Origin of the sequence: Amphritea atlantica, assembly GCF_018860855.1 — a bacterium.
In the GTDB taxonomy this organism is placed as follows: Bacteria; Pseudomonadota; Gammaproteobacteria; order Pseudomonadales; family Balneatricaceae; genus Amphritea; species Amphritea atlantica_A.
In genome coordinates this window covers 1-57,671 of record NZ_JAHKQE010000003.1, presented here as the reverse complement: position 1 = coordinate 57,671, position 57,671 = coordinate 1, and the positions used below count along the sequence as shown (strand labels likewise).

The 57,671-nt window shown below is 48.0% G+C and carries 50 protein-coding genes (1 of these 50 running past the window's edge); 36 read left to right on the top strand and 14 right to left on the bottom strand.

Going from position 1 to position 57,671, the window contains the following annotated elements; genetic code table 11:
• Both KO512_RS00985 and KO512_RS00980 read left to right on the top strand, forming a co-directional pair.
• On the top strand, window positions 1-1,105 hold the 3' portion of the coding sequence (locus tag KO512_RS00985; protein WP_215950461.1) for an efflux RND transporter periplasmic adaptor subunit. The gene continues 104 nt to the left of window position 1, outside the view; 1,105 of the gene's 1,209 nt are visible here — the last part of the coding sequence; its start codon lies beyond the left edge, outside the window; its stop codon occupies window positions 1,103-1,105.
• Window positions 1,102-2,616, top strand: coding sequence for a DHA2 family efflux MFS transporter permease subunit (locus KO512_RS00980; RefSeq protein ID WP_215950460.1), 1,515 nt, complete (start codon window positions 1,102-1,104; stop codon window positions 2,614-2,616). Before KO512_RS00985 ends, KO512_RS00980 begins: the two co-directional genes overlap by 4 nt.
• A 90-nt stretch (window positions 2,617-2,706) precedes the next feature.
• Here the strand turns inward: KO512_RS00980 and KO512_RS00975 are convergent, their stop codons facing one another.
• Window positions 2,707-6,747 (bottom strand): hybrid sensor histidine kinase/response regulator, encoded by a 4,041-nt coding sequence (locus KO512_RS00975; RefSeq protein ID WP_215950459.1) that lies wholly within the window; start codon window positions 6,745-6,747, stop codon window positions 2,707-2,709.
• A 278-nt stretch (window positions 6,748-7,025) separates the two neighbouring features.
• Between KO512_RS00975 and KO512_RS20395 the strand changes: the two genes are divergently transcribed.
• Window positions 7,026-7,127, top strand: coding sequence for a chemotaxis protein CheB (locus KO512_RS20395; protein WP_354667723.1), 102 nt, complete (start codon window positions 7,026-7,028; stop codon window positions 7,125-7,127).
• Window positions 7,128-7,387: 260 nt separating this feature from the next.
• Here KO512_RS20395 and KO512_RS00965 read toward each other — a convergent pair whose 3' ends face one another.
• From KO512_RS00965 to KO512_RS00940, 6 genes are all read right to left on the bottom strand, one after another.
• Window positions 7,388-8,347: an isopenicillin N synthase family dioxygenase gene (locus KO512_RS00965; RefSeq protein WP_215950458.1), complete on the bottom strand. Its 960-nt coding sequence runs from the start codon at window positions 8,345-8,347 to the stop codon at window positions 7,388-7,390.
• Between the two features lie 69 nt (window positions 8,348-8,416).
• Window positions 8,417-9,508, bottom strand: a complete 1,092-nt coding sequence (locus KO512_RS00960) for a BMP family ABC transporter substrate-binding protein (protein WP_215950457.1) — start codon at window positions 9,506-9,508, stop codon at window positions 8,417-8,419.
• Window positions 9,509-9,752: 244 nt separating this feature from the next.
• Complete coding sequence (locus KO512_RS00955; RefSeq protein WP_215950456.1) at window positions 9,753-10,679, bottom strand: ABC transporter permease; 927 nt, start codon at window positions 10,677-10,679, stop codon at window positions 9,753-9,755.
• A gap of 6 nt (window positions 10,680-10,685) precedes the next feature.
• Complete coding sequence (locus KO512_RS00950) at window positions 10,686-11,795, bottom strand: ABC transporter permease (RefSeq protein WP_215950455.1); 1,110 nt, start codon at window positions 11,793-11,795, stop codon at window positions 10,686-10,688.
• Window positions 11,792-13,336, bottom strand: a complete 1,545-nt coding sequence (locus KO512_RS00945) for an ABC transporter ATP-binding protein (protein ID WP_215950454.1) — start codon at window positions 13,334-13,336, stop codon at window positions 11,792-11,794. The genes KO512_RS00950 and KO512_RS00945 overlap by 4 nt, the downstream gene beginning before the upstream one ends.
• A 314-nt stretch (window positions 13,337-13,650) precedes the next feature.
• Entirely contained in the window at window positions 13,651-14,307 is a 657-nt protein-coding gene (locus KO512_RS00940; RefSeq protein WP_215950453.1) for a TetR/AcrR family transcriptional regulator, read from the bottom strand.
• Between the two features lie 292 nt (window positions 14,308-14,599).
• Between KO512_RS00940 and rfbD the strand changes: the two genes are divergently transcribed.
• Window positions 14,600-15,532, top strand: a complete 933-nt coding sequence (gene rfbD / locus KO512_RS00935; RefSeq protein WP_215950452.1) for a dTDP-4-dehydrorhamnose reductase — start codon at window positions 14,600-14,602, stop codon at window positions 15,530-15,532.
• A gap of 37 nt (window positions 15,533-15,569) precedes the next feature.
• Here the strand turns inward: rfbD and KO512_RS00930 are convergent, their stop codons facing one another.
• Window positions 15,570-15,938: a SirB2 family protein gene (locus tag KO512_RS00930; protein ID WP_215950451.1), complete on the bottom strand. Its 369-nt coding sequence runs from the start codon at window positions 15,936-15,938 to the stop codon at window positions 15,570-15,572.
• 91 nt (window positions 15,939-16,029) lie between these two features.
• Here KO512_RS00930 and moaA point away from each other — a divergent pair, with 91 nt between their 5' ends.
• From moaA to KO512_RS00910, 4 genes are all read left to right on the top strand, one after another.
• The gene (gene moaA, locus KO512_RS00925) at window positions 16,030-17,043 is read left to right on the top strand and encodes a GTP 3',8-cyclase MoaA (protein WP_215950450.1); all 1,014 of its coding nucleotides are present in this window, start codon (window positions 16,030-16,032) and stop codon (window positions 17,041-17,043) included.
• A 122-nt stretch (window positions 17,044-17,165) separates the two neighbouring features.
• Window positions 17,166-18,290 (top strand): 1-acyl-sn-glycerol-3-phosphate acyltransferase, encoded by a 1,125-nt coding sequence (locus KO512_RS00920; RefSeq protein ID WP_215950449.1) that lies wholly within the window; start codon window positions 17,166-17,168, stop codon window positions 18,288-18,290.
• Complete coding sequence (moaC, locus tag KO512_RS00915; protein ID WP_215950448.1) at window positions 18,287-18,766, top strand: cyclic pyranopterin monophosphate synthase MoaC; 480 nt, start codon at window positions 18,287-18,289, stop codon at window positions 18,764-18,766. The genes KO512_RS00920 and moaC overlap by 4 nt, the downstream gene beginning before the upstream one ends.
• 50 nt (window positions 18,767-18,816) lie before the next feature.
• Window positions 18,817-19,560, top strand: a complete 744-nt coding sequence (locus KO512_RS00910) for a lysophospholipid acyltransferase family protein (RefSeq protein WP_215950447.1) — start codon at window positions 18,817-18,819, stop codon at window positions 19,558-19,560.
• 61 nt (window positions 19,561-19,621) lie between these two features.
• Here KO512_RS00910 and fabB read toward each other — a convergent pair whose 3' ends face one another.
• The 3 genes from fabB to ispB form a co-directional block, all read right to left on the bottom strand.
• The gene (gene fabB / locus KO512_RS00905; protein WP_215950446.1) at window positions 19,622-20,839 is read right to left on the bottom strand and encodes a beta-ketoacyl-ACP synthase I; all 1,218 of its coding nucleotides are present in this window, start codon (window positions 20,837-20,839) and stop codon (window positions 19,622-19,624) included.
• An 81-nt stretch (window positions 20,840-20,920) separates the two neighbouring features.
• Complete coding sequence (gene fabA / locus KO512_RS00900) at window positions 20,921-21,436, bottom strand: bifunctional 3-hydroxydecanoyl-ACP dehydratase/trans-2-decenoyl-ACP isomerase (RefSeq protein WP_126159390.1); 516 nt, start codon at window positions 21,434-21,436, stop codon at window positions 20,921-20,923.
• Between the two features lie 358 nt (window positions 21,437-21,794).
• Window positions 21,795-22,763, bottom strand: coding sequence for an octaprenyl diphosphate synthase (ispB, locus tag KO512_RS00895; protein ID WP_215950445.1), 969 nt, complete (start codon window positions 22,761-22,763; stop codon window positions 21,795-21,797).
• A 227-nt stretch (window positions 22,764-22,990) separates the two neighbouring features.
• Here ispB and rplU point away from each other — a divergent pair, with 227 nt between their 5' ends.
• The 4 genes from rplU to proB all read left to right on the top strand — a co-directional run bounded on the left by rplU (window position 22,991) and on the right by proB (window position 26,147).
• On the top strand, window positions 22,991-23,302 hold the full coding sequence (gene rplU, locus KO512_RS00890; protein ID WP_126159392.1) for a 50S ribosomal protein L21: 312 nt from the start codon (window positions 22,991-22,993) through the stop codon (window positions 23,300-23,302).
• A 24-nt stretch (window positions 23,303-23,326) separates the two neighbouring features.
• Window positions 23,327-23,584: a 50S ribosomal protein L27 gene (gene rpmA / locus KO512_RS00885; RefSeq protein ID WP_126159393.1), complete on the top strand. Its 258-nt coding sequence runs from the start codon at window positions 23,327-23,329 to the stop codon at window positions 23,582-23,584.
• 161 nt (window positions 23,585-23,745) lie between these two features.
• A complete protein-coding gene (gene cgtA / locus KO512_RS00880) occupies window positions 23,746-24,942 on the top strand; it encodes an Obg family GTPase CgtA (protein WP_215950444.1) in 1,197 nt (398 codons plus the stop codon).
• A gap of 80 nt (window positions 24,943-25,022) precedes the next feature.
• Window positions 25,023-26,147: a glutamate 5-kinase gene (proB, locus tag KO512_RS00875; RefSeq protein ID WP_215950443.1), complete on the top strand. Its 1,125-nt coding sequence runs from the start codon at window positions 25,023-25,025 to the stop codon at window positions 26,145-26,147.
• A gap of 77 nt (window positions 26,148-26,224) precedes the next feature.
• Here proB and rpsT read toward each other — a convergent pair whose 3' ends face one another.
• On the bottom strand, window positions 26,225-26,491 hold the full coding sequence (gene rpsT, locus KO512_RS00870) for a 30S ribosomal protein S20 (protein WP_126159989.1): 267 nt from the start codon (window positions 26,489-26,491) through the stop codon (window positions 26,225-26,227).
• Window positions 26,492-26,759: 268 nt separating this feature from the next.
• On the opposite strand from rpsT, the gene murJ reads away from it, so the two are divergent.
• From murJ to thiO, 18 genes are all read left to right on the top strand, one after another.
• On the top strand, window positions 26,760-28,358 hold the full coding sequence (gene murJ, locus KO512_RS00865) for a murein biosynthesis integral membrane protein MurJ (RefSeq protein ID WP_289847201.1): 1,599 nt from the start codon (window positions 26,760-26,762) through the stop codon (window positions 28,356-28,358).
• A gap of 92 nt (window positions 28,359-28,450) precedes the next feature.
• Window positions 28,451-29,383, top strand: a complete 933-nt coding sequence (gene ribF / locus KO512_RS00860) for a bifunctional riboflavin kinase/FAD synthetase (protein ID WP_215950442.1) — start codon at window positions 28,451-28,453, stop codon at window positions 29,381-29,383.
• Window positions 29,384-29,420: 37 nt separating this feature from the next.
• On the top strand, window positions 29,421-32,225 hold the full coding sequence (ileS, locus tag KO512_RS00855) for an isoleucine--tRNA ligase (protein WP_215950441.1): 2,805 nt from the start codon (window positions 29,421-29,423) through the stop codon (window positions 32,223-32,225).
• Between the two features lie 10 nt (window positions 32,226-32,235).
• Window positions 32,236-32,730 (top strand): signal peptidase II, encoded by a 495-nt coding sequence (gene lspA / locus KO512_RS00850; protein ID WP_303493350.1) that lies wholly within the window; start codon window positions 32,236-32,238, stop codon window positions 32,728-32,730.
• Between the two features lie 10 nt (window positions 32,731-32,740).
• The gene (locus tag KO512_RS00845) at window positions 32,741-33,172 is read left to right on the top strand and encodes an FKBP-type peptidyl-prolyl cis-trans isomerase (protein WP_215950440.1); all 432 of its coding nucleotides are present in this window, start codon (window positions 32,741-32,743) and stop codon (window positions 33,170-33,172) included.
• Between the two features lie 110 nt (window positions 33,173-33,282).
• Window positions 33,283-33,804 carry a type IV pilus modification protein PilV gene (gene pilV / locus KO512_RS00840; protein ID WP_215950439.1) on the top strand — a complete coding sequence of 174 codons (522 nt, stop codon included), beginning with the start codon at window positions 33,283-33,285 and terminating at the stop codon, window positions 33,802-33,804.
• On the top strand, window positions 33,801-34,499 hold the full coding sequence (locus tag KO512_RS00835) for a PilW family protein (RefSeq protein WP_215950470.1): 699 nt from the start codon (window positions 33,801-33,803) through the stop codon (window positions 34,497-34,499). The genes pilV (KO512_RS00840) and KO512_RS00835 overlap by 4 nt, the downstream gene beginning before the upstream one ends.
• Complete coding sequence (locus tag KO512_RS00830; protein WP_215950438.1) at window positions 34,499-35,071, top strand: pilus assembly PilX family protein; 573 nt, start codon at window positions 34,499-34,501, stop codon at window positions 35,069-35,071. The genes KO512_RS00835 and KO512_RS00830 overlap by 1 nt, the downstream gene beginning before the upstream one ends.
• An 18-nt stretch (window positions 35,072-35,089) precedes the next feature.
• Complete coding sequence (locus tag KO512_RS00825) at window positions 35,090-37,843, top strand: pilus assembly protein (RefSeq protein WP_215950437.1); 2,754 nt, start codon at window positions 35,090-35,092, stop codon at window positions 37,841-37,843.
• The gene (locus KO512_RS00820) at window positions 37,843-38,283 is read left to right on the top strand and encodes a type IV pilin protein (protein ID WP_215950436.1); all 441 of its coding nucleotides are present in this window, start codon (window positions 37,843-37,845) and stop codon (window positions 38,281-38,283) included. Before KO512_RS00825 ends, KO512_RS00820 begins: the two co-directional genes overlap by 1 nt.
• A gap of 11 nt (window positions 38,284-38,294) precedes the next feature.
• A complete protein-coding gene (locus KO512_RS00815) occupies window positions 38,295-38,786 on the top strand; it encodes a GspH/FimT family pseudopilin (protein ID WP_215950469.1) in 492 nt (163 codons plus the stop codon).
• 241 nt (window positions 38,787-39,027) lie between these two features.
• Window positions 39,028-39,609: a GspH/FimT family pseudopilin gene (locus KO512_RS00810; RefSeq protein ID WP_252734711.1), complete on the top strand. Its 582-nt coding sequence runs from the start codon at window positions 39,028-39,030 to the stop codon at window positions 39,607-39,609.
• Window positions 39,600-40,145 carry a type IV pilus modification protein PilV gene (gene pilV, locus KO512_RS00805; RefSeq protein WP_215950434.1) on the top strand — a complete coding sequence of 182 codons (546 nt, stop codon included), beginning with the start codon at window positions 39,600-39,602 and terminating at the stop codon, window positions 40,143-40,145. Before KO512_RS00810 ends, pilV (KO512_RS00805) begins: the two co-directional genes overlap by 10 nt.
• Before the next feature lie 7 nt (window positions 40,146-40,152).
• A complete protein-coding gene (locus tag KO512_RS00800) occupies window positions 40,153-41,235 on the top strand; it encodes a PilW family protein (RefSeq protein ID WP_215950468.1) in 1,083 nt (360 codons plus the stop codon).
• Window positions 41,236-41,239: 4 nt separating this feature from the next.
• Window positions 41,240-41,734, top strand: coding sequence for a pilus assembly PilX family protein (locus KO512_RS00795; RefSeq protein ID WP_215950433.1), 495 nt, complete (start codon window positions 41,240-41,242; stop codon window positions 41,732-41,734).
• 11 nt (window positions 41,735-41,745) lie between these two features.
• Window positions 41,746-46,428: a PilC/PilY family type IV pilus protein gene (locus KO512_RS00790; RefSeq protein WP_215950432.1), complete on the top strand. Its 4,683-nt coding sequence runs from the start codon at window positions 41,746-41,748 to the stop codon at window positions 46,426-46,428.
• 1 nt (window position 46,429) lies between these two features.
• Window positions 46,430-46,885: a type IV pilin protein gene (locus KO512_RS20265; protein ID WP_303493357.1), complete on the top strand. Its 456-nt coding sequence runs from the start codon at window positions 46,430-46,432 to the stop codon at window positions 46,883-46,885.
• Window positions 46,886-46,971: 86 nt separating this feature from the next.
• Entirely contained in the window at window positions 46,972-48,063 is a 1,092-nt protein-coding gene (gene thiO, locus KO512_RS00780; RefSeq protein ID WP_215950431.1) for a glycine oxidase ThiO, read from the top strand.
• A gap of 49 nt (window positions 48,064-48,112) precedes the next feature.
• Here the strand turns inward: thiO and nadE are convergent, their stop codons facing one another.
• Together nadE and KO512_RS00770 are read right to left on the bottom strand one after the other, a co-directional pair.
• Window positions 48,113-48,946: an ammonia-dependent NAD(+) synthetase gene (gene nadE, locus KO512_RS00775; RefSeq protein ID WP_215950430.1), complete on the bottom strand. Its 834-nt coding sequence runs from the start codon at window positions 48,944-48,946 to the stop codon at window positions 48,113-48,115.
• Between the two features lie 162 nt (window positions 48,947-49,108).
• Window positions 49,109-50,038, bottom strand: coding sequence for an outer membrane protein assembly factor BamD (locus KO512_RS00770; RefSeq protein ID WP_215950429.1), 930 nt, complete (start codon window positions 50,036-50,038; stop codon window positions 49,109-49,111).
• A 186-nt stretch (window positions 50,039-50,224) separates the two neighbouring features.
• Between KO512_RS00770 and rluD the strand changes: the two genes are divergently transcribed.
• The 6 genes from rluD (at window position 50,225) to clpB (ending at window position 57,076) form a co-directional block, all read left to right on the top strand.
• On the top strand, window positions 50,225-51,193 hold the full coding sequence (gene rluD / locus KO512_RS00765) for a 23S rRNA pseudouridine(1911/1915/1917) synthase RluD (RefSeq protein ID WP_215950428.1): 969 nt from the start codon (window positions 50,225-50,227) through the stop codon (window positions 51,191-51,193).
• Window positions 51,190-51,915, top strand: coding sequence for a peptidoglycan editing factor PgeF (gene pgeF / locus KO512_RS00760; RefSeq protein ID WP_215950427.1), 726 nt, complete (start codon window positions 51,190-51,192; stop codon window positions 51,913-51,915). Before rluD ends, pgeF begins: the two co-directional genes overlap by 4 nt.
• Before the next feature lie 87 nt (window positions 51,916-52,002).
• A complete protein-coding gene (locus tag KO512_RS00755; protein WP_215950426.1) occupies window positions 52,003-52,230 on the top strand; it encodes a FeoA family protein in 228 nt (75 codons plus the stop codon).
• Window positions 52,230-54,182, top strand: coding sequence for a ferrous iron transport protein B (gene feoB, locus KO512_RS00750; RefSeq protein WP_215950425.1), 1,953 nt, complete (start codon window positions 52,230-52,232; stop codon window positions 54,180-54,182). Before KO512_RS00755 ends, feoB begins: the two co-directional genes overlap by 1 nt.
• Before the next feature lie 13 nt (window positions 54,183-54,195).
• On the top strand, window positions 54,196-54,351 hold the full coding sequence (locus KO512_RS00745) for a FeoB-associated Cys-rich membrane protein (protein ID WP_215950424.1): 156 nt from the start codon (window positions 54,196-54,198) through the stop codon (window positions 54,349-54,351).
• 148 nt (window positions 54,352-54,499) lie between these two features.
• A complete protein-coding gene (clpB, locus tag KO512_RS00740) occupies window positions 54,500-57,076 on the top strand; it encodes an ATP-dependent chaperone ClpB (protein WP_215950423.1) in 2,577 nt (858 codons plus the stop codon).
• The last annotated feature ends 595 nt before the right edge of the window (window positions 57,077-57,671 follow it).

Sequence of the window (57,671 nt, the reverse complement as noted above, 5' to 3'; positions counted from 1 at the left end):
GTCTGTATTTGCCTATGAGCATCTGTATGGTCGCTTTTATGAGGATACAGAAGATGCCTATGTTGATGGTAACCGGGTGCAAATTGGTTCAGGCATTAATGGCACGGTGATTCGTATCAATGCGGATGACGGTGATTATGTTGAGCAAGGACAGGTGCTGGTCGAGCTGGACCCGAGTGATACCACTATCGCATTGGAGCAGGCGAAAGCAGATTTAGCCGCGACGGTGCGTGAAGTTCGTGGGCTTTTCTCTAGTGTGGATAACTTCCGTGCACAATTAGCGACTCGCAAGCTTGAGCTGCAGCAAGCGCGCAGTGATTTTAAGCGTCGAGATAAATTGGCGGCGGCGGGGGTTTTGTCGGAAGAGATCATGTCTCACTCCCGCGATGCCCTGGGGGAGGCTGAAAATGCGTTGATTAGCACTCGCCAGCAGCTTTCTAGTACGTTGGCGCTGGTGGAGGGGACAACGATTGCGACCCATCCGAAGGTGCAAGCGGCGAGGGCTAAGTTACATCAGGCGTTTATAAACCATGCCCGCACTCATCTGATTGCGCCGGTGAGCGGTTATGTGGCCCAGCGCAGCGTTCAGCCGGGTGCTCGGGTGGCCACAGGGCAGGCGTTAATGGCGGTGATACCGTTGGATCAGGTGTGGATTGAGGCGAACTTTAAAGAGACCCAGATGAGCCAGATGCAGATCGGCCAGACGGTCGATATTACGGCGGACCTGTATGGTAGTGATGTGCACTATCAGGGGCGGATCGAAAGCCTCGGGGTCGGTACAGGGGGCGCGTTTGCTCTATTGCCCGCTCAGAATGCCAGCGGTAACTGGATTAAAATTGTCCAGCGGGTGCCGGTACGCATCGGCTTACAAGCGGAAGAGTTACAGGCGCACCCGTTGCGTTTGGGGATGTCCACTAAGGTTGAGGTCGATCTGCATCAACAGGATGGCGAAGTGCTTGCCAGCCATGTCGATCATTCGGCCCGCTATGCCACCGATATCTATGCCAATCTGCTGCAAGAGGCGGATCAGCTAGCGGCCGAATTGATTCGCGCCAATAGTGAAACGATGACCCAAAACGATAGCGCGGTGTCTCAAGTTCAATGAGTGCGATCCGGTTTGTTCCCGCTAATTTGGTGCTAGCCACGATTGGTCTAGCGTTAGCGACCTTTATGCAGGTGCTGGATACCACGATTGCCAATGTCGCACTCACGTCGATCACCGGTAATCTGGGGGCCAGCAGCGAGCAGGGCACTTGGGTGATTACCTCGTTTGCCGTGTGTAATGCGATCGCATTGCCGCTAACCGGTTGGATGGCGCGTCGGGTGGGCGAAGTGCGTTTGTTTATCGGCTCTGTTTGTCTGTTTATGTTCACCTCGTTTCTCTGTGGTATCGCCACCTCACTGCCCGAACTGGTGTTCTTTCGGGCCCTGCAAGGCTTTGTCGCCGGGCCGCTTTATCCGATTGCGCAGACCTTACTGATTGCCATCTATCCGGCAGCACGGCGCGGCATGGCGTTGTCGTTGTTAGCGATGGTGGCGGTGGTGGCACCGATTTTGGGGCCGATTTCAGGTGGTTGGCTAACGGATAACTATTCTTGGCCGTGGATCTTCTTTATTAATCTGCCGATTGGGTTGTTTGCCGTGGCAGTGGTGTGGTCGCAGTTGCGCAATCGTCCAGAAGAAACCGAAAAAAAGCCGATCGACTATGTGGGTTTAGCCCTGCTGGTGTTGGGGGTTGGGCTATTACAGGTGGTGCTGGATAAGGGTAATGATCTGGATTGGTTTGAATCGGAGTTTATTATCTACAGCGCCGGGGTGGCGGTGATTGCGTTGATCTCGATGGTGATCTGGGAGATGACCGAAGAGCATCCGGTGATTAACTTAAGACTGTTTCGTCATCGTAACTTTACCTTCGGCACCATTGTGTTGGTGTTGGGTTATTCTGCCTTTTTTGGTCTTAACTTGCTGTTGCCGGTGTGGCTGCAAACACGCATGGGCTATACCGCTGTATGGGCGGGCATGGCGGCCGCGCCTATCGGTATTGTGCCGGTCATACTGTCACCTATTGTGGGGCGGTTTGGCTATAAAGTAGATATGCGACTGCTCACCAGTATCGCTTTTCTTGCGATGGCATTATCCAGCTTTGCGCGGGCGAATTTTAACTTGGAGGTGGATTACTACCATATCGCCATGATCCAGTTGGCGATGGGGCTAGGGGTGGCCCTGTTCTTTATGCCGGCAACCACTATTTTGCTATCGAGCTTATCTCCCCGCGAGATTGCCGATGGTTCTGGTTTGGCGACATTTTTACGGGTGCTCGGAGGCAGTTTTGCCTCGTCTCTGACCACCTGGTGGTGGCATCGGCAGGCAGCGGTGGAACATGCCCATCTGACGGAACATATCACCCCGTACAGTCCAGAAACACAGCACTATCTTGATCTGCTGGGTGGTCCAACGTTGCAAAATTATGGGCGTATTGAACAGCTGATCGAAGCGCAGGCCTATATGATCTCGACGGTGGATTATTTTGCGCTGCTGGGATGGATATTCTTAGCCCTGATGGCGACGGTGTGGTTTGCCAAACCGCCTTTTCTATCCGGCGCTAAAGGGCGCTAGCATTCAAGGGGTTAGTATTAAAGGGATTAGCAATAAGGTGGCGAATCGGCTGGACAGATAAAGGTCCAGCCGGTCGTTAACACACAGTGTTTATTCGTTGGCTTCACTATCGATCGAGTTAATCAACTCAAGTGCTTTGTCGTAGTCAAAACCCATCAGGGCTGTGGATAACGCTTGGGCAATCAGACTATGACCATTTTCACTCAGTACGGTATCGAGCGTTTGCCGTTGCTCAGTGCTGATATAGCTATGTTGCTGCAGTTTTTCTTTGAGGCTGACCAGCAGTTGATCTTGTGAGATATTGGCTGCATTCGTGTCGCCTTTGCTTTTGGGTATTTTGCTGAGCAGTAAAACGAGTTCTGCATAATGATTATTGAATAAATGCAGCATGGCGTCGGCATCGTTCTGTGAGTCTCTCTGCTGTGTTTGCTCCTGTTGTTTAGCCAGTGTCGATAGCTCAGCGTCGCAGATATTTAACGCCGCTCCTTTTAACTTATGGGCCAGCTGTTTGACTTTATTATGATCCTGAGTTGCCAGTGCTTGTGCGTATAAAGTATTGAAATCTTTAAACCCAACGATAAAGCTTCTGATGCAGTTAAGCAGGATTTGTTGATTGCCGTTCATCTGAATCATGGCCTGCTTTTCATTAATAAAGCTCGGCAGTGACCATGTCGGCTCAGTCGGCAGCACTGGGATGCTGCGTTTTTCGGTTTCATTGCCGTTAATGCCGTGTTGTTTGAGGGCGTGAATAAAATCGCGTAGATGAAAAGGCTTGGTTAGATAGCCATCCATACCCGCTTGTTTACCTGCTTTTCGGTCTTCTTCCATCACCGAGGCTGATAGGGCGAAAATTAACGGCTGTTTAATAGCCGGTAGTTTACGAATGACCTGGGTGGCTTCTAGACCACTCATTCCTTCCATGTGAATATCCATCAAAATAACGTCAACGTCGTGCTGTTGTATGATCTCCAAGGCTGCAGCGGCAGAGTTGGCCAGATGAAGCTCAAGCTCCAATGGTTTGAGAAGGCCTTCGATAACATCTTGGTTTAACTCAACATCATCCACTGACAACACTTTCAATCCGGGGTATAGCACATCATTAGAACCCCTTAGGCTTGATGGCATAACTTTTTTGTTAAGCCCCGTGAGTGTGTTGTAAACACGGGAGGGTGTTAGCGGTTTGGTAATGGCCTGTATGCCTAAATCTTGCAGGCTTGAGCGTAGTGTCGAAGGATGACTGGCGGAGAGGAACACGATACTGTTTTGCAAAATAGTCGCTTGGGCCGCATCGTGGGTGGCAAGGTTATTCAAAAACAGCTCTTGGTTTTGGGGTGTTAGATCGGCTAGCAGGACAAATTTTTCATTGTCGTGGAGTAACTGATCAATCGTCGCAAAAGCATCGGTATAATTATTTGCCACGCTTAGCTTTATTTTCCAATGCTTAAAGTGAGCCTGTAGCATCTCGATAACATCTGCCGAGTCGGTGACTAACAGTGTGCTGAGCTTCTCAATTCGCAGGTCTTTTAATGCCGGTGTGGCTGTTTTAGTGATCGGTATTCTTAATTTGAATATTGCACCTTCGCCCAGTGCACTACTGACTGAAATACTGCCGCCCAATAAATTGACCAAGCGTTGGCAGATAGCCAGGCCCAGTCCCGTACCGCCAAAACGTCGGGTAGTGCTTTCATCGGCTTGGGTAAAGGCATTGAAGATCCGTTCGCTTTGTTCTTGGCTGATGCCGATACCTGAATCACTCACCTCGATATTGAGGATGTAATTGGTCTTGGTAAAATGATCCGGTTTGAAACTGACGGTGACGAGACCGCCCGTTGAGGAGAATTTAATAGCATTGCCGACGAGATTGGAGAGTATTTGCCCCAACTTTAATTGATCGGTATACAGCTCGAGCGGCATCGATGGATCAACCATCACGGTGAGTTTTAGCTGCTTTTCTTCGGCAGGAATGGCGAACAGTTCGACCGATTCCTGGATGATATTTTCTAGCGGGCAATCCATCATATTGAGTTCGATATTATTCGAATCGATTCTGGAAATATCTAAAATATCGTTGAGGATGCTCAGTAACCGGGTTGAGGCAAAGTAGGCTTTATCGGCGTACATCAGTTGCTGTGAATTGAGCGATGTCTTACGTATCAGATCGAGCATACCGATAACGCCGTTCATCGGGGTACGAATCTCATGGCTCATATTGGCAAGAAAGCGGGACTTCGCTTCGGCCAGTTTGCGGGCATTATCCGCCTCGGCTTGGAGCTGGTGGTTGGATTTTTCCAGTTGTTGGTTCAGTAGTTGAACATCGGTAACATCATGATTAACACCCACCAGTTTTATGCTGCCTGGGCGGGTATGCACCGGTACACCATAGGCTTTGATCCAGACGGTTTCGCCCGATGGGCGAACGATGCGATATTGTATGTCGAGGGTTGCATCGGCCTTGATGGCTGCGGCTAACTGACTTTCAACCGTCGCGACATCATCCGGATGAACAAAAGGTAACCATTGATTGTAGTGCAGCGTTGCTGAATGTTTATCGATGCCATAGAGCTGGTACATTCGTTTGTCCCAGACGAATAGGTTGTTCTCGGGTGAATACTCCCAGATGCCGATGCCCGCAGAATCGGTGGCAGCCTGCAGACGAAGCAGCACTTTTAATTGCTCTTGTTGGCTGGTTTCTAATTTGTGAGTCAGCTGTCGCTTTTCCTCTTCGAGGGCTTGTTCATAATTGAGGCTCGTTTGAATATCGGAACTGGAGCCAAACCAACGGATGATGTTGCCATCTTTCGCCCTGAGCGCTCGGGCACGGCTATCAAACATACGATATTGGCCATCTTGTGATTGGATGCGAAAGCGGCACTGTAAATCATGGCCCGATTGTAGGCAGTTATGCCAAGTGTCCATCAGCAGTGCTCGGTCATCGGGGTGGATGAACTCATACCAGCCTACGCCTTTCAATGCTTTTTGAGATGCGCCGGTATAGGTGGTCCAGGTTTGGCTAATAAAATCAAAGTGGCCCTGTGCATCACTGGTCCAGGTTAGCTGTGGTAAAAAATCGGCGAGTTCTTTCAGCCGGTTAAGTTCTTGCTGGTTGATTTGGTTGAGATCGCTTAGCCGTTGATAACGTTGTGATAGCCGTAATAACCACAGCAGCACACCGGCAGCGCAGATAAGCAAAGCGGCCAGAATTAAGGGAGAGATAAAGCGGGAGCTATTGAGGGTGCTGGTGATGTATTCAGGCGGAAAATGCCGAATAAAAATTAATTCTTCAGCAAAATAGAGCTTGCCGTTGGTGTCGAGGTCATGGCCGAGATGCTCTGCAATGATCAGTTCAGCATCATCTTTTAAAATGTGTGGCTTCTTCTCGGTTAAGATCTCATTCGCAAGGTCGGCAGAGAGGTATTCGCCTATTCGGTGAGTCTGTCCGAGCATAAAGCCCCACTCAAGGCTTTTGTCGGGGCCGATAAGCCAGTCTCCGTCACCATTGATTAGCCAGCTATCGGCGCGCTCGCTAAAGTGGGAGGTGATGCGGTCTAATATTTCCGTTGCATCAAGGTTGATAATGACAAAGCTGTCTTGCAACCTGAGTGCGATTCGAAGCACCGGTCGGGGCGGTATCTCAATCTCATTGGCTTCCATATTGAGTTCGAATTTTGAGATGTAAGTATCGCCGGGTAGCAGATGTAAAACATCTTCAACATAGTGGCGTTTCGATTTGTCCTGCAGCTTGTCGGGTGCGACCCGAATGAGTCGATCATCTGCTTGGTTGATTCTAAATAGCTCAGTGCCTGATGCCGAAATATGCCGCAACTGTAAATATTCGGGGTGGGCTCTTGCCAGCGTAGCAAGGCTTAAGAACTTTTCGGCGTCGGTGTAATCTGATTCGATGATATGAGCCATCGCGGTGAGCGAATTCAGGGTTCTTTGTAGATCTTGGCTGACCGAGATGACCTGCTCTGAAAGAACATCCTGCTCTTCACTGATAACCCTTTCTTGTATGCCTTGGGTGCGATTCTCTTCTACGAGATAAAACAGCGTAATGAGCAGTGTAACGATGATGACGGTAGCAATTTCTGGAAGCAAATTGAATGATCGTTTGAGCATTCTTGTATCGAACATAAAGCGCTTTCCTCTATTGCAACTGCTTTAGCCGCTATGTTGTTGCTTTAGAGCAACGGGGTGATTGTAATGAGATTAACACGCTGTCAGCGCTGGTTTGGCTCAAGGATACTGAATTCTGATATGAATGCTTAAAATAAAATAGTTAATTTAACCGGGGCGGTCAGAATCGTGTCGGGAGATATTATCGTATGACACTTGTTTATAATGGTTTTGGACACTTTACATACTACGCTTAGAACAATATTAAACTGAGCCGGTGGTAGCGTCTCGCTCGAATAGCCGGAGGTCTAGCGGCGCTGCAGTCGATGGTGTCCAACTTGTCGAGCGATAGCAATATGAGCTTTATCGTGGTTCAGCACCGTTCCCATCCTAGCTAGGATCGATGATGAATCGTCGACCATTGAGTCGCTTGGCGCGTTGTTAGAGTCAACCGCTGAACTCGGCTTTACTGACATTATGTTTGAAGCTAAGGCGTTTGATGTCGGTGCGGTGGGTTTTATAGCTAAACCTGCTAGCCCGTTTCGGGTGATCATGCGAGTGAATGCTCACCTTAACGATGAGCTTAAAATTCAGACGACCATATCCGTCAGATTGCACGGAATGTTATGGCCGCCCAAACTGATTGAAACAACTATATTTAAGACGTTTCTTCACGGTAGGCGTAGGTGTTGTTAAAGCAGTAAATCATCCAGTCGCCCGCCGAAATCGGCTCGTACTTAGGCGGTGCGTCCTTAGAGCAGCAGTTATCTAAACAGCTGACGTCGGTATCAAAATCAGGCTCGACAAAAAACGGCATGGAGTAGCGTTCTTCGCCACTGGGGCTGAAAACTCGATGTGGTGTGGATTTATAACGGTCGTTGCTCCAACGGGCCATCATATTACCGATATTGATCACGAAGCTGTCTTCAATGGGTGGCGCGTCGATCCATTCACCACGGGTATCTTGCACCTGCAAACCACCGATCTCATCCTGCCAAAGAATAGTAATGCAGCCATAATCGGTATGCGCGCCCGCCCCGATATGTTGCTTGCCCTCTTTCGGCGGTACTTCGGGGTAGTGAATGAAACGCAATACGCTCAAGGGGTGCTCAAATTTATCGTCAAAAAAGTCTTTGTCGATGCCTAAAGCCATCGCCAGTGCGCTGAGTATGGTTTTACCTAACGCCAGCATATCCCAATAGTGACGTTCCATTTTTTGCTGGAAATCGGCGGGGACTGGCGGGTATTGATTAGGGCCGTAGAGAGGACGTTCTGGACCAATCAACGGATGATCCGCGGCTAAGTTCAAGCCCATATCAAAGGTTTCTTTAATATCGCCGGGGTTCTCTGGATCGAGCTGTTCGGCCATCATGCGACCATAACCACGGTGGTTGTCTGACAGGGTGATATCAATCTTCACTTTTTCGGCTTCAGGTAGGGCAAAAAAAGCTTCAGACAGGGCGCGCATCTCACGCATCCGTGCTTGGCTGATAGGGTGTCCTTGAATATAGAAAAAACCGCTTTCTCGGCAAGCGGTATCGATCGCGTTAGCAACGGTTAATTGTTCCGCTTCAGTACCGGAATATAAACTAGCAATATTGATCAGAGGAATATTCATAGAGGTGTCGATTGTTAGTGGAGGAGAGGCTGGCCACTATCGATGATAGTGGCCAGTGGTATTGCAGGCTTACTGAGGAATATCAGATTGAACGCCTTCGACGTACCAGTTCATTTTTTCTAGATCTTCGTAAGAGAGGCGGGTACCTTCAGGCACGATCAGTTCACCAGCTTTGTTTTTGATCGGTCCAGCAAAAGGATAAACACTGCCATCTTTAATACCTGCGATTAGCTCTTTCGCATGGGCGACGACGTCAGCAGGGATGCTTTCATTGAAGCTTGGAATAACAATAGCGCCTTCTTTCATACCTTCAACATTGGCTTTAGGTTTCCAAGTGCCGTCCATGACCGCTTTAATGGTATTGATGTAATGAGGGCCCCATTCATCAACCACAGAGAGCAGATGGGCGTTAGGGCCGAAGGATGACATATCAGAGGCTTGTCCAACAGCGTAAGCACCACGGCGTTCAGCGGCTTGCATAGCGGCAGGGCTATCGGTGTGCTGTAAAATCACATCGACGCCTTGGTCCATCATGGCATTAGCGGCGTCGGCTTCTTTACCTGGATCGAACCAGCTGTTCACCCAGATGACTTTTAACTCAGCGTCAGGGTTGTATTTATTAAGGGCTAGCTGCACCGCATTGATATCACGGATAACTTCAGGGATAGGGAATGAGGCGATATAACCAATTTTGTTACTCTTAGTTACCTGTGATGCAACATAACCGGCAACGTAGCGACCTTCAAAGGTGGTGGAAATATAGGTGCCCACGTTTTTAGCCATTTTGTAGCCGGTGGCGTGTTCAAAGGCAACCTTAGGGAACTGTTTAGCGACCTTCAGTGTTGGGTTCATAAAACCAAACGAAGTCGTGAAGATCAGGTCGTGACCGGTTTTGGCAAGGTTGTAGATAACCCGCTGTGCATCAGCGCCTTCGGCAACGTTTTCGACATAGGTGGTTTTGATCTTGTCACCGTATACGGCCTCAGCGGACAAACGGCCTTGGTCATGTTGATAAGACCAGCCGTGGTCACCGATAGGGCCAACATAAACAAAGCCTACTTTCAGCGGTTCTGCCGCTTGAACTGAAAGGGAGGATAATGCGGTCAGGCACACCCCGGCGGCAAGCCCGGTAACCAGTTTATTAAATTGACGACGTTTCATGCATCCTTCTCCTATTGAGACATTTGTTAGCGATAGGCTAAAAAGTTGACCGATAGGTCAGTTATAATTATTAAAGCAAAAATCTGACCAATTACACATTATTCTTTCATTAAGCCGCTAACGTCTGTATTCGGCGGCTTGGATTTCGAGTAGGCCATAGGTAATGACTTTAGTTTGCTCCGCCTTGGTGCGCAAGCGCTAAAATAGGCGTGCGGATTCCACAAAACAGGGCGCTTATTTTGCTCTAACCTTTAGCGTAGAAAGGGTTGCCTAATGACATGGGCGCGACGAGTCGGCTGCGTGCCTGATTACTCGACAGAATCACCAGTACTACAACTGTTGCCAGATAGGGCAATATCGCCAGTAGATTCGGTGAGACGGAAAAGCCCAGTCCCTGAAAGACCAGATGCAGAATACTGGCCAAGCCAAACAACCATGCACCGAGTAACACCCGTCCGACCTTCCAACTTGCAAAGACCACCAAGGCCAGTGCTATCCAGCCCCGTCCAGCCGTCATGTTCTCGGCCCAGAGTGGGGTGTAGGCTAGCGATAAATAACCACCGGCGAGCCCCGCCATGGCGCCACCAAACATGATAGCCAGATAGCGGGTTTTAAAGACCGGCAGGCCAATCGCATTCGCGGCGTGAGGGTTTTCACCCACCGCTTTGAGCACCAGCCCCGGACGGGAGTAGTTAACAAACCAGTAGGCCGCGGCAAACAGGATAAAGGAGAGGTAGACGACCAAGTCCTGGCCAAACAACATACGGCCAATAATCGGCAAATCGGTGAGGCCTGAAATAAAGATCGGGTCGAGACCTTCGATAGGCTTACCGACATAATCGCTGCCAATAAAGGCAGATAGACCGGTGCCGAAGATCGTTAATGCCAATCCGGTGGCGACTTGGTTAGCACTGAGTTCCATGGTGATAAGGCCAAAAATCAGCGACATTAATACACCGGCGATGATGGCCAGCATAAAGCCCAGTAATAGGCTGCCCGACAACAGGGTGACGATAAAGCCGATCACGGCGCCCATCAGCATCATGCCTTCTTGGCCGAGGTTAAGCACACCGCTTTTTTCACAGATGAGTTCACCCAAGGCGACAATCAGTAGCGGTGTTCCGGTGCGGATCATGGCGTAGAGTATGTTGGTAATCAGATCAATATCCATGGGGTTTTATCCTTGGGTCTCAGACGCTAGTGGTGGCAAGGGAGGTGAGGGTTTGAGCTTTTTGGATTTGAGACGAATGCGGAAAGAGATCAGCACATCGCAGGCCAGTAGATAGAACAGCAGCATACCCTGAAAGAGGCCGGTGAGGGCCAGCGGTAATCCCAGACTGATCTGCGCCATTTCACCGCCCATATAGAGCAGTGCCATCAACAGGCTCGCCAGTAAAATGCCTACCGGATGGAGACGGCCGAGAAAGGCCACAATGATGGCAGCATAGCCGTAACCGGGAGAGATCTGTGGAATCAGTTGGCCAATAGGGCCGGTGACTTCACCTACGCCAGCCAAACCCGCTAATCCGCCACTCAGTAACAGCGCAAAGTAGGTGAGCCGTTTCTCTTTGAAGCCGGACAGGCGGGCGGCACCGGCATCCATGCCCATGACTTTGATTTGAAAGCCATAGAAGCTGCGGCTCATTAATACCCAGACGGCCACCACGGCCAGTAAAGCTAACGCCATACCAAAATGCACCCGGGTGTCTTCGACCAAAATAGGTAATAGGGCCGAATCGCCAAACAGCGCTGATTCGGGGAAGTTATAGCCATCGGGATCTTTCAGTGGTCCATGAACGGCCCATAGCAGAATGTTCAGGGCGATATAGTTCATCATGATGGTGGTGAGAATCTCATTGGTATTGAAGCGAACCTTCAAGACGGCGGCAATGCCCGACCAAACAATACCGCCGACTACACCGGCGATCAGTACGGCGGGGAGCACCCAGAATGCTTCGACTTCGATGAACTGTAAGGCGATGTAACTACCAAAAAGTCCGCCCATTAACAGTTGCCCTTCGGCACCGATATTCCAAATTTTAGCTTTAAACGCCACGGAAAGACCGATGGCACAGAGCAAAATAGGGGCTGTTTTGACACAGAGTTCAGCAAGGCCGTGGGTATCCGAAATCGGCACATAGAGAATGGTGATCAGTGCCTCAACCGGATCAACGCCGAGCAGAGTAAATAGAATCAGGCCGGTCAGCATGGTCAATAACGCCGCCAATACCGGCGACAGATAGGCCATTGCGCGGGAGCGTTCGCCGCGTGGTTCCAGTTTGATCATGGAGTTGCTCCCTGTTCACAGGTAGGGGAATTAAAGTCACCGGCCATCATACGTCCCAGTTCCTGTATAGATGATTCAGGTGTCGGTTTGATCGGTGACAACGCACCATCGCAGATGGCGCCGATACGGTCAGAAATGAGGAATAACTCATCGATATCTTCAGAGACCACCAAAATAGCTGCCCCCTGATCCCGCAGCTTAATCAGTGCTTTATGGATCGCGGTGGCCGCACCGATATCGACGCCCCAAGTTGGGTGTGCGGCGATCAAAATGCGCGGGTTCTGCATGATTTCGCGGCCAATAATAAACTTCTGTAAGTTACCGCCAGATAAACTGTCTGCCTGTGCATGTCGTCCTGGGGTTTTAACTTTGTATTGGGCGATAATCTCATCGGCAAAGGCTTCTGCTTTGTGCCATGCGACCATGCCTTTACTGACCAGCCCCGAGAGAAAGCCGGTGAGCAGCGCGTTTTCTGTCAGGCTCATTTCCGGTACGGCTCCTCGGCCGAGACGCTCTTCTGGAACGAAGGCTAGCCCCCATTGACGGCGTTGATCCGGCGATAGCTTACCGACAGGCGTATCGGCAAAGTGAATAGTGTCGTTCTGACAGCGTTGCTCGCCGCTTAGACTGGCCAGTAACTCCTCTTGGCCATTGCCGGCAACACCGGCGATGCCGACGATTTCGCCGGCATTAACGGTCAGGTTGATCTGTTTTAGGTGCACGCCAAATGGGTCGTCACTGGTCAGATTAAGATCACTGATTTTCAGTAATGGCGTACTGCCTAGTTTTTTCGGGTAGGTGGTACTGATCGGGGTATCATCGCCCACCATCAGTTTAGCCATGCTGGTGGTATCTTCCTCGGCGGGGATACATTCGCCAGACACTTTGCCGGCGCGAAGTACGGTGGCCTTATGGCAGAGCGCTTTAACTTCGTTGAGTTTATGGCTGATAAAGAGGATCGAGCAGCCTTCATGGGCCAGCTGTCGCAGCGTTACAAAGAGAGTGTCTACTTCTTGAGGCGTGAGTACGGAGGTTGGCTCATCAAGGATCAGCAGTTTAATATTTTGTACTAGGCAGCGAACAATCTCGACCCGCTGACGTTCGCCGACGGAGAGGGTATGGATCTCACGATCAGGATTGATCGCCATGCCGTATTTTTCTGATACGCTGCGGATCTTCTCGGCAAGGGGGCCAAGTTCACCGGCATCATCACCGAGGGCGAGGGCGATATTCTCGGTGACGGTTAAGGTTTCAAATAAAGAGAAGTGCTGAAACACCATGCCGATGCCGAGCTTGCGGGCATGGGCAGGGTCTTTGACTTCAATGGGCAGGCCATCCCAGAGTAGTTCACCATAATCGGGTTTAACGAGCCCGTAAATAACCTTCATTAAGGTGCTTTTGCCGGCGCCGTTTTCGCCGAGTAGAGCATGAATTTCGGCTGGCGCGATATCCAAATGGATGTCATCGTTGGCCAAACATCCCGGATATTGTTTGCTGATGCCGCGTAAAGTCAGTCGCGGAGGTGATGGGTTCTGCTTCACGCTGGCTACCTCGTCTCTAATAGAGCTAAAAGAAAACTATACTCAAACCTGACAGTCGAGTTTCATCTATCTATGAAAGAAAAGCAAAAAGCTGGCCAATCGGTCAGAATATTTGAAATCATTCATATTGATCTGTTTATGGCACGTAATCATTGTCGGTATTAACCTATCTCGGGTAAATCGGATATTGTCGCCTCTTTTTGTCTTTGCTGGCGCACCAAATTCGCTCGTCGTTGAAGTTGGGTTGCACGCTTACGGGCATGGGTTAAATAAGTCGAATAACTCGTCTGTTGATAAATATAGATATTGGTGGCTTATGTCGTCTGCGTAATGCCGCAGCCTTTTAGAATAATGTGGGTTAGAGTGCTAATTGCCTGTTCATAGTCGGTGTTATCGAGTGTTTCTTTACCGAGGGCGGACGATACTTGAAGAGCGAAGTCGGCATAGTGTTGAGTGCTGGACCAGAGTAAGAAGATAAGGTGGCTCGGGGTGATCTCTGGATCGAGTTTGCCCTGTTGTTGCCACTGTTCAAAAACGGCTGTCCGAGAGCGAAACCAGGTCTCATAGCCTTCGCTGAAGTAGTCGTTTAAGTTGGGGCCACCACTAATGATTTCACTAGCAAAAATACGTGAGGCGAGCGGATGATCACGGGAGAATTCAATTTTTCGCCGTAGGTAGTGGGTGAGACTTTCGGTCGCGTCGTCTTCTGGCTTTAGGTTGCTGAGAGTGCTATCCCATAGATCGATAATATCGCTGAGTACGGCGAAATAGAGTCCCAGTTTATTTTTGAAGTAATAGTGAATATTGGCTTTTGGCAATTTAGCTCGGGTGGCGATCTCTCTGATACTGGCCCCTTTGAATCCGCAGGTGGCAAATTCCTGTTCCGCTGCCGCTAGAATTCGTTGCTCGTTGCGTTGACGAATACGGCCGGCGGGCTTTTCCTCCGTGTGTGAATTGATGTCTAACGGCATGAAGGGGGTCTCAAATAGCAAAGTGAGGGCGAATTATAGCGTAAAAAACTATCATCAGAAGTCGGAGATCTATTTTATCAGCGGTTTACTTTATGATTGATTTTAAGTGTTATCGATCTGGAGAGGGTTCTGTTTGCGTCTTTATCGGCTTGAGGTACGAAATTACTGACAGTGCCTTTATGGTGTTTACGTAGCAGTTAACATAACATAACTGAGGTGATCTTTTTTGCACTGCAGGTACGCAGTTATGGTATCTTTTCTTAGATACTTTATAGGTGGAGCCAAGAGTTTAATGACACAGGATTTTTTGACTACGCCGGCGAAAATATTGATTACCGGTGTAGATGGCCAGATTGGCTATTTTTTAAACCAAGCAACCGAGAGTGATCCTTTCTTTTCTGTGGTTGCCTTTACTGATTCAAAGCTGGATATCAGTAGTCGCGAACAGGTGCAAAAGCAGCTGAATGAGCATCAACCTGATTATGTTATTAATACCACTGGCTTTAATGCGGTTGATCGGGCCGAGGCTAATTCGGAACGGTGTTTTGCACTGAATAGAGATGCGGTTGAAAATCTAGCGCTGGCCTGTAGTGAGTTGGCGATCCCTCTGATTCACCTATCCTCTGATTATGTCTTTGATGGGCACTATGAAAGTGGCTATACCGAAGATGATCAAGCCCGTCCCTTAGGGCTTTATGGCGAGAGTAAATGGCAGGGTGAAGAGGTGTTGCGGTCGGTATTGGCCAAGCATGTCATTCTTCGGGTGAGCTGGGTGTTTAGTACCATCGGTGATAACTTTATGCGGCGGGCGTTATTGCAAGCGCGTCAGCAGGAAGAGATCTGTGCTGCTGATGATCGGCGTGGCTGTCCTACCTCGGCGAGTGATATTGCTCGGGTGATTGCCGCTATTCTGAAGCAGCTTCACAATGGCGCGGAAAATTGGGGCACTTATCACTATTGTTGTGCCGAGGTAACTACCCGCTATGGCTTTACCGAAGCGGTGTTAGCGGCGGCAGGGCAGTATGAAAAGCTTAAGGTCGAAAAATTGATACCGATCAGCTCTTCTGATTTAGGCAGTGATGCTGAACGACCAGCCTCATCGGTTTTAGTTTGCACCAAGTTATTGAATCATTTTGGTATCCGCCAGCGCCCTTGGCGGAGTCAGCTGGTGGCGATGATTCGCGAGCAGTACCAAAATGAAGAGATTAACGATATTACGGCTTAGAGGAGTCGGTGACTGACTCCCCTGCATGATTGACGGTTTAGAAAGCGGAGTGGCGAAGTGCTACCCAGACAATATAAACCACGCAAGCCAATGCCATGATAAAGGCTAATATTCTGATATTTCTGGTTTTCCCTCTCTTTAGGGCGATAGTGCCCAGCACAATATAAGCAATCAATGCGATTAACTTTGCAGTCAGCCAGCCATGGGTCAAGGGATACTGGTTGATGGTCACCGTGAGCGCGATGGCGCTTAGCAGCAAAAGAGTATCGATAATATGGGGTACAATTTTTACCCAGCGTCGCTGCAATTTTTCAGGGGTCGTTAACATCCAGATGCCGCGTAGGCTGAAAAGCAGAATGCTCAAAACGGCAAAGGTGATATGGGTATGTTTCAGTGCTAAATACATTCGTTAGGGACTCGTTTAGAATAGACGGTATAACCGATGAAAATGGTCGGGTATATTTTTGCCGAAAACACCATGAGATACTAGCCCGAAGATGACTCTAGATAAGAATAAACCTGCAGTTAACCAGCTTGTTGATCGTTTTGGCCGGCGGGTTGAGTATATTCGTCTGTCAGTGACTGATCGCTGTGATTTTCGTTGTGTGTACTGCATGGCGGAAGAGATGGAGTTTCTGCCCCGTAGTGAAGTGTTGTCATTGGAAGAGCTATATTTCGTTGCCCAAGCATTTGTTGAGTTAGGCGTGAATAAGATCCGTTTAACCGGCGGTGAGCCGCTGGTGCGGCGAGGCATTTTGAGTTTGGTCGAACAGTTAGGGCAATTGCCTGCTGAGTTATTGATTACGACTAATGGTTCGCAGTTGGCTGGCATGGCAGCGGATTTGAAACGTTTAGGTGTTGATCGTCTGAATATCAGCCTCGATAGTTTGCAAGAAGATAAGTTTAAACGCCTCACCCGTACCGGTCGATTGCATCAGGTATTGGCCGGTATCGATGCGGCGGTTGCTGCGGGTTTTAAGCGAATTAAGTTGAACGCGGTGGTGTTGAAAGGTCGTAATGATGACGAGGTCATAGACCTTATCCGCTTTGCCCGCGATAAAGGCGTCGATATTACCTTTATTGAAGAGATGCCGCTGGGGGCGATAACGGAACATGATCGGGCAGAAGCCTATTGCTCCAGTGATGAGCTATTGGCGTTAATCAAACCGGTGTATCCTCTGATCGACTGCACCGAGAAAACCGGAGGGCCTTCACGCTATTACCGTATGGCCGACAGTGATAGTCGGGTCGGCTTTATTTCACCCCATAGCCATAACTTCTGCAGTGAATGCAACCGGGTGCGGATGACGGTAGAAGGGCGCTTGTTGCTTTGTCTGGGGAATGAGCACTCGATGGACCTACGTCAGGTTATTCGTGATCACCCCGGTGATATCGAGCTACTCAAGCTGCACCTGATTCAGGCGATGGACCTTAAGCCGGAACAGCACCATTTCGATCTTGACGATGAAAAACCGCAGATTGTTCGTTTTATGAATATGACCGGTGGCTGATCATGCGAGGTTATTCCCCCCTTCTATGGGCTTTAAGCTAAAGAATACATAATGTGCGCTGAAATTATTCCTGTCTCCCTGTAAAATACCGGCCTTAATATTTGTAATGCCCAGGAGGCAGAATGTCAGCCAGCCCTATCAATGATCCATTTCAGAACATTCGTCCCTATCACGATAGTGAAGTAAGTGATGTCCTGAACCGGCTGATACATGATGATGAACTTATCTCGGTGTTAACCCGTTATCAGTTTCCGCAGATGGCATCTCTGTTTGGTTGGTTATTGAAACCGGCGATACGTATATTCTTAGCTCAAAAAACCGGTGAAATCGAAACGATTCAGGATTTTCAAACACTCATCGCTAGTTATATGACCAAGATGATTGGGCGTACGACAACCCGCTTGTCGTGCAGCGGTATTGAAGATCTTGAAACCGATGAAGCTTACCTATTTGTTTCCAATCACCGTGATATAGCGATGGATCCGGCCTTTATTAACTGGGCGCTGTATCAAAATGGTTTCGATACACTGCGTATCGCGATCGGCGATAACCTGTTGCGCAAGCCCTATGTCTCTGATCTGATGCGCTTGAATAAAAGCTTTATTGTTAACCGTTCGGCCAAGGGGCGGGAAGTACTTACAGCGCTAGGACAACTGTCTGCCTACATTGATCATTCGCTTATACAGGATGAAGCGAGCATTTGGATTGCGCAGAGAGAGGGGCGGGCCAAAGATGGCAATGATTTTACCGACCCTGCCATCCTGAAAATGTTTTATATGACCCATCGTAAACAGCGTAGCTTTGCTGAGTTTATTGAACGGGTAAAGATAGTACCGGTATCTATTTCCTATGAATATGACCCCTGTGATCGGGCGAAAGCGCTAGAGCTTGACGCTAAACAGCAGGGGGGCGAATATCAAAAATCACAGTTTGAAGATATTGAAAGTATTGTAGCGGGTATTAATGGCGATAAAGGGCACGTGCATGTTGCCTTTGGTCAGGTGATCGCGCCGATGGATACGCCAGAAGAGTTGGCTGCTGAAATCGATCGCCAGATCATCGAAAGCTATTACCTGCATCCTTCCAATTTACTCGCTGCGGGTATCGATACCGATGGTATTGATGCTGAACAGAAAGCCCAGTTTGAAGCGCGGTTTGAGGGGCTATCTGATTCCGCTGCGCAGATTCTTCGGCAGATGTACGCTAATCCAGTATTGAATAAGCAGAAATATCAGGAGACGGTATGAGCCGATTAACGCATCTGGATGAGCATGGCCATGCGAATATGGTGGATGTGTCAGCCAAAGCCGTAACTAGTAGAGAAGCAACCGCTCAGGCCGTGGTGAATATGCAGCCTGAAACGCTGCGGATGATTACTGCGGGTGAACATAAAAAGGGTGATGTGCTAACGGTTGCAAGGATTGCGGGTATTCAGGCCGCTAAACGGTGCGCCGATCTTATTCCGTTGTGTCATCCGTTGATGCTAAGCAAAGTCTCTGTTGATCTGTCACCTCAACCTGAATCGGATTCCGTATTGATTCTGGCGACCTGTAAACTCGCCGGTCAGACCGGTGTTGAGATGGAAGCGCTGACCGCTGCTTCGGTGGCGGCGTTAACGATTTATGATATGTGTAAAGCTGTGGATAAGGGGATGGTTATCTCTGAGGTCAAGCTGTTAGAAAAGAAGGGCGGTAAAACGGGTCACTGGAAAGTGGATGTTTGAAGCTCACTGTAAAATAGATTCCATGCCGAAAAAAGGATAGTGATCAGGCGATGACCAGACAACCTTCTCTGTTTTTATATCTACGGGCAACGCTGTTTTATATCGGTTTTTATCCGGTCACGTTGCTGTTTGCCGCTTTTTGCTTGCTGGTGGGTTGGGCACTGCCTTTTCGTCCTCGCTTTAAGCTGTTTACGCTGATGAATTATTTCAGCATGGCTTGGTTATACCTGTGTTGCGGCGTGAAATACCGAGTTGAAGGTCGAGAAAACCTGCCCAAAGATAGGGCTTATGTGTTGGTTGCCAACCATTCGAGTGAATGGGAAACACTTTTCCTGCAAACACTGGTGCGTCCACAGAGTGCCGTGTTGAAGCAAGAACTGCTACAAATACCTCTATTTGGTTGGGCTTTGGCCATGCTTAAGCCGATTGCGCTTGATCGTAGTAAGCGGCGTGGTGCGTTGAAACAGCTGTTAACGCAGGGGAAAGAGCGCTTAGCGGAGGGAATCAATGTGGTCATTTTTCCACAGGGAACGCGAGTCGAAGCCGGTAAGCTAGGTAAGTTTAATAAAGGCGGTGCGATGTTGGCTGCTAGTGCTCAGGCTCCTATTGTACCCTTGGCTCACGATGCGGGCTTATTTTGGCCAGGTAAGAGTTATGTAAAATATCCCGGCACTATTACCGTTCGGATTGGCGCGGCGGTTGAGTCGGTTGATCGTAGTGTCGATGAAATACACAGTGATTCCATTGGTTGGTTGGAAGCGCAGATGCGTGATCTGAAGATAGTGGATGAGTAGCGTTGGCTAGATAATAAAAAACCCGCCGATTGGCGGGTTTTTTAATAGGCTGATAAGTTGATTAGCCCGTGAACTTTTCGAATACCAGTGTGGAGTTAGTACCACCGAAACCAAAGCTGTTAGACATAACACGTTGTAGATCAACGTTGTCTTTACGTTCGGTAACCACAGGTAAGCCTTCAGCGGCAGGGTCGAGATCATCGATATTAGCCGATGCGCAGATGAAGTTGTTTTCCATCATTAGCAGGCTATAAATCGCTTCCTGAACACCGGTAGCGCCCAGTGAGTGGCCGGTCAGTGATTTAGTGGAACTGACAGGCGGCATCTCGGCACCGAAGGTTTCTTTCATCGCCTTCAGTTCTTGAATATCACCCGCTGGAGTCGATGTACCGTGAGAGTTGATGTAATCAATACCAGCATCAACAGTGCTCATTGCTTGCTTCATACAACGCACAGCACCTTCACCAGAAGGGGCTACCATGTCGTAACCGTCAGAGGTTGCACCGTAGCCGACCAGTTCGCCATAAATTTTGGCGCCACGGGCTTTAGCGTGTTCAAGTTCTTCCAGTACGATCATGCCGCCGCCGCCAGCGATGACGAAACCATCACGGTTAGCATCATAGGCACGCGATGCTTTTTCAGGGGTGTCGTTGTATTTGCTAGACAGAGCACCCATCGCATCAAACATCATGCTGAGAGACCAGTGTAGTTCTTCACCGCCACCGGCAAAGACGATGTCCTGCTTGTTCAGCTGAATCTGTTCCATTGCGTTGCCGATACAGTGGGCGCTGGTCGCGCAGGCAGAGGTAATGGAATAGTTAACGCCTTTGATTTTAAATGGCGTTGCCAAACAGGCGGATACCGTTGAGCCCATGGTGCGGGTGACTCGGTATGGACCTACGCGGCGAACACCTTTGGTACGCAGGATATCCGCTGCTTCGACGATATCGGCAGAAGATGCGCCGCCAGAGCCTGCAATCAGGCCGGTACGGACGTTAGATACCATCTCTTCGCTGAGGTTGGCGTCTTTAATGGCCTGATCCATAGAGAGATATGCGTAAGCAGCAGCATCACCCATGAAACGAACCAGTTTACGGTCGATCAGATCGGTGTAATCCAGATCGATGCTGCCAGCTACCTGGCTGCGGAACCCAAGCTCTTTGTACTCTTCTTGAAATTTAATGCCGGAACGGCCTTCTTTCAGTGAGTCCAAGACGGCTTCTTTATCAGTACCTAGGCAAGATACGATACCCATTCCGGTAACAACTACACGTCTCATAGGATGCCTCTTTTATTCAGTAAAACATTGTAAGTATAGATCTACAGCAGCACCGTGGCTTGCTGTGACGGCTTCGTTTTTTTAGAAACTATCGGTAGATACGAACAGGCCTACCCGCAGATCTTTAGCGGTGTAAATTTCGCGACCATCAACAGACACACTACCGTCTGCAATGCCCATAACCAGTTTGCGTTCAATAACCCGCGATAGATCAATACGATACGTGATTTTCTTAGCGGTTGGCAAAATCTGGCCGGTGAACTTAACTTCACCACAACCAAGGGCGCGTCCGCGACCTTTATTACCACGCCAGCCAAGGAAGAAACCAACAATCTGCCACATTGCATCTAGACCTAAGCAGCCAGGCATAACGGGATCGGTTGGGAAATGGCATTCGAAAAACCAAAGGTCGGGATGGATGTCCAGCTCTGCTTCGATATAGCCTTTGCCGTATTTGCCGCCTTCACTAGTGATCATAGTGATGCGATCCATCATCAGCATGTTGCCGATAGGCAGGCGGGCATTACCCTCACCAAACATGATGCCGTTACCGCACTGAAGGAGTTCTTCTCGATTAAATGAGGAAGGTTTTGTCATCTGAGCTGTATATCCACTTTTTTTTATAGCCAAAATATCGGTGGGATTATACCGGTTTAGTGGTCAGGGATCACGGTTTGTATCAGTAAAAACGGAAAATTCAGACAGATTTAGTCGTTTTTAGAGTGGTTTACCGCAGGATATACAGTGAGTTTCGTTATAAACGCGGGGACGGAGGGATAGGATTTTTATCAGCGATCAGGGAGTTGCTTGATGGAAAACGGTTGCTTGTCACTCGAAACGGTTTTCTTTATCGCCGGTTAGGTGATTTAGAGATCTAATAGGTGGTAAAAAAGGGGAGTAGTGACTCAGCATTCATCATGCTGAGTCACGCAAGTGCCTAGTTGTTAAGTGGGGCTTAACTGTTGCGCTTAACGGCGAGATCAGCCAGTTGAATCATGGTTTGTTTGAACGAGCTATCTGGCAGAGCGTCGAGGGCTTTGATCGCCTTGTCGGCTTCGGCATAGGCGGTATTGCGAGAATAGTCGATCGAGCCGGTGGCATGAACGATATCCATAATCGGTTGTAAGTCTTCTAGGCCGCCTTTACGGATCGCTTGGCGGATGAGGTTGCGCTGCTCATCGGTGCCGTGCTGCATCGCATGGATCAGCGGCAGGGTGGCTTTACCTTCGGCCAAGTCGTCGCCGACATTTTTACCCATCTCTTCGGCGCTGCTGAGATAATCCATGACATCGTCGATGATTTGAAAGGCGATGCCGATATGCCGACCATAGAGTCGTAAGGCTTCTTGCTCATCTTTGCTGGCGTCGGCCAAAATTGCACCGGCTTCGGTGGCCGCTTCAAACAGCATGGCGGTTTTACCCAATATCACCTGCATATAAGCAGCTTCGGTGGTGTCAGGGTTGCGCGCATTGAGCAACTGCATGACTTCACCTTCAGCAATAATGGTGGTGGCATTGGAGATCACCGCCATAATTTCCAGCTTGTTGATCTCAACCATGATTTGGAAGGAGCGGGAATAAAGGAAATCGCCGACCAGTACGCTAGGCGCATTGCCCCACTTGGCGTTAGCAGTGTCGTTGCCACGGCGTAGCTCTGAGTTATCCACAACATCGTCGTGTAGCAGGGTTGCCGTGTGGATAAATTCGATCACCGCCGCAAGCGGAATATGCTGATCATCTTTATAGCCGGCAGCATTGGCCGCGAGGAGTACCAGCAACGGTCTTATCCGTTTGCCACCACTTTCGACAATGTAATGTCCGATTTTTTCAACCAGTGGCACACCTGAGTGTAAGTGGTTGATAATATAGTCGTTTACCGCTTCGAATTGCGGCTCAATAGCTGGATTTAACTGATGTGGCAGCATAGGAACTGATACTAGGCTCTTAAATTGGTATGGGCGCATGCTAGGGGGTGAGTATGCGAGTGTCAAGAAAGTCGGGTTATTATCTATATTTCTGCTTGAGTCATATCTTATGTTTCTATATAATCTCGCGCCCTAACCCATCCAAATTCGCTCCCTACCATATGGTTCAACCATTAGAAGTAGGCGTGTTATTTAGTAGCAGGGTGGGTTTTAAACTGGAGATTAAAATGTACGCAGTAATTGTGAGCGGCGGTAAGCAGTACCGAGTTCAGGAAGGCCATACGCTGAAACTGGAAAAACTGGCTGTAGAAGCGGGTTCTAATGTTGAATTTGACCGCGTTTTACTGGTTGCAGATGGCGATGATGTTAAAATCGGTGCGCCAGTTGTTGAAGGTGCTAAGGTTACAGCTGAAGTTGTAAGCCACGGTCGCGCTAAGAAAGTTCATATCATGAAATTCAAGCGTCGTAAGCATCACATGAAGCAGATGGGTCACCGTCAACACTTCACTGAAGTTAAAATTACTGGCATTAGTGCCTAAGACTATTCGATAGGAGAGTGACAAATGGCTCATAAGAAGGCGGCAGGTAGTACTCGTAACGGTCGTGACTCCGAGTCGAAACGCTTAGGTGTTAAGCGTTTCGGTGGTCAGGTAGTTACGGCTGGTAACATTCTTGTACGTCAGCGTGGTACTAAATTCCATGCTGGTGTAAACGTAGGTATGGGTAAAGACCATACTCTGTTTGCGACTGCAGACGGCGTTGTTAAGTTTGTTGTTAAAGGCCCGCAAAAGCGTAAATATATTACTATAGAAACCGCTTAATACGGCTTTTATGCTTAAAAAAGCTCCGCGGTTGCGGGGCTTTTTTTGTTTTTAATGGTTAATTAAGCTTGTTGTTGAAAAGGTCTGCAGAGCGGGCCTTATCAACAGCCGGTTTATTGCCGGTGGTGTGCACAGAATGCCAGTATAACTGGAGGTGTAGTATGAAATTTGTAGATGAAGCGACGATTACGATCGAGGCGGGTAAGGGCGGTAATGGTACCCTGAGCTTTCGCCGGGAAAAATATATCGCTAAAGGCGGCCCTGATGGTGGTGACGGTGGCGATGGTGGTTCGGTCTATGTAGAGGCGGATGAATCGCTGAATACGCTGATCGATTATCGTTTTCAGCCGCGCTATAAGGCTGAGAATGGTAAGGGTGGTCAGAGCCGTAACTGTACTGGTTCTAAAGGTGAAGATTTGATCATGAGGGTGCCGGTCGGTACTACTGTGGTTGATATCGATACCGATGAAGTCCTTGCGGATATGACTCAGATAGGCCAAGTTGAAAAAATTGCTCAGGGTGGTTTCCATGGTCTAGGTAATACGCGCTTTAAGAGCAGTGTAAACCGTGCGCCTCGGCAGACGACTAATGGCAGTTTAGGTGAAACGCGTAATGTTAAGCTTGAGCTGAAAGTGCTGGCGGATGTTGGCTTGCTTGGCTTGCCTAATGCGGGTAAATCGACCTTTATTCGGTCAGTTTCGGCGGCAACACCCAAGGTAGCTGATTATCCGTTTACTACGCTGGTGCCTAATCTAGGGGTTGTCAGTGTTGAGCAGTATAAGAGCTTTGTCATCGCCGATATTCCTGGAATTATCGAAGGGGCTGCTGAAGGTGCGGGGCTGGGTATCCAGTTCTTGAAACATCTAGCGCGTAACCGAATTCTACTGCATCTTGTTGATATGGCGCCGTGGGATGGTGTGACGCCGGCTGATTCTGCCTGTGTCATCGTCAGAGAGTTGGAGAAATTTAGCCCAACGCTGGCGGCGCAACCGCGTTGGTTGGTGCTCAATAAACTGGATATGGTGCCTGAAGAAGAGCAGCAAGCGCTTTGTCAGTCAGTTGTTGATGCGCTGGGTTGGGAAGGGCCTGTTTATCAGATCTCTGCGATTAATAAGATGGGTACCCAGCAGTTAGTGCAGGATATTCAGGTATTTCTTGATCAGTTGGCTGAACGTGCAGCAGAAAATCCTGAGTTGGTGGAAGCTGAGTTTGAGATTCGTCGGGCAATCGATCGTGAAGGTCGTGAGCGGATTGAGCAGATGCGTGAAGAAGTGCGCGCTAAGCGTCGTGGTGATGATGATTTTGAAGACTTTGACGATGATGACTATGACGTTGAAGTGGAATACGTAAAAAATTAACACTGATTTAGGCTGCCTCACTGCTGGTTGAGTGAGAATGAAAGCGGCCTTAATAGCGTCTTTCAAGAGAGTAGTGATCCGTGAGCTCAGCGCGTAATAAACTGAAAACATCCCGTCGATGGGTTGTTAAAATTGGCAGTGCGTTACTAACAAATGATGGTGAAGGGTTGGATCTGGCAGCAATTGGTCGCTGGGTTGATCAGTTGGCTCAGTTGCGCGAGGGCGGCCTTGAGGTTGTGCTGGTGTCCTCTGGTTCTATTGCTGAGGGGATTGTTCGTTTGGGCTGGAAAGAGCGGCCCTATGAGGTTTATAAGCTTCAGGCTGCGGCTGCTGTTGGGCAGATGGGGTTGGTGCAAGCGTACGAAACCAACTTTCGCCGTCATAATGCCCTGACCGCTCAGATTTTGTTAACCCATGAAGATCACTCAAACCGTAAACGTTACCTCAATGCTCAGGCGACGCTGAAGACCTTATTGTCAGTAGGTGTTGTTCCGGTGGTGAATGAGAATGATACCGTGGTGACCAAGGAGATACGCTTTGGTGATAATGATACTCTGGGTGCGCTCGTGGCTAATTTGGTTGAGGCGGATGCGTTGATTCTGCTGACAGACCAAAATGGTTTATATACGGCAGATCCTCGTTCAAACCCTGACGCGACGTTGATTTCTGAAGCGAAAGCGGGTGATCGCGCGCTAGAGGCAATGGCTGGCGGAGGTGGTCGTTTGGGTCAGGGGGGCATGGCGACTAAGGTGCGGGCGGCGAAATTGGCGGCGCGTTCTGGCGCGGTGACCGTGATTGCTAGTGGTCGAGAAGATAATATCTTATTGCGATTGCGAGAGGCTGAGGTGTTGGGGACGGTGTTGGTGCCGGAAAAATCTCCAGTAGCAGCGCGTAAACAATGGATTGCAGGGCATCTTCAGGCGCGTGGTACGTTGACCTTGGATGAGGGTGCGGTAAGGGCTTTGGTTGAGCGTGGCAAAAGCCTGTTACCGGCAGGTGTGAAGGCGGTGACTGGATCTTTCTCTCGTGGTGAAATGGTGGTGATTAGTGATGAGTCTGGTCGGCCGATTGCCCGTGGTCTGGTGAATTACGGCGTAGAAGATGCGCAGAAGATTATCGGTCATCCGAGTTCGCATATAGAGACCGTATTGGGGTTTGTCGGTGAGCAGGAGTTAGTGCACCGAGATAATCTGGTGTTAGTCTGAGCTTTATTCTGATGATGTTTTAAAGCAAAAAAAAACCGGCCAAGGCCGGTTTTTTTACAACTTAGATCTCGTAGAGATTAAGCTGCCAGTTTCTTGATAGAGGCATTCAGACGGCTTTTCTTACGAGCAACCTGGTTTTTGTTGAAAATGCCTTTAGTTACTGCGCTGTCCATTAATGGCTGAGCGGTAACGAATGCTGCAGTTGCCGCGGCGTGATCACCGGACTCAATAGCAACAACTATTTTCTTAACGTAAGTGCGAACCATGGAACGCAGGCTCGCGTTATTTTGACGGCGCGTCTCAGCTTGGCGAGCGCGTTTACGGGATCCTGCGGAATTTGCCACAATCCGACTCCTCTAAATAGTGTAAAAGTTAATCGATATAAAATAATCGATATTGAGATGCCCGCAGGTTTATTTCTAAGCAACCGGACATCTAAAATTAAGACGCGAGATTATTCATGTTTGTCGCCTTGCTGTCAACAGCTAAATAAGAATAAAGTGTGTGAGGCGATCGATTGGGCAGTGTCGCTGCTTTGTTTGCACAAGCATTTTGTTCGCTTAATCGGTATTATCAGCATCCATCTATTTTGGCTGGCAGGAAAGCAGAACATTGAGCAGAACAGAAGTGCCATCAGAGACGCCATCGAGTAATCAGCCTGAAGGCCGATCACCTAAATCTCGCAGTTTACTACGTTCGAGTGCGTTGGTCGGGATGATGACGATGTTGTCGCGGGTGCTAGGGCTTGTTCGTGATGTGGTGGTGGCTAACTATTTTGGTGCGGGCAGCAGCGCAGATGCCTTTTTTGTGGCCTTTAAAATTCCTAACTTCTTACGACGGTTGTTTGCGGAGGGGGCGTTCTCCCAAGCCTTTGTGCCGGTGTTGTCTGAATACCGAAGCTTAAGGGATTTGGCAGCGATTAAAGCGTTGGTCGATCGAGTCGCGGGTAGTTTGGGTCTAGTTTTGTTGGCGGTCACCGCTGTTGGGGTGGTTGGTGCACCGGTATTGGCTGCTATCTTTGCACCAGGGTTTTATCTCAATGATCCTCTGCGCTATGGTTTGGCCGTGGAGATGTTGCGTTATACCTTTCCCTATCTGTTACTTATCTCTTTAACGGCACTGTCTGGCAGTATTCTAAATAGTTATGAGCGTTTTGCCGTACCTGCGTTTACACCGGTGTTATTGAACCTGTCGTTAATTGGCGCGGCTATATGGATGCAGCCGCTATTTGAACAGCCGGTGATGGCCTTGGCATTGGGTGTGCTGATTGCGGGTTCTGTGCAGTTATTATTTCAGATTCCGTTTCTTTGGCGTCTTCAGTTATTACCCACGCCTAAACTGGGATTTCAGGATGAAGGCGTTAAACGCATTCTAAAGCTGATGATTCCTGCGTTGTTTGGTGTCTCTGTGAGTCAGATCAACCTGCTACTCGATACTCTGCTGGCCTCGTTTTTACAAACCGGTAGTGTTTCTTGGCTCTACTATTCCGATCGTTTGGCTGAATTGCCGTTGGGTGTGTTCGGTATTGCGATTGCTACCGTTATTTTGCCAAGCTTATCCCGCAAGCATGCCGAGAAAAGTACCGAAAACTTTTCCCGGACTCTCGATTGGGCGATGCGGATGGTGTTGTTGATCGGCTTGCCGGCGGCGATGGCGTTGTTAGTCTTGGCCGAGCCGTTGTTAGCGACGCTGTTTCATTATGGCGAGATGACGGATCACGATGTCACCATGGCGGCGATGAGTTTGCGTGCCTACGCCTGTGGTTTGCTGGCCTTTATGTTAATTAAGGTGCTCGCACCGGGTTATTACTCTCGTCAAGATACTAAGACGCCGGTGAAAATTGGTATCTATGCGATGGTCATCAATATGGTTTTAAATCTGATATTGATCTGGCCGTTGGATCATGTTGGGTTAGCATTAGCGACGACGCTGTCGGCCTTTTTGAATGCTGGATTATTATTGCGGGGGCTGTTGAAAGAGGGCGTCTTTCATTGGCAGTCCGGTTGGCTTAAGTGGCTTTTACGGATGGGCTTGGCCAATTCGATGATGGTCGCCTTTCTGTTGTGGTTAGCCGGTACGCCGGAGCAATGGCTAAGCTTTGATATGTGGCAGCGGGTGATGCAGATGGCTATTCTGGTCGGTGGTGGTGCTACGGTTTATCTGTTGGTATTAGGGGTGACGGGAATGCGACTACGGCATTTACGCCATTAATCGTCCTATATCTCCCTTGATTGATAGCGAATATTGCTTTAACTGGGGTATAATTTCGCGCTTATTTTATTTGCCAATGAGATCGGGGTGACATGGAGCTAATTCGGGGTTTGCATAATCTGCGTGACAAGCATAAAGGCTGTGTCGCAACGATCGGCAACTTTGATGGCGTGCATCTAGGTCATCAGCAGGTGTTGGCTCAGGTGCTGCGCAAAGGTAAAGAGCTAGGCTTGCCAGCGGTGGTGATCATCTTTGAGCCACAGCCGCGGGAGTTTTTTGCTGGGAATCAGGCGCCACCAAGGCTGACTCGTTTCGATGAAAAGGTCCGGCTGCTTAAAGCTCAGGGCGTTGATCGCGTCTTGTGCCTTACCTTTAATGAGCGATTGCGTACCATGAGTGCGGATCAGTTTGTTGATGAACTGCTGTTAAAAGGCCTGGCGGTACGGCATTTTGTGGTTGGCGATGATTTCCGTTTTGGTTGCGATCGTAGCGGTGATTACAATATGTTGCGGCAAAGCGGTGAGCGCTATGGTTTTAGTGTGGTGAATACTGAGACCTTTGATGTGGATGGTGAGCGGGTAAGCAGTACCCGCATCCGCAGTGCTTTGCAGAACAATGATCTAGCCTTGGCTTGTGCGCTATTAGGACGTCCTTACAGTGTGACTGGACGTGTTATGCATGGGCAAGAGCTGGGCCGTACCATCGGTGTTCCTACCGCTAATGTGCGTATGCATCGGTTTCACTCACCGCTCAAAGGTGTTTATGCGGTAACCGTGACCGGTAAAAACCTGTCAGCCCAAGGTGTGGCTAATATTGGCATGCGCCCGACCGTTAATGGCAAGCAGCCGGTGCTGGAAGCCCACCTATTTGACTGGTCGGGTGATCTTTACGGTCAACTACTGACAGTAGAATTTAAAACGTTTATTCGTCCAGAACAGAAATTTGATGGACTGGATGCGCTGAAACAACAGATAGATAACGATATTCAACAGGTCAGGAACTACTTTCTGACAGGTGCCTTGTAAGTAAGGCCAAATTAGACGATTCAGAAGCGATACGACAATGACCGATTATAAACCGACCCTGAACTTACCGAATACTAAGTTCCCGATGCGCGGCAATCTGGCTCAGAAAGAGCCGCAGATGCTGAAACAGTGGCAGAAAATGGATCTTTATCAAAAGATTCGTGAAGTCAGTGCTGGTCGGCCAAAATTTATTTTACATGATGGCCCTCCTTACGCTAACGGCGACATCCATATCGGTCATGCGGTAAACAAAATTCTGAAAGATATTATCGTTAAATCCCGCACGATGGCGGGTTTTGATGCGCCCTATGTGCCGGGTTGGGACTGTCATGGTCTGCCAATTGAACATAATGTTGAGAAGAAAATCGGCAAAGCCGGCGTCAAAGTTTCTTACAGTGATTTCCGTAAGAAATGCCGTGAATACGCAACCCGTCAGGTCGAAGGCCAGAAGAAAGACTTTATCCGCTTAGGTGTGTTGGGTGACTGGGAAAATCCCTACCTGACGATGAACTTCGCCACTGAAGCGAACATTATCCGCGCGCTGGGCCGTATCGCTGAGAATGGCCATCTAGTAAAGGGTTATAAGCCAGTTTATTGGAGTGTTGTGGGTAGTTCTGCCTTGGCTGAAGCCGAAGTTGAATATCAGGATAAAACCTCACTGGCCATCGATGTGCGTTTTGCCCCAGTTGATCAAGAGGCTTTCCTCAGCTGCTTTAGTGATCTTTCCGGCGAAGGCGAAGCGACTGTTGTTATCTGGACGACGACGCCTTGGACGCTGCCAGCAAACCAAGCGGTATCGCTGAATGCTGAGTTGGATTATGTCTTAGTACAGGTCGCCGGTGAGCGTTTGCTCATCGCTGAAGCCTTGGTTGAAGATGCGATGCAACGTTATGGCATCGAAGAGTATCGCATTGTGGGTCACTGTAAAGGGGAGGCGTTGGAGCATCAGTCGCTGCAGCATCCATTTTACGATAAGCAGGTGCCGGTGATTCTGGGTGATCATGTCACCACAGATGCGGGTACCGGTGCAGTGCATACCGCGCCTGATCATGGTGTAGAAGATTTCAATGTTGGTCGTGCTTACGGTATCGGTACGCTAAATCTGGTAGGCCCGGATGGTGTTTTCACTGAAAATGCTGGCGAGTTTGCGGGTCAGCATGTGTATAAAGTTGAAGATACGATTGTAGCGGCGCTGGAAGCTAACGACCGCTTGCTATTGAAGAATAAATTCAGCCACAGCTATCCTCATTGCTGGCGCACCAAGACACCTCTGATCTATCGTGCGACACCGCAGTGGTTTATCAGTATGGAAGCGAAAGGCCTGAAAAAAGATGCTTTAGAAGCGATTAAAGGCGTTGAGTGGTTCCCTAGTTGGGGGCAGAACCGTATTGAATCGATGGTTGAGCAAAGCCCTGACTGGTGTGTATCCCGTCAGCGTACTTGGGGCGTGCCAATCGCACTGTTTGTCAATAAAGTCACCGCCGAGTTGCACCCAGAAACGCCGCGTTTGATCGAAGAAGTGGCGCTCAAAGTTGAACAAACGGGTATCGATGCTTGGTTTGATCTGGATGCGAGCGAATTGCTGGGCGATGATGCCGATCAATACGAAAAAGTATTGGACACTCTAGATGTTTGGTTTGATTCCGGTGTGACTCACTACTCGGTACTGGATCGCACCGAAGGTCTGCAGTTCCCAGCTGATATGTATCTTGAAGGCTCCGATCAGCATCGTGGCTGGTTCCAGTCTTCCCTGAAGACTAGTATTGCTATCAAAGGCTGTGCACCTTATAAACAGGTGCTGACTCATGGCTTCACCGTTGATGGTGATGGCCGGAAGATGTCTAAGTCGGTGGGTAACGTTGTCTCTCCGCAGGAAGTGATGAACAAATACGGCGCGGATATTTTGCGTCTCTGGGTCGCTTCGACAGACTTTAGTTCTGAGATGACCGTCTCTGACGAGATTCTTAAGCGTACCGCCGATGCCTATCGTCGGATTCGTAACACGGCGCGCTTCTTGTTGGCGAACCTTGAAGGCTTTAACCCAGCAACGGATATGGTGGCGCCAGCCGATATGGTGGCGCTGGATCGCTGGGCGGTTGATCGCGCAGCCTGTCTGCAGGATGAACTAACGGGTCATTACGATCAGTATCAGATGTTGCAGGTTTATCAGAAGATTTCCCATTTTTGCTCTTTGGATCTGGGCGGTTTCTATCTGGATATCATTAAAGATCGACAGTACACCGCGAAGTCTGATTCGGTTGCCCGTCGTTCTTGCCAGACCGCGCTGTATCATATTGTTGAAGCCATGGCGCGTTGGATCGCTCCGATTCTGAGCTTTACCGCCGATGAAATCTGGAAGGAATTGCCGGGTGAGCGGGCTGAATCAGTACAATTAGCGACTTGGTATACCGGCCTAACCACACTGGATGACAGTGCTGAGATGGGGCGTGATTACTGGGCGCAAGTGTTGGCGGTTAAAACTGCGGTCAACAAAGAATTGGAAAATCAGCGGAATGCGGGCCATATCGGTGGCAGCTTAGAAGCGGAAGTCACTCTGTATTGTGCTCCCGAGTTAGCGGTTCAATTGGAAAAATTGGCTGATGAACTACGGTTTGTACTGATTACTTCTAAGGCTGCAGTACGTCCGGCAGCTGAAGCTGTGGATGCGGTTGCCACTGAATTGGATGGTTTGAGCATTACCGTGATTAAGAGTGAGCAGCCTAAGTGTGGTCGTTGCTGGCATCACCGTGAAGATGTGGGTAATCATCCAGAGCATGAAGAGCTGTGCGAACGATGTGTTGATAATGTCGTCGGCGATGGTGAGCAGCGAAGCTTCGCCTGAGGTGAGTATCGTGAAGACATCTCGTACTGCACTGTCTTGGCTGTGGTTAGTTATTGTGGTTATTGTGCTGGATCTGTTTACTAAGTATCAGGCCAGCAGCTTACTACCTTATGGTGTTCCACATCCGCAGTTAGCGGTCTTCGATTTAACGTTACTGCATAATACCGGCGCGGCATTTAGTTTCTTGGCTTCGGCTGGGGGCTGGCAGCGCTGGTTGTTTGCCCTGATTGCTATTGCGGTTAGTGGGATGTTGTTGGTGTGGATGGCACGTACGCCCCGCGAGCAACACTGGCTAGGCGCTGGTTTGGCGCTGGTGTTAGGGGGCGCACTGGGTAATCTGTATGATCGGGTTGTCCATGGTTATGTGGTCGATTTTATCTCGCTGCACTATAACGGTTATTACTTTCCTGCTTTTAATCTGGCGGATACTGCGATTACGATTGGCGCAGGTATGCTGATTATTGATATGTTATGGTCTTCGGATAACCAAAATAAATCTAAATAAGGTCTGAGTTATGTCACAACAGACAATTGTACCGGATGCTACCGTTACGCTGCATTTCGCTATCAAATTAGCGGATGGGCAGGTGGTTGATTCTAACTTTGAGAGTAAACCTGCTACCTTTGTAGTGGGTGATGGCCAACTGCTTGATGGTTTTGAGCAAGCATTGTTAGGTATGAAGGCCGGTGAAGAGGCGGTTATTGATATCTTGCCTGAGCAGGGTTTTGGTATGTCTAATCCCAGTAATATGCAGCGCTTACCTCGTAAACAGTTTGGCGATATGGCATTAGAGCAAGGGTTGGTGGTTTCGTTTGCCGATGGCTCTGATGGCGAGTTGCCCGGCGTAGTAACCGAGTTTAATGAACAGATGGTGACGATTGATTTCAATCATCCGTTGGCGGGTAAGAATCTTAAATTTGAAGTTAAGATTCTCGCGGTTGAGTAATTCAAATTATGCTTTAGGTCAGAGATTTATTTCATAACGAGGGCGACTGACTAGCATTTTTAATTTTTGTTGACTACATTATCTGCATTAATTGCGACAAGGATGTTGTGATGTGTAGATCCACATGTGAGTCAAAAATTTATTTCTTCGACCTCTTTTTTCATCGGCACGAACCTCGTAAATCATTTTTATACTCTTCCCAACGCGGCACTACCTTGATTGAAGTGTTAGTGACGCTGGTGCTCGTTGCTATCGGCCTGTCTGGCATGATGGCGATGCAAGCGCGAGGGGTGCAGCAAAACCAGAGCGCCTACCTACGTACACAAGCGGTTATGATGGCCAGTGATATGGCCGACCGAATTCGTCTCAACCGTCAAGCTGCCTTGGCTGGTGATTATGCCCTCACATCTACCCAAACTGTCGATAATTTCAAAAGTACAGCCGGTTTATCTGGCGGCGAGAAGCTGGCTAAGAATGATCTCTTTGATTGGTTAGGGCGGGTTAATACTTACCTTCCCGGTGGAGATGCGACGATCTCTCTAGCAGACCAAACTATTACTATCACTTTGAGCTGGGATGGTCGTCGGGATGACGGTAACCGTTCCAGCTATCAGCATGAGGTGGAACTATGATGTCTTGTCATGGCCCATCTAAACGTTCGCAACAAGGCTTTACCCTCGTTGAGTTAATGATCTCATCCGTTATTGGTCTTTTGTTAACCTCCGCTATGCTCGCTGCCTTTGTTGCTTCTGCGCGCACCTATCAACTACAAGATGCGATGTCAGAGGTTCAAGAAAATGGCCGATTTGCACTGGGTGTGCTCTTAAAAGACCTACGGCAAAGCGGGGTTGGTTCCTCATCCGATGAAACGGTGTTGGGCGTTGAAAATACCGCGAAAAAAGTTAAAGACTTTGAAACTGAATATGGAAATTTAGTCATCTCGCAGAGCGATATTCAAAGCGAGATTATCTATTTACCGGGTTTGGATACGACTTACTATGTGGGTGATACCGGTGTTGCTCGCCCCTCGCTTTATCGAAAAGATCAGCCGTTAGTTGAAGGCGTTGAAGGGCTAGTGTTTGAGTATGGGGTAGATACGAATAGCGATGATCTGGTGGATGATTATAAGTTGCTTGCTGATATGTCTTCCACGGACTGGGCAGATGTTATTACCGTACGTTTTAGTTTGCTGGTGAGTAGCTCCGGCAGTGGGGTGACAGATCAATCCCAGGTGTTGGTTTCACCGTTTGCCGATGTGGATACCTCTGATCGGCGGCTTTATCAGGTTTATACAGCAACAGCGATGCTTAGGAATGCGGTGCTTTGATGATGAGAACTCGTTTAGTTCAACGGCCTCAGCGCGGAGCAACCCTGATTGTTGCGCTGATACTTTTACTGGTAATGGGGTTGATGGCTTCAACTTCAATGAAAACAAATGTGCTGCAATCGCGTATGGCGGCCAATATGCAGGATGAATCGATCGCGTTTGAAGCTTCCGAAACAGGGCTGACCTATTCCGAACAGTGGCTCGCTGATCAGGATTCAATCCCTGAGCTTGTGGAGTACAGCGATCTAGCAGCGGGTTTGTCCGATTTTGTAGTCGATGGTCGCAATAGCGATGAACTTAAAGATAAGCTGCTAGACCTGACCACGGTGAGTGAGTGGGAAAAAGGTGCACAGGCGGTGACCGCTTTTAATGCTGACCCGCTGAGCTCTGTGCATGAACAGCCAAAGGTGTCGCTTGAACTGACAGGCTTTACGCCGGATGACAAAACTCAAGGCTATGACTACGGCGAGACGACTGGGGTGAGCTTATTTCGTCACCTAAGTCGTAGTACGGGCAAAAGCGGTGACAGTGAAGTGATCCTCCAAAGTGAATATCGCAAACGTTTTAGGTGAGACTATTTAGGTGAGACGATGAAGAGAACAAGGATGTTAACGCTAATTGTTGCTGCCTCTGCAATAGTAGCTACCTCGGCTATCGCTGCCGATTACACAATTAGTAATGTGCCCATCGATGTAGCCGAAACCGCAGAGCCTAATGTGATGTTGTTGATGGATACTTCGGGGAGTATGGGGTCTCGCCCTAGTGGTTATTCCTTCGGTAAAACTAAAATGGAGCAAGCAATTTCGGCGGCTACCGCGGTTATTCAAGCCGGTGATGGTATGCGTATTGGGTTAGCTCGTTTGAATCGAACAGATGGTGGTCGAATTGATCTTGCGTGCGGTAGTAATGAAACCGATCTGTTGGACCGGTTAGATGAATATGAGGCGGACGGCAGTACACCGATTGCAGAGGCATATTATGAGGTAACGCGTTACTTTCGAGGCATGAAGGGGCATTTTTCTCACAAGAAGAGTAAATATACATCACCAATAACCAGTCAGTGTCAGAAAAATTTTACGGTGGTGGTCACCGATGGTAAGCCTCAGTATGATGGTGATTTTAGTAATATAAATGATCCTGATGCGGGGAGCCGTTTGCCAAATTGGGATGATTCTGATGACGATACTCAAGAAGATTGGGGCTATTCTAACTATTACCTTGATGACCTAGCAATGTTCGGCTGGGATATCGATATGAGCGACCAGCCGGGTCTGCAAAATATGTATACCTACACGATTGGTTTCGATATCAATCTCGACATGCTGGAGGATGCCGCGGAAAATGGACATGGTGAATACCTTATTGCTGGCAACGAGGATGAACTGCTTACCTCACTGAGAAGTATTTTTGCTGATATTAGTCGTAAGTCGTTCAGTAATACTCGCCTGAGTGCTAACAGTGGTTATGTCTCCAGCGGGCTTGATATTTATCAGGCGAGTTTTAATACCACGGACTGGAGTGGCGAATTAAATGCTTATAGCACGACGGTGAATAGCTCAACGGGTTTGTTAGAGGTGAGTGATACGCCTTCGTGGGAGGCTGCTGAGGAACTGCTTACCCCAGCTAGTCGTGTTATTTTAACGAATAGAGGAAACAGCGCATTAGCTTTCCGGTGGAGCAGCTTTACGAATGACGAGAAGAATGAATGGTTTAGTGAACATGAGAACCAACTAAACTATATCCGTGGCGATGATGTTTCCGGTTATCGCAGTCGCAATTCGCTACTCGGCGATATCGTCCACTCAAACCCTATCTATGTCGCTAGCCCTTCAGCTTATTACAGTTCATCCAGCTATCGGACGTTTAAAGAGACGTATTCTGCCCGCGAGCCGATGATCTACGTTGGCGCAAACGATGGCATGCTGCATGGTTTTAGAGCATCGGACGGCGAAGAGTTGCTGGCGTATATTCCATCCATCTTATTGCCCGAGTTAAAAGACCTCGCCGACCCTGAGTATAGTCACCGTTATTATGTCGATGGCACGCCGACGGTTCAGGATGCCTATGTTCGTGACGGTAACGGTGATGGCGAATGGCGCACGCTGTTGGCCGGCGGTTTGAATGCCGGTGGACAGGGAGTATATCTGCTGGATGTGACCGATCCGAGTAACTTCTCTGAGAGCGAGGCCGATGATATTTTCTTGCGAGAGTTTACCGATGCTGACGATCAAGATATGGGTTACAGCTACGCTCGGCCCGCTATCGTCAAGCTAAAGGACAATCAATGGTATCTGGTGTTTGGGAACGGTTATAACAATACGGTAGATGATGATCATGTCAGTGAGTCCGGCGATGCGGTGATCTATCTGCAAGGGCTCGATAGTGGCTCCTCCTTGATTAAATTATCCACGAATATTGGCCTTGATGAAGCGCCGGAAGGCCTCGACCGTCCCAACGGTATGTCGACCTTGGCACCGGTCAGTGATGATGGGCAAACGGTCAATGTTATTTATGGTGGCGACCTGTATGGCAATGTGTGGAAGTTTGACCTGAACAGTGCTGATCCCGCTGAGTGGGCGCTGGATTATAAGGTTTTTCAGGCGTGTACAGCTACTTCCTGTCATGCTGATGAGATTCAGCCAATCACTTCACGTTTAGCGGTAGCAGAGAATTCATTCGGTGACAATATGATCTATTTTGGCACCGGTAAGGATTTTGAGTTTAGCGATAAGTCATCGACAAGCCTGCAAACGTTTTACGGCATTGTAGATGAGGGGGCCGAAATAAGTTTGGGGCGGGATGCGTTACAAGAACAAACTATCGATGCTCAAGGCTTCTACTCCTTCGGTGATGAAAGTCGTGAGTTGAGATTAACAAGCGACAATAGCCTTGGTGATAATGATAAGGGCTGGTATATGGATCTAGAAACACCTCATAGCTCTGGTGTGGCGGATCAACTGGGCGAACGGGTGCTGAGTACACCGGTACTGCGCGGGTCGCGAGTGATCTTCTCAACCCTAACCTATACCAATGATCCTTGTGAAGCGGGTGGATACGGCTGGGAGATGGAGTTGAATCGCTATACCGGTAGCCGTCTTAGTTATGTTTCGGTGGATTATAACGGTGACGAAGTGTTTGATGAGAACGATAAAGTCACCGATGCTGACGGCACAAAAGTCAGTGTGTCGGGTATGCGAGCAGGCAATGGTACTGGGGTGACTGAGTTGGTCGATGGTGATGGCCTGCAGCGTATTCATAATGATGATGAGCTTGATTCTGAGTTAGTGCAGTCAGCGCCGGAAGAGACTGGTCGGGCCAGTTGGCGCTATTTGGAGCGTAATTGATGAGTAGATCTTCTCGGCGCACAGTGCGAGGTTTTACCCTGATTGAGTTAATGATTGCAGTGGCGATTATCGGTCTATTATCGGCTATCGCCTATCCCTCTTATATGCAGCATATTCAGCACAGTTGGCGAGAATCAGCGAGGCTGTGTTTAATGGATATGGCGCAGCAGATGGAGCGCCGATATGCGGCTGATATCGCCTATACCTTGGTTGATGCAGACAGTGATGGCAATGATGATCTGTTGATGGCCTCGTCTTGTGTCACCGAGGGAGATATGGCCTCCCGCTACCAGTTTAGCGGTGGGCCTAATAAGAATGGCTTTAGTGTGCAGGCGAAGCCTATTGGCGGGCAAGTCTCTGATGAGTGCGGCACGTTAGGGCTAGATCAATCCGGTAGCCAGACCGCGTCAGGTTCTGCTGGGGCTGAAAATTGTTGGTAAACGGAGACGGTATGGCTAGTCAAAATCAGAGAGGCTTTACCTTGATTGAGTTGATGGTCACTCTCAGTGTATTTCTCATTCTGGTCACCGTGGGGATGCCTTCGCTTTCAAACTATCTTTACTCCCAGCGATTAAACACTACTACGCAACTGATCAAAGATAGTTATAACCAAGCTCGTTATGAAGCCGTTACCCGCAAGAAAGCAGTAACCTTGTGCCCACTGGATGCCTCAACAGGAGGCTGCGGTAATACTTGGGGGGCGGGTATTCTCGTGTATATTGATGAGAACGGCGACGGTGCTTTTGTGGCAGCGGATGACCTGCGTTTGAGGCAAGCCGACTTCCCCGATGGTGTGGCTGTTTCTATCCCTAGCCGTACGCAAGTTAGAATCAGTGCTGCCGGCGCTACGGCCGATACCGGCACTTTTACCATTAGTGTATCAGGCAGTACGGATCAAAAGAGCCTGGTCATCTCCTCTGCCGGACGTATCAGGCTCGGCTAGAACCATTCTTTCAACCCCCTTCGATGCAAACATAAGCGCTAAATCAGTTACAGATCTTACTAATTGGTTTAATCTTATTCTCTTTATGTTCACTATTTGACATATATACACTGTTTTGGGTAGTCCTAACGGACTAATAGTTGTTCGGTTGGCTAAAATATAATCAATGCAGTAGGCAAACGGAGCTTGCTTCAATCTATACTGTTCATAGATGAATGGTGAAAGGTGGTTTTTGTTAAAAATGAAACAAACGGGATTTACACTGATTGAGCTGATGGTGACGATAGCCATCGCGAGTATTCTATTAATGTTGGCAACGGCTGACTATGGGCCTATGCTGAGAGCTAATCAATTAACGTCAGAAATTAATCAAATGCTCGGTGGTTTGTCTTATGCGCGAACAGAGTCAGGTAAATTAACAACGACAGTTACTGTTTGTTCTTCTACTGATGGAGTTAGTTGTAACGGTGGGGGGTTGTGGGAAAGAGGTTGGATTATTTTCAATGACCAAGACTCTGATGCAGTGCTTGATGCAGGGGATGGTGATCGAATTCAAAGAGTATTTCCCGCATTGACTTCGGGTGAAACTATTCGCCGAACGGGTTTTTCGTTTCCTGAAGGCCGCCTTCAATTTAACGCTAGAGGTGAATTACGAGGAAGTAATGCCCAGCCTGGATCGATGATTATCTGTTCTCAAACGGCTGATGTTGCTGAAGCAAAAGCGTTAGTGATTAATATATCAGGTTCGGTGCGTAAAGCTGTTGATGAAGATGATGATGGCGTTGTAAATCAGCACTCTGGAGGGAATGTTACATGCCCTTAATGATTAAAAAGTATTCGTCTGGAGTTAGCCTGATTGAAGTGCTGGTGTCGTTGGTGCTTGTGAGCATTGTTCTTTTGGGTATTGCTGCACTTTCTATCTCTGGGTTGAGTGAAAATCAAAGTGCCTATTATAGAAGTCAGGCTAACCTAATAGCATATGATATTGCCGCTCGAATTAGATTAAATGCAAGCTATGCGCTCGATGATGATGATAATTATGCAGTGGATACTTCTTCTAGTGCTAATTTACCTTCAGCAGTGAACTGTATTTCGTCAGTAAGCGGGTGCAATGATGCAGATCAGGCAGCCCAAGATATTAGAGAGTGGACGGAGCACTTTCGTGACATAGCAGGAATCGGCGTTGATGGTGCTAGTTATCAAAGCTTGATTCCCGCGGCTGTAGGTGTAGTCACTGCAAATAACGGGTTGTATCAGGTAACAATTAGTTGGCAAGAGAATGACTGGAATGTTTCAGGTGAAAATACTCGGGGAGTTGAAAGTCATCAAATGGAATTAAATTTTAGGGTGACGGAGTGATGACAGAATGAAAGCATCAGAGCGTTGCTACGGTTTTTCATTAGTAGAGTTAATGGTCAGTTTGGCGATTAGCTTGTTTTTGATTTTGGGTATTTTTCAGATTTATATTAGTGCCAATAACACTGATCGAACAGGTCAGGCGTTAGCGAAAGTTCAGGGAAACGGACGATTTGCGTTGAGTTATTTGATGAGGGATTTACGCTTGACGGGTTATCAGGGGTGTATTGACCTAGATACTATGGCTGTTTCTGTTGTGGCTAAAGATGATGATATCAATGTGGATATTATTCCATTGCAGGGTTTTGTTGTGGATGCATCGGGAAATTGGAGCCCTGCAAAACCGGCTGAAGATGATGAATTGGATATTGATGGTGCGCCAGCTAATGCTTCGGATGTGATCTACATTCAACATGCTTCTCCAATCTTTACTGAAGTAACTTGTCCAGGAGATGTTTGTGCAAAAGGTTCTGCACTTCCAATCGATGATTTAGATGAGGATATATCTAAGGGCGATATGGTTATTGTTACTGATTGTGATAGTGCTGATATGTTCAGAGTGACAAACGATCCGACTTCTCAGTCACCGGGAAATTACTCTTTAGCGCATAGTGGTAGCGCATGGAATAAAACCAGTGACTTAAGCATTGATTATGAAGAAACGGTTAGTAAGCAGGTCAGGGTGATGACGTTTAAGGCTAATGCCTATTATGTAAAAGATACGGGTAGAGATAGCTCATCTGGAGATGATATTTTTGCTTTGTTTCGGTATGACCGTCAGAAGAAAGCTGAGTTTGAAATAGTCGAAGGAATTGAAAGGTTAAAGGTGCTCTACGGAGAGGAATTGTCATCAGGAAATCTACGTTTTGTGTCTGCTGATGATGCTAATTTGGATATGGACAATGTTAAGGCGATTCGTATCTCTGTGCTGGCCGTCTCAAATGAGAGAGTCAAAAAGTTTGACGATAAAGTTAATTATGATCTCGTTGGGACAACTGTTCAGCCAAGTACGGTATCAGGGGCGGCAATAACGTATGCCCAAGATCGGCGTTTACGCAGGGCATTTACGGCAACGATACAGTTAAGAAACTAGGTTTATGATGATTAACGATAAATATAGGCAGATGTACTGGAAGCGGCAACAGGGTGTCGTGCTAGTGGTTACCCTGTTGGCAATTGTGGCTGTTACGGTGTTAGTTACGGCTACATTGCTAACCTCAACGGCTGAAGAAAAAATGGCTTTTAATGCTCAAGTGACTAATCAGACCTTCCAGGCTGCCGATAGTGCGTTGAATGAAGTGATAGAAACTGATGATGCGATGTATGAAGCGATTGATGCGGGTGTCGGTGGTAGCTCTGATGTAAGACGTTTTGATCTGGGTATTAACCGGTTAAATTCTGAAAGTGTAATGACTTACCAAGGAAAAGGGATACCTGTTGGTACCTCTTTGAGTTCTGCAATAACCTACAAGTTTGAAGTCTCTGGCCGTGGTTATGTAGATGATAATGATTCGTATGGTGATTCTGATGATGAAGCAGCAACGGAGTTGCTTCAGGGTATGTATCGAATCTCTTATGTAACAGAAGATTAAGGCAGATCCTGATGAATATGAATAACTCAATGAGAAGTTTCTGTTTAGGCATTTTGGGCACACTGTTTACCATGACCCCTGTCTGGGCAGACGATACTGAGATTTTTTTTGGTGGCACAACTAATATTAGTGTACGGCCCAATGTGCTTTTTATTTTGGATACGTCTGGTTCTATGGGGAGTACCGATGGTACGGGATCTACGCGGCTCGACCGGATGAAAGATGCGTTAGGGACGATCATTAATAGCGCTCAGGACATCAACGTAGGCTTGATGCGGTTTAGTAACCCAGGCGGCGCTGTCATTTATCCCGTCACCTATATTGATGAGTCCATTAGCAGTACAACCGGTGGTGCTCTATCTGGCGTTGCTGAAGCGACGGTCAGTAGCGGGTCCAATGATGCTGAAGAACAATCCGGAGGTACCGTTGTTCTGGATAACGAGGCGCTTAGCCTGATGACGCAAGCATCCGTCAATATATCAGGAACTATTGATGTCCAGATAAACCATGATGATGATGACGCCGAAGAGCGAGTAAGCAATTCACAAATGACTCTAGGAAGTAGTGATCTAGAATTAATGCGTGACGGTGGTAATTACAATAAGCGTCAATTAGTGGGTTTGAGATTTAATAATGTTGATATTCCGAAGGATGCAACAATTACTGCAGCGTCTATAGAATTTGAAGTTGATCAAAAGCGTTCGGGTAATGTCTACATTGATATCTATGGGGAAGACTCTTCATTTCCAGAACGATATTCGACATCAAAGGGAGACATTAGTGATAGGACTAAAGTGTCCGGTGAGAAGGTTAATTGGAATTTCACAAGCAACCCAAACAAAAATAACGCCTTAGAATCCACAGACATATCAAACATCGTTCAGCATATCGTTAACCGTTCGGATTGGGCGGCTATGAACTCAATGGCGTTTATTCTCGAAGAAGACCCTTCTGATGGTAATAATAATTATCGAGAGTTAGAGTCTCATGATGGTGAAAGTGATGCTGCGCCTATTTTGCATGTAACTTATGAGTATTCTGTCTCGTCTGTTAATAATAGTGTGGTTGGCTTGCGATTCGAGGGCTTGATGATCCCTCAGGGCGCTGACATCACATCTGCAACCTTAAGCTTGGTATCTGCGACTGACAGTGGTGCTTCAACATCTTTATCTCTTTATGCTGAGGATGCTGATAACAGCGCTGAATTTACAACCGCGAACAGTGATTTGAGTGATCGAGATACAACATCAAGCTCGGTTTCTTGGACGCCTACGAGCTGGGATGAAGGTGAATCATATCAAGCACCAGACCTGGCTAATGTGATTGAAGAGGTGGTCGAGCGATCAGGGTGGTGTGGTGGTAATGACCTGTCGTTATTAATAGAGGGCTCAGGGGCGCGGTTTGCCAAGTCATTTGATCTGAGTAGCACTGAGTCTGCGGTTCTAAGTGTCGAGTATGATGTCGACTCCGTCGATGACGATGCCTGTATGGTGAATGAGTACAGTGTCATGATCGATTCAGAAGATGATGATGTTGAAGAGTTTTCTAACGGCTACCTCCTTACTAATTCAACGGACCTTGACCTGATTAATGATAGTTATTACAACAGTGGTAATCAGACAATAGGCTTACGTTTCAATAATATTCAGTTAAATGAAGATGCTCAGATCGCCTCGGCATATATAGAGTTTGCGGCAACAGGGGGAGGAGACTCTGGATCAGTGGAGCTGGTGATTGAAGCCGAAAACGTTGATGATGCTTCGGCTTTCTCCAATTCGAATAAACCTTCTTCTCGTAGCACGCTAAACGATACGGTGTCTTGGGTTATTGATTCTACATGGGACGCTGAAAATGAAATACATCGCACCCCTGATCTTTCAGATCTGATGGAGCAGGTTGTTGCTCGTAGCGGCTGGGAGGCAGGGAACAGCATTGTCTTTACGATTTCGGGTACGGGGGGGAGACGATCGGCGTATTCTTATGACGGGTCAACTCTCGCGCCAAAGCTTGTATATTTAGCCCAAGAGACAGATGTGCCGGTTAGCAATAATACCGTCCGCACAACCATGATCGATATCATTAATGAGATGGAGCAAACGGGTAACACGCCGATAGTTGAAACACTCTATGAAGCAGCGCTTTATTATCGAGGTGAGGGGGTCGACTACGGTAAACAACGAGGTGTTTATCGACGAGCGAAAGATCGAGTTTCTCATCCATTATCATATACCGGAGGGACGTTAGTTCAGCCGGCGGGTTGTACGGCTGACAATCTGAGTTCTAGTTACTGTGAAGATGAAGAGATAACAGGGAATCCTGTTTACACATCGCCTATAACCGAATCATGTCAAGCTAACTATATTGTTATGTTGACCGATGGCAACCCAGTTGGGAGTTTTGATCAAACTAAGATTAAAGAAATGATGGGCTATGGCGATTCCGATAGTTGTAATGGCAGTGGCGCGTACGCCTGTGGACATGACTTGGTGGCGTATCTAAATAATAATGATCAGCTGGCATCCATGGGCGATGATCAAACGGTGAAAACATTTACCATTGGTTTTAACTTCTCCAGTGATTGGATGCAGGAGATGGCGGTTGAAGGTGGCGGCAGTTTTCATGAGGCTAGCTCATCGGCTGATCTCGTTGATGCTTTCGATGCCATTATTAAATCGATTAAAGCAACCGATAGTACCTATGTAGCACCGAGTGTCACCTCTAATCAGTTCAATCGTTTTAGCCATAGGGATGACATTTATTATTCTCTCTTTAAGCCACAGGAAACTGCCCAGTGGGTAGGGAATTTGAAAAAGTATCGTTTAGCCGGTAATCCTGCTCAGGTTGTTGATGCTGATGGTAATGCAGCGGTTGATGATACAACCGGCTTTTTTAAGGATGATGCTCGGAGTGAATGGTCGGCTACTGCTGATGGTAATAGTGTAGAAAATGGAGGTATGGCAAGCAGATTGCCAGCACCAGAGACCCGTAGGATTTATACATACCTTGGCAGCCAGCCGGTGCTTAATGATGGTACTGAGCTGTTATCAGCTTACCCATTAAATAGTAGCAATACAGATATCACTCGTGACCTTTTGGATATACCTAGCCAGTCCTCATCTTATCGAAGTGGATTGTTAAACTGGGTTATTGGATTTGAGGGCGATGGTGTAACACCTCGCTATGCGATTGGAGACCCTCTTCATTCTAGTCCTGTGCTGATGACGTATGACTCCGATAGTGATGCACAAACATATGATAGTACGATTTTTATAGGTACCAACGAAGGCTTTATTCATGCGGTTGATACGGATACTGGGGAAGAGGTCTTTTCGTTTATACCGGAAGAGTTATTAGGCAATCTTGATACTTACTATAGTAATGAGATTGTGTCTCCTCGCCCTTATGGTATGGATGGGGATATTACTCTTTGGAGTAACGATGAGAATAACGATGGTGATTATTTTGATGATGATGATTTTGTTTATCTTTATGCTGGAATGCGACGAGGAGGGCGCAGCTACTATGCATTAGATGTGAGTGATCGGGCTGCGCCTAAGATGTTATGGCAAATTAAAGGAGGAAGCTCCGGAACAACAGGCTTTGCTGAGTTAGGGCAAACTTGGTCAGCACCGAAAAAGCTTCAGATTCGGTTCGATAATGAGGTACATGATGTATTGTTATTTGCCGGTGGTTATGACGAAAATCAGGATAATGTAAATGTGCGTACCGCGGATACTATGGGGCGTGCGATTTATATGGTGAATGCTGAAGATGGCAGTTTGTTTTGGTCTGCAGGTAGCGATAATTCCTATAATTTAGAGCTAACGGATATGCGTTATAGTCTCCCATCCGATATTAATATCGTGGATATTGATGGTGATGGCTTAACTGATCAGTTCTATGTGGGGGATATGGGAGGGCAGGTTTGGCGCTTTGATATCAATCAGTCTAATGTTAGTGATAAAACTGATTTGGTTAATGGAGGCGTAATTGCCGATTTAGCGGGAGATACTGCGGCTTCTAACCGTCGTTTTTATTATCCTCCTGACCTGTCCATAAATGTTACTGGTTCGAATCGGTACATGGGGGTAGCGATAGGGTCTGGCTATAGAGCGCACCCTTTAAATGAAGCCATCGAAGATAGATTTTATTTAATTAAGCAGTTTACTGATATTTATACTGCCCCGACCAGCTATACCAAGCTTGCAGAATCTGATTTATATGATGCAACGCTTAACTTGATCACAGAAGGGAATAGTACAGAAAGAGAAGATGCAACAGTGGGGCTGAGCAACTCTGATACTAACCGAAGTCAGGGGTGGTATATCAAAATGACTAATACCGGTGAAAAAGTATTGGCGGAAAGTCTAACGATTAATGGCCAAATATTGTTCACTACATATGAACCAGCGGCACCTAGTGTGTCAACCTGCCAACCCGCTAACGGTATTGCTAGAGTTTATATTGTAGGTGTATCTGATGCGACTCCACAGGGAGACTTGGATGAAGATGATGATGTGGATAAGCAAGATAGGGTCGTAACGTTGACGCATGGTAATATTCCGTCGCAACCCACGGTTGTGGATACAGTCGATAGTGATCCAACGATTATGGTTGGTACTGAGTCAGTACCTGAGGTCAATACAGGACAGGGTGTTGTTAAGACTTATTGGTTTGAGAAGGAGTCTGATTAAGGTGGCAGCTTATAGTAAAGGTTTTACGCTAATCGAGCTGATGATTACGATAGCTATTATTGGTATTTTGGCTTCTATTGCTTACCCTAGTTATATGAGTTACATCGTAGATGGCCGTCGAACGGATGCTCAGGAAGCTATGTTAAGCTTTGCCAATGCAATGGAGCGTCATAAAACTGAGACGATGTCTTATATTGGGGCGGCAGATGGTGGTGCAGATACGGGTGTGCCGAATGGGGTAGTTTTTCCTTCGCAAGCGCCAGTTGATAGCGCTAATAAGTTTTATAATCTAACAATTGTTTCTTCTAGTTCGTTAGCTTATACGCTGAGAGCGACTCCTATTGCAGGTACATCGCAGGCGACTGATGGGTATCTGGAAATCACATCTACAGGTTTGAGACGTTGGGATCAGAATAATGATGGGGATACTTCAGATGCAGATGAAACCAGTTGGTAATTCTCAGATATCGTCATAAAAATACGCGCCTTAGGCGCGTTTTTTTATATACTCTTTTCTCTTTGTACAAACCATAAGGCTTAGAGATGTCTGACTACCTGATTGTTGGGGCAGGCGTGATCGGAATGCTGACGGCCAGAGAACTGGCTCAGTCGGGTGCGAGTGTCACGCTTGTGGAGATGAATAACTGTGCACAGGAAGCGTCGTGGGCGGGAGGAGGGATTGTCTCGCCGCTGTATCCTTGGCGTTATTCTGATCCAGTTACGGCTTTAGCGACGTGGTCGCAGACCAGTTATATTCACCTCTCACAGCAACTGTTGGAAGAAACGGGTTTAGACCCTGAACTGCGCCTTAAAGGGATGTTTATGGTGGGGGTGGATGATGAGGATGAAGCATTGGCTTGGGGGCGTAAATATCAAAAGCCCATGGAGCGGGTTGGTCGTGATTTTCTTTATCAGAAAGAGCCTAATTTAGCACCTGGCTGTGAATCCGCGCTGTGGATGCCTGAAGTGGGCAGTATTCGCAACCCTCGCTTAGGTCGTTCTTTGCGCCGTAGCATGGAGATGACCCCTAATATTAATTTAGTGGAACAGAGCCGAGTGCAGCACTTAGTGGTTGAGAATGAAACCATTACCGGTGTGCAGTTGGCTGACCGAGTATTGCAGGGTGACACCGTGGTGGTTGCTGCAGGTGCTTGGAGTGGCGAACTGCTAAAACCATTGAATATCGAGTTGCCCGTTGAGCCAGTTAAAGGTCAGATGATGATCTTTAACGCGAAGGTTGGCTTGATTAATCGCGTTGTCTTGATGGAAAACCGATACCTAATCCCTCGTAATGATGGACGTATTCTGGTGGGCAGCACACTCGAGCGTGTTGGGTTTGATAAACAGGCCACCGATGAGATCAGGCAGTCGCTCTATCAAACGGCGCTAAATATCTGCCCTGCATTAGAACACTATGAGCTAGAACGTCATTGGGCGGGATTAAGACCCGGTTCTCCAGAGGGGATACCCTATATTGGTGCCGTACCGGGATATCGCAACCTGTATATTAATGCGGGTCACTTCAGAAATGGTTTGGTGCTGGCCCCAGCATCGACCCGCTTACTAGGAGATATCTTGCTTCAACGGCAGCCCGTTATCGACCCCGAACCCTATAAAATGGTGGGTCGGGTATGATTTTGCGGTAAAGCGGTGATATAAGAAAGGCCTCGCGAGAGGCCTTTTTTTAATCGTAAATGGTTGGTACCGGTTGTCGTTTATGTTCCGTGCGACAGTAAATACCGATTAGTTTTTCTTCCACTTCTGGGCTCACCGGTTTGCCTTCTAGAAAGTCGTCTATCTGGTCATAACTTAGGCCCAATGCGGCTTCGTCAGCTTTTTGCGGTGTATCGCACTCGAGATCGGCGGTCGGCGTTTTATGAATCAGTTGCGCTGGCGCCCCAAGCGCTTCAGCCAAGGCGCGCACTTGGCGTTTGCTGAGGCCAAATAGAGGCGCTAAGTCACAAGCACCATCGCCATGTTTTGTGTAAAAGCCGGTAATGTTTTCGGCAGAATGATCGGTACCCAGCACGAGGCCTCCCAACAGACCGGCTATTTCATACTGAATAGCCATACGGATACGGGCTTTTACATTCCCCTTGGAAAAGTCGATGTGGGCAGGACTCCCCGCCTCAATACCCGCCTCACTGAGTGCGGCTAATGTGGCTGAGTGAACGCCGTCAGCGCCGGGTTGAACATTGGCAGTTAGGCTAGCAGAGGGTGAGATAAAGGCCACTGCTGCTTGGGCATCCTCTTCATCCTGCTGTGTGTTGTAGGGTAATCGCACCGCGATGAATCGATAATCGTTGCTGTTACTTTCCTGATTCAGTTGCTTAATCGACAGTTGAGCGAGACGGCCGCAGGTGGTGGAATCGACGCCGCCGCTAATGCCTAGCACGAGGTGCTTGCAACCGCTGGCCAGCAGGGTGCGTTTAATAAAATCTATTCGTCGATCGATCTCTACTACGGTATCGATTTGTGGCTTAACCTGCATTGCGGCAACAATTGAAGCTCTGTCCATTATCAACTCTCATGGTCTTTATGTGGGTCTACTCGTTATTCTATGTGAAAATCTGGGAGGCTGTGAAGTGCTTTTATGTGCCGCTGATTATTTGCACTATGAGTGGGCATAAATAGGCCATAAAAAAGGCGCCGATTGGCGCCTTGAACAGAAAAAGTGCGATTATTTATCGGCTTCGTCGTCGTTATCGAATGCACCGAAAGTTAGACGGCTAAACCAAGAACGTTCCTGCTGATCGGTTGGCTTGCTTTGAGGCTGCTGTACTGTGCGAGGGGTTTCGTCGCTTCCGAGTAGACCAAAGGTTGCAGTGCTCAGTAGGGATTCTTTTTTCGCCAGCTGTATATTGGACTGATAACCGGGGAAGTTAGCATCTAGAACCGCCTGTGAGTCCGCCGCTAAGTCGGTCATGCCTAGTTCATTGTACGCGAGTACCATCACAGACAGTGCGTCAGGCACGGCAGGTGTTTGCTGATAGTGCTCAACCACGTATCGACCACGGTTTGCCGCAGCAACCCAAGCTTCACGTTTTACGTAGTAGCGAGCGACATGCATCTCGTGAGTGGCCAAACGGTTTTTGAGATAGGTCATCCGTTTTTGCGCGTCGGGTGCGTACTGGCTGTTAGGGAAGCGAGACACTAACTGCTGGAAGCTTTGGAATGAGTCCAGTGCACTGCCTGGGTCTCGTTGCGTTTCATCGATCGGTAGATACTTTTCGAAGAAAGTACGGTCTTTCTCGAACGCAGTGAGGCCTTTGAGGTAGAGGGCGTAGTCTAGATTTTCATGATTCGGGTTCAGACGGATAAAACGATCCGCTGTTGATCTTGCGGCATCCGACTCATAATTTTTGTGATAGGCGTAGATCAGCTCTAGTTGTGCCTGGTCGGAGAAACGACCAAAGGGGTAACGAGCTTCCAGTAGTTGCAGTTTTTCAACTGCGGCCACATAGTTTTCGCTCTCAAGCATATCAAGAGCTTCTTGATAGAGTTGTTGTTCTGGTACATCTGGGGCCTCTTTTTCGTCACCACCAAACCATGAACAGCCTGATGCTATCAGGGTGATCGAAACAATCGCGAGCAACTTTGCCAGGCGCATAAACATTTATCCTGCTATAAGTGAGAGTTTCCCGTTAGTTAACAGCGGCTACTGCTCGTTTCGGGTATACTGTGCAAAATTAATTCGGCCTATTTAACCATAACCGAATGGCAAGCCAAAGCGTCTCCGCGTTTTCCTTGCAATAAAGCCCATATTTTCTTAATTTTTCCGAGAGTTAGATAAAACATGACTGAGAAGGTTCAACTTAGCGCAACAGTATCTGATGATCTGATTGGCAAGCGGTTAGATCAGGCTGTCGCCGAACTTTTCCCCGAGTACTCCCGTTCACGGCTACAGGGCTGGATTAAGGATGGGTTTTTAACCGTCGACGGCAAGGTAAAACGACCCAGAGATAAACTGATGGGTGGTGAGCAGCTAGAGGTCTCAGCCGAGCTGGATGTGATTGATCAGTATAAAGCGGTCGAGATGCCGCTGGATATCGTTTATGAAGACGATGATATTATGATCATCAATAAACCCGCTAACTTGGTTGTTCATCCGGCGGCCGGCCATTGGGAAGATACGCTGCTCAATGGTTTGTTACATTACTGCCCAGATATCGCGCAGGTGCCACGGGCCGGTATTGTGCACCGTTTGGATATGGATACCACGGGTTTGATGGTAGTGGCCAAGACAATTCAAGCGCAGACAGAGTTGGTTTCCCAGCTGCAGGATCGTTCGATGGGGCGTGAATATGAAGCGGTTGTGGCCGGGGTGATGACCGGTGGTGGCACGGTTGATGAAGCATTGGGCCGGCATTCGCGTAATCGACAAAAGATGGCGGTGGTGGGCTTAGGCAAAGAAGCGGTTACTCACTATCGTGTATTAACGAAGTTTCGCGCCCATACCCATATTCGTTTAAAACTTGAAACGGGTCGGACGCATCAGATTCGGGTACACATGTCCCATATTAACTATCCATTGGTTGGCGATCAGCTCTATGGCGGCCGCTTCCGCTTGCCAAAGGGCGTCACGCCACAGCTTCTTAGTAAGTTGAAGGAGTTTCAGCGCCAAGCGTTGCATGCAAAACGTTTAGAGCTGTTTCATCCGGCAACCGGTGAGTTGATGTCGTGGGAGGTTGACCTGCCAGAGGATATGCAGCGGTTATTAAGCCGCCTCAAGAAAGACGCTGCAAATCATGAGACCGACCTGTGAGATTAATTACTGCTGATTGGTCGGCGCCGGATCATATCAAGGCGTTTACCACCACCCGCTTGGGTGGCTGCAGTGAAGGGATTTATGGCTCATTTAACTTGGGTGATCATGTCGAAGATGCAGCGGCTCACGTAGCGGCTAATCGCGCATTGCTATGTGAACAGCATCAATGGGTGAAATCACTGCAGTGGTTATCGCAAGTACACGGTACCGTATTGGTTAAAGCGGCTGAGCAAGGTGTTGTAGAAGCCGATGCCTGTTGGACGGATGATGTTGGTCAGCCCTGTATTGTGATGACCGCAGATTGTTTGCCGGTTTTCTTTAGTGATAAAGATGGCAGTCGAGTAGCAGTGGCTCACGCAGGTTGGCGCGGACTTGTTGATGGGGTGCTGGAACAGACCTTATCTGTATTCGCCAATCCCTCAGAGGTGCAAGTTTGGTTAGGTCCCGCTATCGGACCGCTTGCTTTCGAGGTTGGTGATGAAGTTCGAGAGCAGTTTTGTCATGTTATCGCTGCATCTAGTGATGCATTTACTGCGACCTCCACTCCTCATAAGTGGATGGCCGATATCTATCAACTCGCTCGGTTGCGACTGTATGCGGCGGGCGTACAGCGTATTACGGGTGGGGATTACTGTACCTTTAGTCAATCCGAGTTGTTCTACTCCTATCGCCGCGACGGTGTAACAGGACGTATGGCCAGCGTGATCTGGATCGCCTGATCTGAATCAATGGAAATCTGGCGTAAGCACTTGATCCATCTTGAGTAGAGGTTGATAATGGTTCTCATTAACCTTTGAGGTGTTTCGATGACGCTTATCGAACTAAAATCCCGCCAACAAGCCCGAATTAAAACGATTGCAGGGCCCGAAGCTTTACGTCAGCGGCTCGTTGCATTGGGCGTTCTAAAAGGTTTAAAAGTCTCTGTTGCCGCCACTTCTTTACTGGGTAATCCCCGAGTCTATGCCATCGGTAAACAACAGATATGCTTGCGTAGTAAAGAAGCAAGCCATATCGAGGTGGAGTTACAGCTCTGATGTCTGACAATCAATCCTACACCATCGCTCTGATCGGTAATCCTAATTGCGGCAAAACTTCACTCTTTAATCAATTGACCGGCGCTCGGCAACGAACCGGTAATATGGCTGGAGTGACTGTTACCAGCCGTGAAGGTCATAAAGAGTGGCGTGGTATTGATTTTCATTTTATCGATCTGCCGGGCATCTACTCACTCGCAAATAGCCGGGTAGAGGAGATGGTCGCCCGTGACTATCTAATTAATACGCCACCAGACCTGATTCTGAATGTGGTTGATGCTAATAACCTAGCTCGAAACCTCGCCTTAACGACCCAAGTATTAGAACAGGGGCTGCCGGTAGTGATTGCCCTCAATATGCTGGATGAGCTTGAGAAGCAGGGCGGTAGTGTTGATCTGATAGAACTAGGTCTTGGCTTGGCTAAGCCGGTGATGGCGAGTGATGGTCGTAGCAATGGTCATATCCCCGAGTTAATGGATCTATTGCTGGATAATATTGATCAGCCGAGTGAGCCTTTGGCGATTACCTATGAGCCGCATGTTGAAGAGGCTATCTGCTCACTAGAAGCGGTAGGACTGAGCCGTTGGCAGGCGATTCGATGGTTAGAGTCCGGCGGAGAAAGCGTCGAGCTGGTTAATGATGAGCAGCGGAAGGTAGGGCAGCAAGCACTTGATTTACTCAGTAGCCGTCATGATGAATCGTTGGCTGAAATGATCGCCGAGGGGCGTTATGGCTATATTCATGGTTTGTTACATAAAAGCAGTAGTGAGCATAAGGATCAGTCCCCAGCGGACCACTGGCTCGACCGGTTGACGTTGAATCGCTGGTTGGGCATGCCGATCTTTGTTTTTTTGCTCTGGGTAATGTTCGAAGCGACCTTTACCTTGGGTAGTTATCCGGCTGATTGGATTGATGCGGGAGTGAGTTGGATAGGGCAGCAAGTTGGCGCGTTTATGCCGCCTTCTCTGTTAAAAAACTTAATAGTCGAGGGGTTAATTGCAGGGGTTGGCGGGGTTCTGGTGTTTTTGCCCAACGTGGTGCTGCTGTTTTTCTTCATCGCCTTGTTAGAGCAGAGCGGATATATGGCCCGTGCCGCATTTCTAACCGACAATTTGATGAGTAAGGTCGGCCTGCATGGCAAGGCGTTTGTGCCGCTGGTAATGGGATTTGGGTGTAATGTGCCAGCTATTATGTCGGCCCGAACGATTGAAGAGCCGCGAGCCCGCTTGATTACCATCTTAATTAATCCATTTATGAGCTGTTCTGCTCGGTTACCGGTCTATGTGTTGTTGGCGGGGATCTTCTTTGCCGACCATGCCGGTACCGTATTATTTGGCTTATATATGTTGGGTATTTTGGTGGCTTTTACGATTGCCGCATTATTAGCAAGAACAATTACCTCGCATCATGATGAGACCTTTATTATGGAGTTACCGCCATGGCGACTTCCTTCTGGACGGTCGATGCTACTGCATGTCTGGGATAAAGCATCTGACTTCTTGCGAAAAATTGGTGGGGTTATTTTGGTCGGTTCAATTTTGATCTGGCTACTACAGAGCTTCCCGATGGAAGGGATGTCATGGTTAGAGCAGTTAGGACGTTTCGTTGCGCCGCTGTTTGCGCCGATGGGTTTTGGCTGGCAGGAAACAGTTGCGTTGCTGTCTGGATTTATTGCTAAAGAAGTCATTGCTGCATCGCTGGTGGTGGTGTATCAAACAGATATGAATGATATGGCAGGGCTGCAGGCGGCACTGGGTGCTGCCTTGGCACCAGCTTCGGGGTTGGCGCTGATGGTCTTTACGTTACTGTATATGCCTTGTCTTGCCACTATCGCGACTATTCGCCGAGAAACGGGGAGTTGGCGCTGGGCTGGTGTGTCGATCTTAATGGGGCTGGTCTTGGCTTGGACGGGCGCTTGGTTGGTGTACACCTTAGCGACGTTATGGCTATAGTAAGAGGTGACTTATGACACTGTTTGATTGGATCGTTCTGATTGCCGTGATTGTGCTGCTGGGGATATGGTTTGGCCGTTACCTTTATCGCACCTTTAGTCGCAAATGTAGCAGCACCGGTTGTAGCAATTGCTCCGGTTGCAGCCGCTCTAAAAAGAAAGACCTATAAAAATAGAGGAATATATATCAGTCTTTTCTTATATAGGCTTGAATTCCTCTTGATCTACCCGCATTTACTTAAGTAAGAGTAAGACAACCCGCCATCAGCTTTAATCAAAGCGCACAATGGGTAGGGTGAAATTCATTAGGAGGGAGCCATGCAACCCGAACGTTTTACGAGTAAATTACAGTCAGCCCTAGCGGATGCCCAATCTTTAGCCGTGGGCAAAGATCATAACTATATAGAACCGGTTCATCTGCTGTTGGCGCTGCTGGATCAACAAGGGGGTTCTATAAAGCCTTTGTTAGCCAAATCAGGAGCTGATGTTAATCAACTTCTCTCATCAGCACAGAAGCTGTTTAGTGATCTGCCGCAAGTGACGAATAGTGATGGGGAAGTTCGCTTTTCGCCTGCGATGGGTAAGTTGTTTAATCTTACTGACAAGCTCGCGCAGCAGCGGGGCGATCAATATATCGCCAGTGAGTTATTCCTGTTGGCGATGTTAGAAGATAAAAGTGGTGTGGGTAAGCTACTTAAAGCTGCCGCAGTGACTAAACAGCAATTAGAACAGGCGATTACGCAGATGCGAGGGGGTGATAACGTGAATGATCCAAATGCAGAAGAAAACCGGCAAGCACTAGATAAATTTACTGTTGATCTTACCGAGCAGGCTGAGTCCGGTAAATTAGATCCTGTTATTGGCCGGGATGATGAAATCCGCCGGACTATTCAGGTGTTGCAACGTCGGACTAAAAACAACCCCGTTTTGATTGGTGAGCCGGGTGTTGGTAAAACAGCGATTGTGGAAGGCTTAGCGCAACGAATTATTAACGGTGAAGTGCCTGAAGGCCTGAAGAATAAAAAAGTTCTTTCATTGGATATGGGGGCATTGATTGCTGGGGCTAAGTTTAGAGGTGAATTTGAAGAGCGACTCAAGTCTGTTCTGAATGAGTTATCTAAGCAGGAAGGTCAGGTCATTCTCTTTATTGATGAGCTGCATACCATGGTTGGCGCCGGTAAAGGCGAAGGCTCAATGGATGCCGGTAATATGCTCAAGCCAGCACTGGCGCGTGGTGAGTTACACTGCGTAGGTGCGACAACCTTGGATGAGTATCGTCAGTATGTTGAAAAAGATGCGGCTCTAGAGCGTCGTTTTCAAAAAGTGCTGGTGAATGAGCCAAGTGAAGAAGATACCATCGCTATTTTGCGGGGGTTGAAAGAGCGTTATGAGATTCACCACGGAGTGGATATCACCGACTCTGCGATTATAGCTGCGGCTAAATTGTCACAGCGTTATATCACGGATCGGCAATTGCCAGATAAAGCGATCGACTTAATCGATGAGGCTGGTAGTCGTATTCGTATGGAGATCGACTCTAAACCCGAGAGTTTGGATCGTCTTGAACGTCGTTTGATTCAGTTAAAAATGGAACGCGAAGCGCTCAAAAAAGAGAAAGATCAGGCCGCCATTAAACGGTTGGAAGAGTTGCAAGCGAATATTGAATCGATAGAAAAAGAGTATTCCGATCTTGAAGAGGTCTGGAAGGCTGAGAAGGTCATGCTTCAAGGCTCCCAGCAAATTAAAGAAAAATTAGATCAGGCGCGGACTGAGTTGGAACAAGCGACTCGTTCTGGTGATTTAAGCCGTATGTCTGAACTGCAATATGGCGTAATTCCAGAGCTTGAAAAGCAATTGCAGGCCGCCGCAGACGTTGAGGATCAGCCACAAAAATACCAATTGTTAAGAAATCGCGTTGGTGAAGAAGAGGTTGCGGAGGTTGTTTCTCGCTGGACAGGGATTCCTGTTTCTAAAATGCTGGAAGGTGAGCGTGAAAAACTGCTGCGCATGGAAGATGCTTTGCATAAACAAGTAATTGGTCAGCATGAAGCGGTACGAGCTGTTTCCAATGCGGTACGTCGGTCACGTGCGGGATTGTCAGATCCTAATCGGCCAAACGGTTCTTTCTTGTTCCTTGGGCCAACGGGTGTTGGTAAAACTGAGCTTTGTAAAGCATTGGCTGGTTTCTTGTTCGATACGGAAGATGCGATGGTGCGGATCGATATGTCAGAGTTTATGGAGAAACACTCCGTTGCTCGACTGATTGGTGCACCTCCTGGGTATGTTGGTTATGAGGAAGGCGGTTATCTAACGGAGGCTGTACGTCGTAAACCCTATTCCGTCTTGTTGTTGGATGAGGTAGAAAAAGCGCATCCTGATGTTTTCAATATACTGTTACAGGTATTGGAAGATGGGCGTTTGACTGATGGCCAAGGGCGTACGGTAGATTTCCGTAATACCATTGTTGTGATGACTTCAAACTTAGGCTCTGATTTGATTCAGAACTTTAGTGATGATGACGATTATGATCTGATGCAGAGTGCCGTCATGGAAGTCGTCGGAAATCATTTCCGTCCAGAGGTAATTAACCGGATTGATGAAGTAGTGGTTTTCCATAGTCTACGAAAAGAGCAGGTAAGAGGAATCGCTGAGATCCAATTAAACCGTCTACGTGATCGGTTGACTGAGCGAGAGTTGACCTTAACCTTGACATCAACTGCTATGGATAAGCTGGTGGATGTTGGCTTTGAGCCTATCTATGGTGCACGTCCTCTGAAACGGGCTATCCAGCAATGGATAGAAAACCCATTGGCGCAGGAGCTGCTTGCGGGTAAATATCTACCGGGATCAGAGATTGGAGTCGACGTCGAAGCAGGGAAATTTATTTTTCGGTGAGAAGCTATAGCTAGGCGCTTTCCTAGCTAAACGGGAAAAGTTATAAAAAAAACCGCCTTACGGCGGTTTTTGTGTTCCTGTAGGAACCCTTTCTAAGGGCGGTAGGTTATTGTCTTGGTCTTGATTTCTTAACCACAACAAGTTGTGAAGTGGCGATCTAGTGGCTCATTGTTAAAAGTTAGCTGCTTTTCATTAAATTGACACTTTTTCGTGCTGCCTCTGTTGACTCACTGGCTGTGCGGTGTAGAATGCGCCTCCTCGCTTGAGACAGCCACCGGAAACGGTCGCTGAAACAGGCAGAGCTGTTCGATTAACCCATTGAAAGCACGGCGTTTAACGCAAGCTTTTAACAGCGGAAAGTTGAATAGGAAGTCGCCGACTTCATTTGAGAATTTGCTAAAAATTCTTAAATAAAATGGTTGACTTCATCAGGGTGTTGAGTAAAATACGCACCTCGCTTGAGACGACAGCCCAAACGGCTGAACGTTGAAAGCAACGCTCTTTAACAGATAGATCAGATAATTCGTGTGGGCGCTTGTTGAGATGAAGCACAAAAGCTTTATCAAAGTAAGCGACACATAAGTAAATTCATGAA

What these genes read in the sequence shown, in the direction of transcription:
- KO512_RS00980 (WP_215950460.1), top strand. Translation starts at nt 1,102, where the DNA reads ATGAGTGCGATCCGGTTTGTTCCCGCTAATTTGGTGCTAGCCACGATT.
- KO512_RS00975 (WP_215950459.1), bottom strand. Translation starts at nt 6,747, where the DNA reads ATGTTCGATACAAGAATGCTCAAACGATCATTCAATTTGCTTCCAGAA.
- KO512_RS00965 (WP_215950458.1), bottom strand. Translation starts at nt 8,347, where the DNA reads ATGAATATTCCTCTGATCAATATTGCTAGTTTATATTCCGGTACTGAA.
- KO512_RS00960 (WP_215950457.1), bottom strand. Translation starts at nt 9,508, where the DNA reads ATGAAACGTCGTCAATTTAATAAACTGGTTACCGGGCTTGCCGCCGGG.
- KO512_RS00955 (WP_215950456.1), bottom strand. Translation starts at nt 10,679, where the DNA reads ATGGATATTGATCTGATTACCAACATACTCTACGCCATGATCCGCACC.
- KO512_RS00950 (WP_215950455.1), bottom strand. Translation starts at nt 11,795, where the DNA reads ATGATCAAACTGGAACCACGCGGCGAACGCTCCCGCGCAATGGCCTAT.
- KO512_RS00940 (WP_215950453.1), bottom strand. Translation starts at nt 14,307, where the DNA reads ATGCCGTTAGACATCAATTCACACACGGAGGAAAAGCCCGCCGGCCGT.
- rfbD (WP_215950452.1), top strand. Translation starts at nt 14,600, where the DNA reads ATGACACAGGATTTTTTGACTACGCCGGCGAAAATATTGATTACCGGT.
- KO512_RS00930 (WP_215950451.1), bottom strand. Translation starts at nt 15,938, where the DNA reads ATGTATTTAGCACTGAAACATACCCATATCACCTTTGCCGTTTTGAGC.
- moaA (WP_215950450.1), top strand. Translation starts at nt 16,030, where the DNA reads ATGACTCTAGATAAGAATAAACCTGCAGTTAACCAGCTTGTTGATCGT.
- KO512_RS00920 (WP_215950449.1), top strand. Translation starts at nt 17,166, where the DNA reads ATGTCAGCCAGCCCTATCAATGATCCATTTCAGAACATTCGTCCCTAT.
- moaC (WP_215950448.1), top strand. Translation starts at nt 18,287, where the DNA reads ATGAGCCGATTAACGCATCTGGATGAGCATGGCCATGCGAATATGGTG.
- KO512_RS00910 (WP_215950447.1), top strand. Translation starts at nt 18,817, where the DNA reads ATGACCAGACAACCTTCTCTGTTTTTATATCTACGGGCAACGCTGTTT.
- fabB (WP_215950446.1), bottom strand. Translation starts at nt 20,839, where the DNA reads ATGAGACGTGTAGTTGTTACCGGAATGGGTATCGTATCTTGCCTAGGT.
- fabA (WP_126159390.1), bottom strand. Translation starts at nt 21,436, where the DNA reads ATGACAAAACCTTCCTCATTTAATCGAGAAGAACTCCTTCAGTGCGGT.
- ispB (WP_215950445.1), bottom strand. Translation starts at nt 22,763, where the DNA reads ATGCTGCCACATCAGTTAAATCCAGCTATTGAGCCGCAATTCGAAGCG.
- rplU (WP_126159392.1), top strand. Translation starts at nt 22,991, where the DNA reads ATGTACGCAGTAATTGTGAGCGGCGGTAAGCAGTACCGAGTTCAGGAA.
- rpmA (WP_126159393.1), top strand. Translation starts at nt 23,327, where the DNA reads ATGGCTCATAAGAAGGCGGCAGGTAGTACTCGTAACGGTCGTGACTCC.
- cgtA (WP_215950444.1), top strand. Translation starts at nt 23,746, where the DNA reads ATGAAATTTGTAGATGAAGCGACGATTACGATCGAGGCGGGTAAGGGC.
- ribF (WP_215950442.1), top strand. Translation starts at nt 28,451, where the DNA reads ATGGAGCTAATTCGGGGTTTGCATAATCTGCGTGACAAGCATAAAGGC.
- ileS (WP_215950441.1), top strand. Translation starts at nt 29,421, where the DNA reads ATGACCGATTATAAACCGACCCTGAACTTACCGAATACTAAGTTCCCG.
- KO512_RS00845 (WP_215950440.1), top strand. Translation starts at nt 32,741, where the DNA reads ATGTCACAACAGACAATTGTACCGGATGCTACCGTTACGCTGCATTTC.
- pilV (WP_215950439.1), top strand. Translation starts at nt 33,283, where the DNA reads ATGTGTAGATCCACATGTGAGTCAAAAATTTATTTCTTCGACCTCTTT.
- KO512_RS00835 (WP_215950470.1), top strand. Translation starts at nt 33,801, where the DNA reads ATGATGTCTTGTCATGGCCCATCTAAACGTTCGCAACAAGGCTTTACC.
- KO512_RS00830 (WP_215950438.1), top strand. Translation starts at nt 34,499, where the DNA reads ATGATGAGAACTCGTTTAGTTCAACGGCCTCAGCGCGGAGCAACCCTG.
- KO512_RS00825 (WP_215950437.1), top strand. Translation starts at nt 35,090, where the DNA reads ATGAAGAGAACAAGGATGTTAACGCTAATTGTTGCTGCCTCTGCAATA.
- KO512_RS00820 (WP_215950436.1), top strand. Translation starts at nt 37,843, where the DNA reads ATGAGTAGATCTTCTCGGCGCACAGTGCGAGGTTTTACCCTGATTGAG.
- KO512_RS00815 (WP_215950469.1), top strand. Translation starts at nt 38,295, where the DNA reads ATGGCTAGTCAAAATCAGAGAGGCTTTACCTTGATTGAGTTGATGGTC.
- KO512_RS00810 (WP_252734711.1), top strand. Translation starts at nt 39,028, where the DNA reads ATGAAACAAACGGGATTTACACTGATTGAGCTGATGGTGACGATAGCC.
- pilV (WP_215950434.1), top strand. Translation starts at nt 39,600, where the DNA reads ATGCCCTTAATGATTAAAAAGTATTCGTCTGGAGTTAGCCTGATTGAA.
- KO512_RS00800 (WP_215950468.1), top strand. Translation starts at nt 40,153, where the DNA reads ATGAAAGCATCAGAGCGTTGCTACGGTTTTTCATTAGTAGAGTTAATG.
- KO512_RS00795 (WP_215950433.1), top strand. Translation starts at nt 41,240, where the DNA reads ATGATGATTAACGATAAATATAGGCAGATGTACTGGAAGCGGCAACAG.
- KO512_RS00790 (WP_215950432.1), top strand. Translation starts at nt 41,746, where the DNA reads ATGAATATGAATAACTCAATGAGAAGTTTCTGTTTAGGCATTTTGGGC.
- thiO (WP_215950431.1), top strand. Translation starts at nt 46,972, where the DNA reads ATGTCTGACTACCTGATTGTTGGGGCAGGCGTGATCGGAATGCTGACG.
- nadE (WP_215950430.1), bottom strand. Translation starts at nt 48,946, where the DNA reads ATGGACAGAGCTTCAATTGTTGCCGCAATGCAGGTTAAGCCACAAATC.
- KO512_RS00770 (WP_215950429.1), bottom strand. Translation starts at nt 50,038, where the DNA reads ATGCGCCTGGCAAAGTTGCTCGCGATTGTTTCGATCACCCTGATAGCA.
- rluD (WP_215950428.1), top strand. Translation starts at nt 50,225, where the DNA reads ATGACTGAGAAGGTTCAACTTAGCGCAACAGTATCTGATGATCTGATT.
- KO512_RS00755 (WP_215950426.1), top strand. Translation starts at nt 52,003, where the DNA reads ATGACGCTTATCGAACTAAAATCCCGCCAACAAGCCCGAATTAAAACG.
- feoB (WP_215950425.1), top strand. Translation starts at nt 52,230, where the DNA reads ATGTCTGACAATCAATCCTACACCATCGCTCTGATCGGTAATCCTAAT.
- KO512_RS00745 (WP_215950424.1), top strand. Translation starts at nt 54,196, where the DNA reads ATGACACTGTTTGATTGGATCGTTCTGATTGCCGTGATTGTGCTGCTG.
- clpB (WP_215950423.1), top strand. Translation starts at nt 54,500, where the DNA reads ATGCAACCCGAACGTTTTACGAGTAAATTACAGTCAGCCCTAGCGGAT.